The 57,354-nt window shown below is 73.3% G+C and carries 47 protein-coding genes and 3 pseudogenes (2 of these 50 only partly in view); 36 read left to right on the top strand and 14 right to left on the bottom strand.

What is annotated here, in order from left to right:
* From ACQPY0_RS27940 to ACQPY0_RS27910, 7 genes are all read left to right on the top strand, one after another.
* On the top strand, positions 1-1,501 hold the 3' end of the coding sequence (locus ACQPY0_RS27940) for a non-ribosomal peptide synthetase (protein WP_432994358.1). It extends 1,652 nt beyond the left edge of the window; 1,501 of the gene's 3,153 nt are visible here — the last part of the coding sequence; its start codon lies beyond the left edge, outside the window; its stop codon occupies positions 1,499-1,501.
* Between the two features lie 100 nt (positions 1,502-1,601).
* Positions 1,602-1,805, top strand: coding sequence for an MbtH family protein (locus ACQPY0_RS27935; protein ID WP_432994356.1), 204 nt, complete (start codon positions 1,602-1,604; stop codon positions 1,803-1,805).
* 8 nt (positions 1,806-1,813) lie between these two features.
* Positions 1,814-8,902 carry an amino acid adenylation domain-containing protein gene (locus ACQPY0_RS27930; protein WP_432994354.1) on the top strand — a complete coding sequence of 2,363 codons (7,089 nt, stop codon included), beginning with the start codon at positions 1,814-1,816 and terminating at the stop codon, positions 8,900-8,902.
* Positions 8,895-10,190 (top strand): MFS transporter, encoded by a 1,296-nt coding sequence (locus tag ACQPY0_RS27925; RefSeq protein WP_432994352.1) that lies wholly within the window; start codon positions 8,895-8,897, stop codon positions 10,188-10,190. Before ACQPY0_RS27930 ends, ACQPY0_RS27925 begins: the two co-directional genes overlap by 8 nt.
* The gene (locus ACQPY0_RS27920) at positions 10,187-13,462 is read left to right on the top strand and encodes a non-ribosomal peptide synthetase (RefSeq protein ID WP_432994350.1); all 3,276 of its coding nucleotides are present in this window, start codon (positions 10,187-10,189) and stop codon (positions 13,460-13,462) included. Before ACQPY0_RS27925 ends, ACQPY0_RS27920 begins: the two co-directional genes overlap by 4 nt.
* Positions 13,462-14,577, top strand: coding sequence for an acyl-CoA dehydrogenase family protein (locus ACQPY0_RS27915; protein ID WP_432994348.1), 1,116 nt, complete (start codon positions 13,462-13,464; stop codon positions 14,575-14,577). Before ACQPY0_RS27920 ends, ACQPY0_RS27915 begins: the two co-directional genes overlap by 1 nt.
* Positions 14,574-15,494 carry an acyl-CoA dehydrogenase family protein gene (locus tag ACQPY0_RS27910; RefSeq protein WP_432994346.1) on the top strand — a complete coding sequence of 307 codons (921 nt, stop codon included), beginning with the start codon at positions 14,574-14,576 and terminating at the stop codon, positions 15,492-15,494. The genes ACQPY0_RS27915 and ACQPY0_RS27910 overlap by 4 nt, the downstream gene beginning before the upstream one ends.
* Before the next feature lie 292 nt (positions 15,495-15,786).
* Here the strand turns inward: ACQPY0_RS27910 and ACQPY0_RS27905 are convergent.
* Together ACQPY0_RS27905 and ACQPY0_RS27900 are read right to left on the bottom strand one after the other, a co-directional pair.
* Positions 15,787-15,918: pseudogene (locus tag ACQPY0_RS27905) on the bottom strand (hypothetical protein); the annotation flags it as partial.
* A 161-nt stretch (positions 15,919-16,079) separates the two neighbouring features.
* A complete protein-coding gene (locus tag ACQPY0_RS27900) occupies positions 16,080-18,260 on the bottom strand; it encodes a malate synthase G (protein ID WP_432994344.1) in 2,181 nt (726 codons plus the stop codon).
* A gap of 104 nt (positions 18,261-18,364) precedes the next feature.
* Here ACQPY0_RS27900 and ACQPY0_RS27895 point away from each other — a divergent pair, with 104 nt between their 5' ends.
* A complete protein-coding gene (locus ACQPY0_RS27895; RefSeq protein ID WP_432994342.1) occupies positions 18,365-19,138 on the top strand; it encodes an IclR family transcriptional regulator in 774 nt (257 codons plus the stop codon).
* Between the two features lie 76 nt (positions 19,139-19,214).
* Entirely contained in the window at positions 19,215-20,591 is a 1,377-nt protein-coding gene (locus tag ACQPY0_RS27890) for an FAD-binding oxidoreductase (protein WP_432994340.1), read from the top strand.
* Between the two features lie 564 nt (positions 20,592-21,155).
* On the opposite strand, the gene ACQPY0_RS27885 is transcribed toward ACQPY0_RS27890, so the two are convergent.
* The 3 genes from ACQPY0_RS27885 to ACQPY0_RS27875 form a co-directional block, all read right to left on the bottom strand.
* Positions 21,156-21,350, bottom strand: a complete 195-nt coding sequence (locus ACQPY0_RS27885) for a hypothetical protein (protein ID WP_432994338.1) — start codon at positions 21,348-21,350, stop codon at positions 21,156-21,158.
* 524 nt (positions 21,351-21,874) lie between these two features.
* Positions 21,875-23,437, bottom strand: a complete 1,563-nt coding sequence (locus tag ACQPY0_RS27880; RefSeq protein ID WP_432994336.1) for a sensor histidine kinase — start codon at positions 23,435-23,437, stop codon at positions 21,875-21,877.
* A gap of 247 nt (positions 23,438-23,684) precedes the next feature.
* The gene (locus ACQPY0_RS27875) at positions 23,685-24,461 is read right to left on the bottom strand and encodes a hypothetical protein (protein ID WP_432994334.1); all 777 of its coding nucleotides are present in this window, start codon (positions 24,459-24,461) and stop codon (positions 23,685-23,687) included.
* A 655-nt stretch (positions 24,462-25,116) separates the two neighbouring features.
* Here ACQPY0_RS27875 and ACQPY0_RS27870 point away from each other — a divergent pair.
* From ACQPY0_RS27870 to ACQPY0_RS27840, 7 genes are all read left to right on the top strand, one after another.
* Positions 25,117-25,974 (top strand): universal stress protein, encoded by an 858-nt coding sequence (locus tag ACQPY0_RS27870; protein ID WP_432994332.1) that lies wholly within the window; start codon positions 25,117-25,119, stop codon positions 25,972-25,974.
* The gene (locus ACQPY0_RS27865) at positions 25,971-26,180 is read left to right on the top strand and encodes a nitroreductase/quinone reductase family protein (RefSeq protein ID WP_432994330.1); all 210 of its coding nucleotides are present in this window, start codon (positions 25,971-25,973) and stop codon (positions 26,178-26,180) included. Before ACQPY0_RS27870 ends, ACQPY0_RS27865 begins: the two co-directional genes overlap by 4 nt.
* On the top strand, positions 26,177-26,350 hold the full coding sequence (locus ACQPY0_RS27860) for a hypothetical protein (RefSeq protein ID WP_432994328.1): 174 nt from the start codon (positions 26,177-26,179) through the stop codon (positions 26,348-26,350). The genes ACQPY0_RS27865 and ACQPY0_RS27860 overlap by 4 nt, the downstream gene beginning before the upstream one ends.
* Positions 26,351-26,403: 53 nt before the next feature.
* Positions 26,404-28,014 (top strand): copper resistance protein CopC, encoded by a 1,611-nt coding sequence (locus tag ACQPY0_RS27855; protein WP_432994326.1) that lies wholly within the window; start codon positions 26,404-26,406, stop codon positions 28,012-28,014.
* 33 nt (positions 28,015-28,047) lie between these two features.
* The gene (locus tag ACQPY0_RS27850) at positions 28,048-28,452 is read left to right on the top strand and encodes a YkvA family protein (RefSeq protein ID WP_432994324.1); all 405 of its coding nucleotides are present in this window, start codon (positions 28,048-28,050) and stop codon (positions 28,450-28,452) included.
* A 43-nt stretch (positions 28,453-28,495) separates the two neighbouring features.
* The gene (locus ACQPY0_RS27845) at positions 28,496-28,690 is read left to right on the top strand and encodes a hypothetical protein (RefSeq protein WP_432994322.1); all 195 of its coding nucleotides are present in this window, start codon (positions 28,496-28,498) and stop codon (positions 28,688-28,690) included.
* 265 nt (positions 28,691-28,955) lie between these two features.
* Positions 28,956-29,318, top strand: coding sequence for a hypothetical protein (locus ACQPY0_RS27840; protein WP_432994320.1), 363 nt, complete (start codon positions 28,956-28,958; stop codon positions 29,316-29,318).
* Positions 29,319-29,325: 7 nt separating this feature from the next.
* Here ACQPY0_RS27840 and ACQPY0_RS27835 read toward each other — a convergent pair whose 3' ends face one another.
* Positions 29,326-29,868, bottom strand: coding sequence for a DUF488 domain-containing protein (locus ACQPY0_RS27835; protein ID WP_432994318.1), 543 nt, complete (start codon positions 29,866-29,868; stop codon positions 29,326-29,328).
* A 217-nt stretch (positions 29,869-30,085) separates the two neighbouring features.
* Between ACQPY0_RS27835 and ACQPY0_RS27830 the strand changes: the two genes are divergently transcribed.
* The 4 genes from ACQPY0_RS27830 to ACQPY0_RS27815 all read left to right on the top strand — a co-directional run bounded on the left by ACQPY0_RS27830 (position 30,086) and on the right by ACQPY0_RS27815 (position 33,792).
* A complete protein-coding gene (locus tag ACQPY0_RS27830) occupies positions 30,086-30,271 on the top strand; it encodes a substrate-binding domain-containing protein (protein ID WP_432994316.1) in 186 nt (61 codons plus the stop codon).
* 38 nt (positions 30,272-30,309) lie between these two features.
* Positions 30,310-30,753 carry a Fur family transcriptional regulator gene (locus ACQPY0_RS27825; protein ID WP_432994314.1) on the top strand — a complete coding sequence of 148 codons (444 nt, stop codon included), beginning with the start codon at positions 30,310-30,312 and terminating at the stop codon, positions 30,751-30,753.
* The gene (katG, locus tag ACQPY0_RS27820; RefSeq protein WP_432994312.1) at positions 30,750-32,993 is read left to right on the top strand and encodes a catalase/peroxidase HPI; all 2,244 of its coding nucleotides are present in this window, start codon (positions 30,750-30,752) and stop codon (positions 32,991-32,993) included. Before ACQPY0_RS27825 ends, katG begins: the two co-directional genes overlap by 4 nt.
* A 127-nt stretch (positions 32,994-33,120) precedes the next feature.
* Entirely contained in the window at positions 33,121-33,792 is a 672-nt protein-coding gene (locus ACQPY0_RS27815) for a hypothetical protein (RefSeq protein WP_432994310.1), read from the top strand.
* A 222-nt stretch (positions 33,793-34,014) separates the two neighbouring features.
* Here the strand turns inward: ACQPY0_RS27815 and ACQPY0_RS27810 are convergent, their stop codons facing one another.
* Positions 34,015-34,152 (bottom strand): hypothetical protein, encoded by a 138-nt coding sequence (locus ACQPY0_RS27810; RefSeq protein WP_432994308.1) that lies wholly within the window; start codon positions 34,150-34,152, stop codon positions 34,015-34,017.
* Positions 34,153-34,202: 50 nt separating this feature from the next.
* On the opposite strand from ACQPY0_RS27810, the gene ACQPY0_RS27805 reads away from it, so the two are divergent.
* The 6 genes and pseudogenes from ACQPY0_RS27805 to ACQPY0_RS27780 all read left to right on the top strand — a co-directional run bounded on the left by ACQPY0_RS27805 (position 34,203) and on the right by ACQPY0_RS27780 (position 38,741).
* Positions 34,203-35,072: a LysR family transcriptional regulator gene (locus ACQPY0_RS27805; RefSeq protein WP_432994306.1), complete on the top strand. Its 870-nt coding sequence runs from the start codon at positions 34,203-34,205 to the stop codon at positions 35,070-35,072.
* A gap of 78 nt (positions 35,073-35,150) precedes the next feature.
* Positions 35,151-36,257: an LLM class flavin-dependent oxidoreductase gene (locus ACQPY0_RS27800; RefSeq protein WP_432994304.1), complete on the top strand. Its 1,107-nt coding sequence runs from the start codon at positions 35,151-35,153 to the stop codon at positions 36,255-36,257.
* Positions 36,254-37,234 carry a ketopantoate reductase family protein gene (locus ACQPY0_RS27795; RefSeq protein WP_432994302.1) on the top strand — a complete coding sequence of 327 codons (981 nt, stop codon included), beginning with the start codon at positions 36,254-36,256 and terminating at the stop codon, positions 37,232-37,234. The genes ACQPY0_RS27800 and ACQPY0_RS27795 overlap by 4 nt, the downstream gene beginning before the upstream one ends.
* Before the next feature lie 150 nt (positions 37,235-37,384).
* Positions 37,385-37,519 carry an FAD-linked oxidase C-terminal domain-containing protein gene (locus ACQPY0_RS27790; RefSeq protein WP_432994300.1) on the top strand — a complete coding sequence of 45 codons (135 nt, stop codon included), beginning with the start codon at positions 37,385-37,387 and terminating at the stop codon, positions 37,517-37,519.
* Position 37,520: 1 nt separating this feature from the next.
* Positions 37,521-38,360 (top strand): annotated as a pseudogene (locus ACQPY0_RS27785) (sulfurtransferase); the annotation flags it as partial.
* A complete protein-coding gene (locus ACQPY0_RS27780) occupies positions 38,340-38,741 on the top strand; it encodes a rhodanese-like domain-containing protein (RefSeq protein ID WP_432995415.1) in 402 nt (133 codons plus the stop codon). The pseudogene ACQPY0_RS27785 and the gene ACQPY0_RS27780, both read left to right, overlap by 21 nt.
* A gap of 385 nt (positions 38,742-39,126) precedes the next feature.
* Here the strand turns inward: ACQPY0_RS27780 and ACQPY0_RS27775 are convergent, their stop codons facing one another.
* The 3 genes from ACQPY0_RS27775 to ACQPY0_RS27765 form a co-directional block, all read right to left on the bottom strand.
* Positions 39,127-39,945 (bottom strand): hypothetical protein, encoded by an 819-nt coding sequence (locus ACQPY0_RS27775; RefSeq protein WP_432994298.1) that lies wholly within the window; start codon positions 39,943-39,945, stop codon positions 39,127-39,129.
* Positions 39,942-40,508, bottom strand: coding sequence for an RNA polymerase sigma factor (locus ACQPY0_RS27770; protein WP_432994296.1), 567 nt, complete (start codon positions 40,506-40,508; stop codon positions 39,942-39,944). Before ACQPY0_RS27770 ends, ACQPY0_RS27775 begins: the two co-directional genes overlap by 4 nt.
* A gap of 218 nt (positions 40,509-40,726) precedes the next feature.
* Positions 40,727-41,215: a flavin reductase family protein gene (locus ACQPY0_RS27765; RefSeq protein ID WP_432994294.1), complete on the bottom strand. Its 489-nt coding sequence runs from the start codon at positions 41,213-41,215 to the stop codon at positions 40,727-40,729.
* 160 nt (positions 41,216-41,375) lie between these two features.
* Between ACQPY0_RS27765 and ACQPY0_RS27760 the strand changes: the two genes are divergently transcribed.
* Genes ACQPY0_RS27760 through ACQPY0_RS27725 form a run of 8 tightly spaced genes read left to right on the top strand, consistent with a single transcriptional unit; the run spans position 41,376 to position 52,341 of the window.
* On the top strand, positions 41,376-42,611 hold the full coding sequence (locus ACQPY0_RS27760; RefSeq protein WP_432994292.1) for an LLM class flavin-dependent oxidoreductase: 1,236 nt from the start codon (positions 41,376-41,378) through the stop codon (positions 42,609-42,611).
* Entirely contained in the window at positions 42,608-43,798 is a 1,191-nt protein-coding gene (locus ACQPY0_RS27755) for an acyl-CoA dehydrogenase family protein (RefSeq protein WP_432994290.1), read from the top strand. The genes ACQPY0_RS27760 and ACQPY0_RS27755 overlap by 4 nt, the downstream gene beginning before the upstream one ends.
* Before the next feature lie 26 nt (positions 43,799-43,824).
* Entirely contained in the window at positions 43,825-45,459 is a 1,635-nt protein-coding gene (locus ACQPY0_RS27750) for an ABC transporter substrate-binding protein (protein ID WP_432994288.1), read from the top strand.
* Positions 45,460-45,462: 3 nt separating this feature from the next.
* Complete coding sequence (locus tag ACQPY0_RS27745) at positions 45,463-46,449, top strand: ABC transporter permease (RefSeq protein WP_432994286.1); 987 nt, start codon at positions 45,463-45,465, stop codon at positions 46,447-46,449.
* Complete coding sequence (locus tag ACQPY0_RS27740) at positions 46,446-47,270, top strand: ABC transporter permease (protein ID WP_432994284.1); 825 nt, start codon at positions 46,446-46,448, stop codon at positions 47,268-47,270. Before ACQPY0_RS27745 ends, ACQPY0_RS27740 begins: the two co-directional genes overlap by 4 nt.
* A complete protein-coding gene (locus ACQPY0_RS27735; RefSeq protein WP_432994282.1) occupies positions 47,267-48,880 on the top strand; it encodes a dipeptide ABC transporter ATP-binding protein in 1,614 nt (537 codons plus the stop codon). The genes ACQPY0_RS27740 and ACQPY0_RS27735 overlap by 4 nt, the downstream gene beginning before the upstream one ends.
* On the top strand, positions 48,873-50,636 hold the full coding sequence (locus ACQPY0_RS27730) for an ABC transporter ATP-binding protein (protein WP_432994280.1): 1,764 nt from the start codon (positions 48,873-48,875) through the stop codon (positions 50,634-50,636). The genes ACQPY0_RS27735 and ACQPY0_RS27730 overlap by 8 nt, the downstream gene beginning before the upstream one ends.
* A complete protein-coding gene (locus ACQPY0_RS27725; protein ID WP_432994278.1) occupies positions 50,626-52,341 on the top strand; it encodes an ABC transporter ATP-binding protein in 1,716 nt (571 codons plus the stop codon). The genes ACQPY0_RS27730 and ACQPY0_RS27725 overlap by 11 nt, the downstream gene beginning before the upstream one ends.
* A 117-nt stretch (positions 52,342-52,458) precedes the next feature.
* Here the strand turns inward: ACQPY0_RS27725 and ACQPY0_RS27720 are convergent, their stop codons facing one another.
* Positions 52,459-53,691, bottom strand: coding sequence for a glutamate-cysteine ligase family protein (locus ACQPY0_RS27720; protein ID WP_432994276.1), 1,233 nt, complete (start codon positions 53,689-53,691; stop codon positions 52,459-52,461).
* A gap of 271 nt (positions 53,692-53,962) precedes the next feature.
* On the opposite strand from ACQPY0_RS27720, the gene ACQPY0_RS27715 reads away from it, so the two are divergent.
* Positions 53,963-54,817: an NAD-dependent epimerase/dehydratase family protein gene (locus ACQPY0_RS27715; protein WP_432994274.1), complete on the top strand. Its 855-nt coding sequence runs from the start codon at positions 53,963-53,965 to the stop codon at positions 54,815-54,817.
* Here the strand turns inward: ACQPY0_RS27715 and ACQPY0_RS27710 are convergent.
* Positions 54,814-55,368: an O-acetyl-ADP-ribose deacetylase gene (locus ACQPY0_RS27710; protein ID WP_432994272.1), complete on the bottom strand. Its 555-nt coding sequence runs from the start codon at positions 55,366-55,368 to the stop codon at positions 54,814-54,816. The genes ACQPY0_RS27715 and ACQPY0_RS27710 overlap by 4 nt on opposite strands.
* On the opposite strand from ACQPY0_RS27710, the pseudogene ACQPY0_RS27705 reads away from it, so the two are divergent.
* Positions 55,331-55,663, top strand: a pseudogene (locus tag ACQPY0_RS27705) (class I SAM-dependent methyltransferase); the annotation flags it as partial. The gene ACQPY0_RS27710 and the pseudogene ACQPY0_RS27705 sit on opposite strands and share 38 nt — an antisense overlap.
* Before the next feature lie 280 nt (positions 55,664-55,943).
* Here ACQPY0_RS27705 and ACQPY0_RS27700 read toward each other — a convergent pair.
* Entirely contained in the window at positions 55,944-57,122 is a 1,179-nt protein-coding gene (locus ACQPY0_RS27700; RefSeq protein ID WP_432994270.1) for a DUF1996 domain-containing protein, read from the bottom strand.
* 75 nt (positions 57,123-57,197) lie between these two features.
* On the bottom strand, positions 57,198-57,354 hold the final stretch of the coding sequence (locus tag ACQPY0_RS27695) for an FKBP-type peptidyl-prolyl cis-trans isomerase (protein WP_432994268.1). Its footprint extends 536 nt past the window's final position; the window shows 157 of its 693 coding nt (coding positions 537-693); its start codon lies off the right edge, out of view; the stop codon is at positions 57,198-57,200.

Below are 57,354 nucleotides of genomic sequence, written 5' to 3'. Positions count from 1 at the left end.
GCTCTCGCGCACCGAGGAGCTCGTCGCCGCCGTATGGCGCGAGGTCCTGCAGATCGAGACGGTCTCGCCCGACGTGGCGTTCACCGAGTACGGCGGCACCTCACTGCTCGCCCACCGGATCGGCGCTCTGCTCGGCAGCCGCGCCGGCCGCCCGGTCGACGTCGGCGAGCTGCTGCGCGCCGACACCGTCCGCGACCAGGCCGCCCTGCTGCTCGGCGATGCCCGCCGCGCCCGCGCCGAGCCCCGCGACGGCGGCGCCGCCCAGCTGGAGGCCGACCGGCACCTCGCCGACCTCGGCTCGGCACGCGCCCGGCCCGCCCCGGCCCGCACGCATCGGGTCCTGCTCACCGGCGCCACCGGGTTCATCGGCGCGCACCTGCTGGCCGAGCTGCTGGCCCGCCCGACGATCCACACCGTCTGCCTGGTGCGAGCGGGGGACGTGCCGGCCGCACGGGAGCGGCTGCGGGCCGCGCTGCGCCACTACCGGCTCACCGAGTCGCTGCCTCGCTTCGATTACGCGCTGGGGTACGGCCACTTGCGGATCCTCGCCGGCGACCTCGCCGCCCCGGAGCTGGGGCTGCGGCAGGGCGACTTCATCCGCCTCGCCCACCAGGTCGACGCGGTGCTGCACGCCGGCGCGCGGGTGAACTTCCTGGCCGACTACGCCGGGCTGCGCGCCGACAACGTGCTGGGCACCCGGGAGCTGGTCCGCCTGGCCCTCAGCGGCTGCGGCAGCCGGCTGCACGTGCTGTCGACGTTCAGCGCGTTCGGCGACGAGGAACTGGCGGCGACCACCGGGCCGCCGATCGGCGAGGAGCGCCTGCCCGACCCGGCCCGGCCGCCCGCCGACGGCTACAGCCGCTCCAAGCACGTCGTCGAGCACGTGCTGGAGGACTGCCGGCGCTACGGGCTGGACTCGGTGGTGTACCGGCTCGGCGAGATCTGGCCGCACAGCCGCACCGGCGTGCCCAACCCGGCCTCGATCGCGCACAGCCTCGTCGCGGCGGCCGCCCGCACCGGCATCGCGTTCCCGACCGCGGCCACCACCGACCACCTGCCGGTCGACCTGGTCGCCGCCTACATCACCGACGCCGTCACCGGCCGGCGCCCCACGGCCGACCGGGTGCACCTGCTGCGCCCGGCCCCGCTGCGCTTCGCCGACATCTTCGACGGCCTGGTCGAGCGCGGCGTCGCCGAGCCCGGCGACTACCCGAAGTTCTGGGCCCGGCTGCACGAGCTGGTCGAGCGGGACGGCACCGACGGGCCGCTGGTGCGTGCGGCGATGCTGCTGCCGGCCGCGCGCGGGTCCGGCCCCGGCGCGCCGGCCGAGCTCGACGCGATGTTCACCGACAGTTCACGGCACTTCGCCGTCGCCGAGTTCACCAGCCACGCGCCGAGCATGGCCGCGCTGGTCACCCGGACGGCGCTGGACGACCTGACCCCGTTCCTCGACGGGCTGGCCGTCCCGGATGCCGGCGCTGAGCTCGGGGCGGGGACATGACCGTGCTCGCCGATGCGCGGCAGGCGTCGATGCGAGAATCCGCGCATGCCTGTGAACGTCTCCACCATTGCCCTTCAACGACAACGGGAGCAGTACAGCCATGTCCGCATCGCCAGAGCCCCGCCCGGACGAGCCCGTCTTCACGGTGGTGGTGAACCACGAGGAGCAGCATTCCATCTGGCCCGCCGGGCGCGAGGTGCCCGCCGGGTGGCGCGAGCTCGGGGTGCGGGGCACCCGGAGCGAGTGCCTCGCCCACATCGCCCAGGTCTGGACCGACCTGCGACCGCTGAGCGTGCGCCGATGACAGGCCCGATGACGCTTGCGCAGAAGCGCCGGGCGGTGCTGGAGCTGCGGCTGCGGCAACGCCGGGAGGAGCAGGAGCGGATCGCGCCGGTGCCGCGCGACGGCGCCCTGCCCAGCACCTACCAGCAGGAGGGGCTGTGGTACCTCCATCTGCTCGACCCCGCATCGGCGGTGTACCACATACCGCTCGCCCTGCGCCTGACCGGCCCGCTGGACACCGACGCGCTCGGCGACGCGATTCGCCGGCTCGTCGCCCGGCACGAAAGCCTGCGGACGCGGTTCAACGCCGACGGCAGGCAGCTCGCCGACCCGGCCCCGCCGGTGTGGCCGCTGCCGGTGACCCCGGTGCCGCGGGACGGCCTCGACGCCTGGACCCGCGCCACCACCGACCGGCCGTTCGACCTGGCGAACGGGCCGCTGCTGCGCACCGAGCTCGCCGCGCTCGGCCCGGACGACCACGTGCTGCTGCTGGTGCTGCACCACGTCATCGCCGACGGCTGGTCATTGGGCATCATGTGCGCCGAGCTGACCACCCTCCTCGCGGCCGGCCCCGGCACCGACCCGCTGCCGCCGCTGGCGATCCAGCCGGCCGACCACGCGGCCTGGCAGCGCCGCCGCCTCGGCGGCCCCGCCCTGGACGAGCAGCTGGGCTACTGGCGTCGCACCCTCGACGGCCTGCCGACCCTCGAGTTCCCGGCCGACCGGCCGCGCCCGGCCCAGCCGACCGGCGCCGGGGCGCTGCTCGCCCGCCCGCTGCCCGACGGACTCGCCGGCCGGCTGCGCGCCCTCGCCGCCGCCGAGAGCGTCTCCTTCCTCGCCGTGCTGCTGGCCGGGTTCCTGACCGTGCTGCGCCGGTACACCGGCCAGGACGACCTCGTCGTCGGCTCGGTCTTCTCCGGCCGTACCCGCTCGGAGATCGAGCCCCTGGTGGGCTTCTTCGCCAACACCCTCGTGCTGCGCACCAGCACCACCGGCGACCCGACCTTCCGCGAGCTGGTCCGCCGCTGCCACGACACCGTCCTCGGCGCGTCGGCGCACCAGGAGGTGCCGTTCGGCCTCGTCGTCCAGGAGCTCAACCCGCCGCGCGTCGCCGGGCGCAACCCGCTGTTCCAGGTGAGCTTCACGCTGCAGGCCAAGGCGGTCACCGAGGCCGGGCTCGCGGTGCCCGGCGTCGCCGTCCGCGCCCTGCCCCGCGACGCCGTCAGCGCCCGCTTCGACCTCGCCGTCGCCGCCGAGGAGCGGGCCGACGGCGGGCTGGACGTGACCGCGGAGTACTCCACCGAGCTCTTCGACGCCGACCGCATCGAACGGCTCGCCGGGCACCTGGCGGCCGTGCTGACCGGCGCCGCCGACGACCCCGATGCACGCATCGGCGACCTGGAGGTGCTCACCCCCGCCGAGCGCGAGCAGGTCCTGCACGAGTGGAATCCCGCGGCGGTACCGCGAGAGGGCGCGACCCTGCTGCACACCGTCTTCGCCGAGCGCGCCGCCACCGCCCCGGCCGCGGTCGCGATGCGGTTCCTGGGTGCCGACCTCGCCTACGGCGAGCTGGACGCGCGCGCCAATCGCCTCGCCAACACCCTCGTCGCCGCGGGTATGCAGCCCCGCGACCACGTCGGCGTGCTGCTGGAGCGCGGCTTCGACCTGCCCGCCGCGCAGCTGGCGGTGCTCAAGAGCGGCGGCGCCTGGGTGCCGCTGGACCCGCAGTACCCTCGCGACCGCCTCGCCTACCAGCTCGCCGACGCCGGCGTGGCGCTCGTGCTCACGACTGCCGACCTCGCCGACCGCCTGCCGCCGGGCGTCGCCACCGTCCTGCTCGGTGCCGACGCCGGCGCCGGCCGGCCGGCCACTGCCCCGGACGTCGACGTCGACCCCGAGGACACCGCCTACGTCATCTACACCTCCGGCTCGACCGGCCGCCCCAAGGGCGTGCTCGTGCCCCACCGGGCCGCCGTGCACTTCTGCCGCAACCTCGTCGAGCTGTTCGAGCTGGGCCCCGGCGACCGCGTGCTGCAGCTGGCCAACCCGACCTTCGACGTGAGCGTGTCGGACTTCTTCGCCACGTTCGCCGCCGGCGCCACCGTCGTCGGTGCGCCCCGGGCCACCCTGTTCGACCCCGACGGCCTGCAGGCGCTCATGCGCGACGAGCGGGTCACCTTCGGCGACATCCCGCCCGCGGTGCTGCGCCTGCTCGACCCGGAGCCGCTGAGCGACCTACGGGTGCTGTTCATCGGCATGGAGCCGTTCGGTGCCGAGTTGGTGAACCGATGGGCGCGGCAGCGTTCGCCGGGCAGACCCGCACGACAGTTCCACAACGGCTACGGCCCGACCGAGGTCACCATCACCTGCACCGACTACCGGTGCCCGGAGGAGCCGCTCACCGCCGCCCCGCCGATCGGCCGGGCGATGGCCAACCACCGCGCGTACGTTCTTGGCCCGGACCTGCGCCCGGTGCCGGTCGGCGTTCCCGGCGAGCTCTACATGGCCGGCGTCGGCCTCGCCCACGGCTATCTCGGCCGGGCCGACCTGACCGCCGAGAAGTTCCGGCCCGACCCGTTCGCCCCGAACCCCGGCGAGCGGATGTACGCCACCGGCGACCTCGTGCGCTGGAACGCCGACGGGCAGCTGGAGTTCCTGGGCCGGGTCGACCGGCAGGTGAAGCTGCGCGGGCTGCGGGTCGAGCTCGGCGAGGTCGAGCACGCCGTGAACGCCTTCGACGGCGTGCGGCACAGCGCGGTCACCCTGCGCCAGGGCGGCACCGCGCAGGCGCACCTGGCCGCGTACGTCGTGGCGGAGCCGGGCCGCCAGGTCGACCTGGCGGCGCTGCGCGAGCACCTCGCCGAGCGGCTGCCGCTGCACATGGTCCCGGCCACGCTCCAGCCGCTCGAGGCGCTGCCGCTGACCACGTCCGGCAAGGTCGACGAAGCCCGCCTGCCACGGCCGGTGGAAGCGGGTGAGGCTCATGCCGCACACCATCCGCCGCAGACCGCCACGCAACGCCGCGTCGCCGGGCTCTGGGCCGGGCTGCTCGGCGTCGAGGAGGGACAGGTCGGCATCGACGACACGTTCTTCGGCCTCGGCGGCAACTCGATGCAGTCCATCCAGCTCATCGCCCGCGTCCGCGACGCGTTCGGCGTCGGCCTGCAGCCGCGCCAGCTCTTCAGCGCCGCCCGCCTGGACCAGCTCGCGGCGCTGATCGACTCCGTTGTTCAAAGCGATGCTGAACAGGACGAGATCGCCGAGCTGGAGGCGCTGCTGGCCCGCAAGCGCACCGCCCGGGCCGCCCGCCGCGCCCCGGAGCGCATCTCGGCCGTCCCGCGCGTCGGCGCGCTGCCGTGCTCGCACCAGCAGGAAGGGCTGTGGCTGCTGCACCAGCTCGACCCGGCCGCCTCCACCTACCACCTGCCGCTCGCGCTGCGCATCCGCGGCGAGCTCGACGTCGCCGCGCTGGGGCGCGCGCTGACCACGCTCGTCGCCCGGCACGAGAGCCTGCGGACGCGGTTCGAGGAGCACGAGGGCGCGGTAGTGCAACGCATCGACCCGCCGCCGGCGGCCTGGCCGCTGCCGGTCACCGATGTCACCGATCCCGGACGGTGGCTGCATGACGGGGCCCGCACGCCGTTCGATCTGTCCAGGGGACCACTGCTGCGCACCTCGCTGGCCCGCCTCGGCCCCGGCGAGCACCTGCTGCTCCTCGTCGTGCACCACATCGTCGCCGACGGCTGGTCGATCGCCGTGCTCACCGACGAGCTGTCCCGCCTGTACGCCGGGCGCACCCTCGCCCCGCTCGACGTCCAGCCGGCCGATCACGCCGCCTGGCAGCGCCGCACCGGCTCCGGCGAGCAGCTCGCGGCGGACCTCGACTACTGGCGGCGCACCCTGGAAGGGCTGCCAGAACTGCGGTTCCCGGCCGACCGGGCCAGACCGGCCCGCCCGAGCGGCGCCGGCGCCCAGCTGAGCCGGCGGCTGCCCGCCGGGCTCGGTGCGGCCATCCGCGGCGTCGCCCGGCGCGAGCAGGCGACGTTCCTCGCCGTCGCGCTGGCCGGCTTCGGGGTCGTGCTGTCGCGGTACACCGGCCAGGACGACCTCGCGATCGGCTCGGTCTTCTCCGGCCGCACCCGCTCGGAGCTGGAGCCGCTCGTCGGCTACTTCGCCAACGTCGTCGTCCTGCGCACCAGCACCGCCGGCCGCCCCACCTTCGCCGAGCTGGTCCGCCGCTGCCACGACACCGTGCTGGACGCGACCGCGCACCAGGACGTGCCGTTCGGCCTCGTCGTCGACGTGCTGCGCCCCGACCGGGTGCCGGGGCGCAACCCGCTGTTCCAGGTCAGCTTCAGCCTGCAGACCGCCGAGGTCTCCGCCGCTGAGATCCGCCTCGGCACCGCCACCGTCGAGCCGGTCCCGGCCGGCACCGACGGGTCCCGATTCGACCTGACCATCGCCCTCACCGACGGCGCCGGCGGCGGGCTCGACCTGGCGGTCGAGTACTCCACCGAGCTGTTCGACGCGGAGCGTATCGAGCGGCTCACCGAGCACCTCACCACCGTGCTGAGCACCGCCACCGCGGCCCCGGACACGCCCGTCGACGCGCTGCCGCTGCTGGGCCCGGCCGAGCTGCGAACGCTCGTCGAGGACTGGAACCCGGCTCCCGTCGCCCGCCCCGGCGGCCTGCTGCACGAGCTCGCCGCCCGGCACGCGAGCGCCCGCCCCGGCCACGTGGCCGTGCGCTTCGGCAGCGCCGAGCTCACCTACGGCGAGTTGGAGGAGCGCGCGAACCGGCTCGCCCGGGTCCTGGCCGACGACCACGGCATCGGCCCGGGGCACCTCGTCGGCGTGCTGCTCGATCGCGGTCTCGACCTGCCGGTCACCCAGGCCGCGGTGCTCAAGACCGGCGCGGCCTGGCTACCGCTCGACCCGCGCAACCCGGCGCAGCGCATCGCCTTCCAGCTCGCCGACGGTGCGGCCCCGGTCGTGGTCACCACCACGGGCCTCGCCGACCGGCTGCCGCCGGACGTGCCGCGGCTGTGCCTGGACGACGCGGCGACGCTGGAGCGGCTGGCCGCGGCGCCCGGCACCGCACCGGTGGCCGGGACCCGCCCGGACGACCTGGCCTACGTCATGTACACCTCCGGCTCGACCGGCACCCCGAAGGGCGTGATGATCCCGCACCGGGCGGCGGTGCAGTTCGCGCAGAGCATCGCGGTACGGTACGCGATCACCGGCGACGACCGGCTGGCCCAGGTCGCCAACCCCGCGTTCGACGTGTCGATCTTCGACGTCTACGGCGCGTTCGCCGCCGGGGCGAGCGTGGTCGGCGTGCCCGCGGACACCCTGACCGACCCGGACGCCCTCGGCGCGCTGCTGCGCGAGGAGCGGGTCACCGTCACGTACGTGCCGCCCGCACTGCTGGGCCTCATGGACCCGGACGTGCCGCGGGACCTGCGCCTGGTCATGGTCGCCGGCGAGGCCTGCCCGGCGGAGCTGGCCGAGCGCTGGGCGGCGCCGCACCGCGACCTGCGCAACGGCTACGGCCCGACCGAGGCGACCGTCATCTGCACCGACTACCTGTGCCCGCCCGGCGCGGCCGACCCCCGCCCGCCGATCGGCCGGCCGCTGGACAATCAGCGCGCCTACGTCCTCGACGCGGGTCTGCGCCCGGTGCCGATCGGCGTGCCCGGTCAGCTGTACATCGGCGGCGCGGGCCTGGCCCGCGGCTACCGCGGCCGGCCCGAGCTGACCGCGGAGAAGTTCCTGCCCGACCCGTACACCCCCGAGCCGGGCGCCCGCATGTACGCCACCGGCGACCTGGTCCGCTGGCGAGCCGACGGCAACCTCGACTTCCTCGGCCGTGCTGATCGGCAGGTCCAGCTCCGCGGCATGCGGGTCGAACCCGGCGAGATCGAGCACGCCCTCGCCGTTCAGCCCGGCATCCGCCAGGCCGTCGTCGTGGTCAGGGACGCCGGGTCGCCGAACGCGCGGCTGGTCGCCTATGCGGTGCCGGAGGCCGGCCGGGGGCCCGACCCGGCGGCGCTGCGCGACCGGCTCGCCGAGCAGTTGCCGCCGCACATGGTCCCGCGGCAGCTGCTGGTCCTGCCGGAGCTGCCCCGCGACGCCAACGGCAAGACCGACCTGCGGCGGCTGCCCGACCCGGGCGAGTCGGCCGGGGCCGGGGGCGTCCCGGCGTCCGGCGCCACCCAGCTGCGCCTGGCCGAGATCTGGAGCACGCTGCTCGGCGTGCCGGCCGAGCGGGTCGGCGCGCACGACACGTTCTTCGACCTCGGCGGCAACTCGCTGCAGACCGCGCAGCTGATCGGCCGGATCCGTGCGGCGACCGGCGCACACCTGCATCCGCGGGAGCTGTTCGCCAACCCGACCCTGCAGCGGCTCGCGGCCCGCGTCGACGGCGGCGGCTCAGTGGATGGCGGCGGCGACCCAGTGGTACCGCTGCGGGCGAACGGCGACGGCGAGCCGCTGTTCCTCGTGCACGCCGTCGGCGGGACCGTCGGGCCCTACCTGCCCCTGGTGGGTCTGCTGCGCGCCGGCCGGCCGGTGTACGGCCTGCAGGGCCGCGCCGGGGCGGACGGGGTGCCGGGGCTCGCCGCGTCCTATGTGGACGCCATCCGGGCCGTCCAGCCGCACGGCCCGTACCACCTGGCCGGCTGGTCCTTCGGCGGGACCGTGGCCCTGGAGATCGGCCGGCGGCTGCTCGCAGCCGGCGAGCCGGTCGCGTTCGTCGCGCTGATCGACACCGGCCTGCCCTCGGCCGGGGAGCCCAGCGAGGAGAACCTCCGCACGTGGTTCGCCGAGGAGATCGCCGGTCTGGGCCTGAAACCGGCGGATCTCGTCGAGGAGTTCTGGGAACGGTTCGCGGCCAACACGAAGGCGTTCCAAGCGCACCGCCCGGAGCCGTACACCGGCCGCCTGGTCTTCATCAGCGCCGCCGGCCACGACGACGACACCGAGCGCTGGCGGGCCGTGGCCCCGGCCGCGTTCTCCCATCACGCGGCCGGCGGCGACCACTACACCGTGCTGCGCCCGCCGCACGCGGCGACGGTGGCCCGCGTGCTGGACGAGCTGACGAGGAGCCCGCATGTCTGAACCCGATGACGGGTCGCTGTGGCGCGACGCGGACTTTGTGAAGTTCTGGTCGGCCGAGAGCCTGTCGCTGCTGGGCGCGCAGGTGTCGCTGGTGGCGATCCCGCTGCTGGCGGTCACCACCCTGTCCGCGTCGCCGCTGCAGATGGGCGTCGTCAACGCCGCCCAGACCGCGCCGTTCCTGCTCTTCACGCTGCTGGCCGGGGTGTGGGTCGACCGGGTCCGGCGGCTGCCGCTGCTGCGCGCGGCGAACTTCGGGCGGGCGGTGGCCTACGGCGTCATCCCGCTGGCGATCCTGCTCGACGTCATGAACGTCGGGCTGCTCGGCGTGCTGGTGTTCCTGGGCGCGACGCTGACGGTGGTGTTCGACCTGGCGTACCAGTCCTACCTGCCCTCGCTCGTCGGCAACCACCACCTCATCGACGCCAACGGCCGGCTGGAGGGCAGCCGCTCCTTCGCCCAGGCGGCCGGCCCCGGCCTCGGCGGCCTGCTCGTCGGCGTGCTCACCGCGCCGGTCGCGATCCTGGTCAACGCGGCCACCTACCTCATCTCCGCCACGACCCTGCTCACCATCGGGCGGAAGGAGCCCGCGCCCGAGCCCGAGCCGGGCCCGGCGGTGTCGCTGCTGACCCAGATCGGCCGCGGCGTGCGCCTGGCGGTGTCCAACACCTACCTGCGGGCGCTGGGCGCCGAAGCCGCCACCTACAACCTGTTCAACCAGATGCTGTGGGCGGTGCTGATCCTGTTCATGTCCCGCGGCCTGCACCTGTCCCCGCTCACCATCGGCATCGTGCTCAGCGCCGAGGGGGTCGGCGCCCTGCTCGGCAGCGCCGTCGCGGCCAGGCTCAGCCGCCGCTACGGCCTCGGCCCCACGCTCATCGCCTCGATACTCGTCGCCAACCTGGCGCCGCTGCTGATCCCCGTCGCCGGCGGCGGCCCGGTCCTCGCCGCGCTCATCATCGGGCTGGCGCTGTTCGTCAACGGCGCCGGCCTGTGCGTCTACGCCATCCAGGCGATCAGCGTCCGCCAGGCCGCCGTCACCTCCGACGTGCTCGGCCGCACCAACGCCGGCTACCGGTTCGCGGTCACGGGCGCGGCCGCGATCGGCGCGCTCGCCGGCGGCGCGCTCGGCGAGTGGATCGGCCTGCGTCCGACGATGCTGCTCGGCGCCCTCGGCACCCTCGCCGCGATCTGGTTCGTCGTGCGCTCCCCCATCCCCCGGCTGCGCGACCTCGCCGAACTGGAGCCGGAGTCCGCCACCGCCGTCTCGACCGCAGGAGAACCGCGATGACCGACAATCTCTCCGACATCCGCAAGGCCCTGCTGGACATGAAGGCCCGCCGCAGCCAGGCGGAGAAGGCCGAGCGGGACCGGATCGCGCCGGCGCCGCGGGACGGGCGGCTCGCCGTCTCCGAGCAGCAGCGCTTCCTGTGGTTTCTGTACCAGCTCGCGCCCGGCACGCCCATGTACAACGAGCCGTGCGCGTTCCGCCTGCGCGGCCCGCTCGACGTCGACGCGCTGCGGGAGGCGCTGCGAGCCACCGTCGCCCGGCACGAGAGCCAGCGGACCCGCTTCGGCGACGAGCACGGCGTGCCGTACCAGATCATCGATCCTCCGCCCGAGGCGTGGCCGCTGCCGATCCAGGACGGCGCCGATGCCTCGCTCGACGGCTGGATCGACGCCGGCGTCCGCGTCCCGTTCGACCTCGAGGCCGGGCCGCTGTTGCGCTCCTCGCTGCTGCGGATCGCCCCCGACGATCACGTGCTGCTGCTCGTCTGGCACCACATCGTCATCGACGGCTGGTCGGTGAAGCTGCTGACGGAGGAGATCGCCGCCCGCTACGGGGGTGCGCCGGAGCGGCCCGGCCCGGCCCTGCAGCCCGCCGACCACGCCGCGTGGCAGCGGCGCTGGCTCGGCGGCGAGGACGCGGCCCGGCAGATCGGCCACTGGCGGGCCGCGCTCGCCGGCCTCGAACCCCTCGACCTGCCCACCGACCGGCCGCGCCCGGCCCAGCCGAGCGGCGCCGGCGCGGTGCTGCGGACCTCGCTGCCCCGGCCGCTGGCGCGCGACCTGCGCGAGCTGGCCCGGGCCGAGGGCGTCTCGCTCCTCGCCGTGCTGATGGCCGGATACCAGGCGACCCTGGCCCGGTACACCGGCCAGCCCGACATCGTCCTGGGCTCGGTGATGTCCGGCCGGACCCGGCCCGAACTGGAGCCGATGGCCGGCATGATCGCCAACACGGTCGTCGTGCGCGGCCGCCTGGGCGACAACCCCACCGTCCGCGACCTCGCCCGCCGCTGCCACGACACCCTGCTCGACGCCATGGCCAACCAGGACGTCCCGCTCGGCACGCTCGTCGAGGAGCTCAAGCCCGAGCGGCTGCCCGGGCGCAATCCGCTGTTCCAGCACCTGTTCACGCTCGTGCCGGAGCCGATGGTGGCCCGGGCCGAGTTCGCCGGGCTGCTCGCCGAGCCGGTGACCCGCTGGCCGGGCACGAGCCGGTTCGAGCTGTCGGTGCAGATCACCGACGCGCCCGACGGCGGCCTGCGGGTCTGGGTCGAGTACTCCACCGAGGTCTTCGACGCCGAGCGCATCGAGCGGCTGCTGCAGCACTACAGCACCCTGCTGGCCGGGGCCGTCGCCGCGCCCGGCACCCGCGTCGACGCGCTGCCCCTGCTCACCGCCGCCGAGACCCGCAGGGTCCTGCTGGACTGGAACCCGGCGCCCGGACCCGTGGACGGCCGCCTGCTGCACGAGCTGATCTCGTTCGACGAGGACCGTATCGCGATGCGGTTCCGGGGCCACGAGCTGACCTACGGCGAGCTCGACCGGCGCTCCAACCGGCTCGCGCACGTGCTGACCGACGATTTCAAGGCCCGCGGCCGCGTCGTGGCGGTGCTGGTGGAGCGCGGCTTCGACCTGCCGATCGCCGAGCTGGCGGTGCTGAAGGCCGGCGGAGCCTGGCTGGCCCTGGATCCGCAGTATCCGGCCGAGCGCCTGGCCTACCAGCTCGGCGATGCTGATGCGGTGGTCGTGATGACCACGTCGGACCTGGCCGACCGGCTGCCCGCCGACGCTGCCCGAATCCTGCTGGACACCGCGGTGCTCGACGGCCTGCCGGACACGCCGCCGGCCGTCACCATCGAGCCCGGGGATACCGCGTACGTCATCTACACCTCCGGCTCCACCGGCCGGCCCAAGGGCGTCCTGGTGCCGCACCGCGCCATCGTCAACTTCGTCACCGCCTTCCGCGAGATGTTCGCCGTCACCCCGGTCGACCGGATCCTGCAGTTCTCCAACCCCGCCTTCGACGTGAGCGTCTCGGACGTCTTCTCGACGCTGAGCGCCGGAGCGACCATCGTCGGCGCGCCCCGCACCGACCTGCTCGACCCGGAGAAGCTGCAGCGCCTGCTCGCCGACGAGCGGGTGTCCATCGTGGACATTCCGCCGCCGGTTCTCGGCCTGCTCGATCCACAGCCGCTCTCCGCGCTGCGGATCCTGTTCATCGGCATGGAGCCGTTCGGCGCCGAGCTCGTCAACCGATGGTCGCGGCCCGGGCGGGAGTTCCACAACGGATACGGCCCCACCGAGGTCACCGTCACCTGCGTGGACTACCGGTGCCCGCCCGAGCCGCTGGACGGCCCGCCGCCGATCGGCCGGGCGATGGCCAACCAGCGCGCGTACGTCCTGGACAGGCAGCTGCGGCCCGCGCCGATCGGCGTCGCCGGCGAGCTGCACATGGCCGGCGCCGGCCTCGCCCACGGCTACCTCGGCCGGGCGGACCTCACCGCCGAGAAGTTCCTGCCCGACCCCTACGCCCCCAGTCCCGGCGAGCGCATGTACGCCACCGGCGACCTCGCCCGCTGGAACGCCGACGGCCAGCTGGAGTTCCTGGGCCGGGTCGACCGGCAGGTGAAGCTGCGCGGGCTGCGGGTCGAGCTCGGCGAGATCGAGCACGTGCTGGCCGCCCATCCCGGCGTGCGCCAGACCGCGGTCGTGGTCAAGGAGCCCGGCACCGCGCGGGCGCGGCTGATCGGGTACCTGATCCCGGAGCCCGGCGCGGAGCTCGACCCGGCCGGCGTGCGCGGGCACGCCGCCGACCGGCTCCCGCTGCACATGGTGCCGGCCGCGCTGGTCGTGCTCGACGCGCTGCCGCTCACCCCGACCGGCAAGCTCGACCAGGCCCGCCTGCCCGACCCCGAGCCCCAGGCCGGCGCCGGGCACGCCGAGCCGGCCACCGAGCACGAGCGCCGCCTCGCCGGCATCTGGCAGCACCTGCTGGGCCTGCCACCGGGGCAGGTCGGGGCCCAGGACAGCTTCTTCGCCCTCGGCGGCAACTCACTGCAGGTCACCCAGCTCATCTCCCGCATCCGCGACGAGTTCCGGGTGACCCTCCAACCGCGGCAGCTGTTCACCCACCCGTTCCTCGGCCAGCTCGCCGGGCAGATCGACGAGGCCCAGCGCGCGCCGGCCGGCACCGACGACGAGATCGCGCAGCTGGAGGCCGAGATCGCCGAGCTGTCCGAGGAGGAGCTGGACCGGCTGCTGGGCGGGGGCGCGTGATGGACGACTTCCGCGCTCAGGTGTGCGAGCTGCTCTGCGAGGATGCGGTACGCGACGAGGTCGCCCGCGCCCGCCGGATGCCCTCCGGGCAGGAGACCGGCCTGCTGGACGTGTACCGGCGCCTCGGCGAGCGCGGATGGCTGGCGGTGAACTGGCCGGTGGAGTACGGCGGCCTGGGCGCCACGATCGTGCAGAAGGCGATCGTCACCGAGGAGCTGATCCTGCACGGGGTCCCCGACACCGTCCACACCCTCGGCATCGACATCGTCGGGCTCGCGATCGCCCTGTTCGGCACCGACGAGCAGAAGGCTCGGCTGCTGCCCGGGCTGGCCCGCGGCGAGACGACCGCCAGCGTGCTGTTCAGCGAGCCGGACATCGGGTCGGACCTCGCCTCCCTCACCACCCGGGCCGAGCCGGACGGGGAGGGATGGCGGTTGTACGGGCACAAGCGGTACAGCATGAAGACCCACGCCTCCGACTTCGCCCTCTGCGCCGCGCGGACCTCGACCGGCCCCGTGGCGTATCACGGCATCACGCTGTTCCTGATTCCGCTGCGCAGTGTCGGCGTGTCGATCGAGCCGGTGTGGAACCTCTCCGAAGAGCGCTTCGACGACGTCACGCTACGCGGCATCCGCGTCACCCGGGCGGACGTGCTGGGCGAGGTCGACGACGGCTGGCAGGTCATCAACGGGGTCCTGCCGCTGGAGCGCACCGGCATCGACTCGGCGGCGAAGGCCGCCCGCGTGCTGCGCGCCCTGCTGAGCCACCCCACCGACCCGGCCCATGCCCACCGCCTGCTGGACCTCGACGCCCGGGTCCGCGCCGCCCGCCTGCTGGCCTGGCGCTGTGTGGAGAACCTCCGCGCCGGCCGGCCGGACGAGGTCCATTCCGCGTCCGCGAAGTGGTACGCATCCGAGGTCGCCAAGGAGGCGTCGGCCCTGGCCCTGGAGATCACCGGCCTGGACGGCATCCTGGACGCCCGCGACCCGATGGCGATCGCCGACGGCGTCTTCGACGCCGCTTTCCGCGAGGCCCCGGGATTGACCCTGGCCGCCGGGACGTCGGAGATCATGCTCTATTTCGTCGGTACCTCAGGATTGGGCCTGCCTTCGTGAGTTACTCGGATTTCCTGGACGCGGAACTGGCGCCCCTGGTGCGGCGCATGGCCGACCGTCCCCGCCACGGTGAGCCCGACCTGGAGGGGGATCGCGCGATCCGCGCGATGGTGTGGCAGGGCCTGATGTCGCTCGGCCTGCCTTCGTCCCAGTCGGAGCTCGTCGAACTGGCTCTGTTGCTGGGTTCGGTGTTGTACCAGGGCCCGCTGCTGGACACCGTCACGGCCCGCGAGTCCGGCGTCCCCGGTAGCGCGGCGCTCGCTCTGCACGGCTCGTTCACGTCGGCCGAGGACCGCATCACCGGCTCGTACCGCTTCGTGGGCTTCGCCCCCGAGGTCTCCTCCTTCTTCGTGATCGCAGACCGTCCTGCCCTCGTGCTACGCGACCATCCGACCGTCTCGCTGCGCCGGCACGAGGAGACGGGGCGGGGCGAGCTCTACCACGTTCGCTTCGACGCCACGCCTGCGACGTTCCTGCCGGAGTTCCTGCCGGCCAATGCCCGGATTCGTCAGGCCGCCTACCTGGTGGGTCTCTCGCAGGGCGCCCTGGACCTGGCTGTCGAGCGGGCCAAGCAGCGGCGACAGTTCGGGCAGCCGATCGGGCGTTTCCAGGCCCTCGCCTTTCGCCTGGCCGAACTGAGCATCCGGATCGACGCCGCTCGCCTCTTGACCCGCGACACGGCACGCGACGCGGACCACGGCCGCGATGTCCGTCTGACCGCCGCCCACAGCCTGTCCTTGGCCGCCGAACTCGCCCGCACGGTGACGACAACGGTGATGCAGGTCCACGGCGCCGCGGGCATGGCCGACGACAGCGACGCCCAGCTGTTCTACCGCCGCGCAGCGGTCGAATCCCTGCGGCTGGGCTCCCCGACCCAACTGCGCACCGAGGTCGCGCCCCTGCTGACCGGCGGCTGAATCCGCCGATGTCGATAGGCAGCAGTACGAGTCCCATCAGCGACGCTGCGGCGATGTCCACGTGGCCGTAGTTCACGAGGATGTATGTGCCGAACTGGCCCTGAGTGTTGGCGGAGATGTTCGAGAGCGCGTAGAAGACGATGAGCGCCAGGAATGGGGCGGCGTAGGGCGAGCGGAGCAGGCCGAGGACGGGCCTGCCGTCCGCCTGGACGGTAGGGACCCCTGCGCGGCGTGCCCGCTGCGAGGCCAACCAGTGATCGGACTCCGGGATTGTCGTCCGGGCGACCAGCAAGACAAGGGCGACAACGCCGATGTGACCGAACAGGAACTGGGCGCCGGGCTTTCCGAGGTTGTCGACCGCCCCACCCAGCAGGCTGGGAACCAGAGCGCCGACGAGCCAGAGGATGTTCGATAGGCCGAGCATCTTGCCGCGGTTGCTGTCGTCCGCCGAGCACGCCGATGGGCCGGCAGAAGCCCGGCCCATCGGCGTACCGCGAGCCCGAGTCGCGGGGCGTCCGGCCGTCGTTCAGCGGGTGGGCGGCGCGGTGCCCATGCGACCCACCCTGTCATGCCCTACGCCGCCCTTCACCGCACGAGCCCGGCTTCCCGCTTCCGGGCCAGACGCGCCGCGTGCAGGATCGGCTCTGTGTACCCGTTGGGTTGCGCGGCGCCGGTCAACACCAGGTCCCGCGCCGCCCGGAACGCCACGCCCGGCCTGTCGGCGCCCACCAGCGGCCGGTACCCGGGATCCCCGGCGTTCTGCCGGTCGACGACCGCGGCCACCCGGTGCATGCTGTCCAGCACCATCTCCTCGTCGATGACGCCGTGCACCAGCCAGTTCGAAAGCAACTGGCTGCTGATGCGCAGTGTCGCCCGGTCCTCCATCAGCGCGACGTCGTGCATGTCGGGTACCTTCGAGCAGCCGATGCCCTGGTCGACCCAGCGCACCACGTACCCGAGGATCGACTGCACGTTGTTGTCCAGCTCGGCCCGGACCTCCTCGGCCGACCATCCGATGCCCTCCGCCAGCGGGATGTCCAGCAGCGCATCGACCCCGACCGGCTCCCGGTCAGCCAGCCGCTGCTGCACGGCGTCCACGTCGACCTGGTGGTAGTGCAGCGCGTGCAGCGTCGCGGCGGTCGGCGACGGCACCCACGCGGTCGAAGCACCCGCCAGCGGGTGGACCGTCTTCTGCTCCAGCATCGCGGCCATCAGGTCGGGCATCGCCCACATGCCCTTGCCGATCTGCGCACGACCCCGGAACCCGGCCGCGAGCCCGGTGTCCACATTGGAGTCCTCGTACGCCCCGAGGTACCGCGCTCCGCGCAGCTGCGCCTTGCGGAGGAACGGCCCGGCGTGCGTCGAGGTGTGGATCTCGTCGCCGGTACGGTCCAGGAAACCGGTGTTGATGAACACCACCCGGTCGCGGGCGGCATGGACACAGGCCCTGAGGTTGACCGTGGTTCGCCGCTCCTCGTCCATGATGCCCAGCTTCACGGTCCGAGCCGGGACGCCCAGCGCGGCCTCCACCCGCTCGAACAGCTCGACCGTGAGTGCCACCTCGTCCGGGCCGTGCATCTTCGGCTTGACCACGTAGACGGCGGCAGTGCGCGAGTTGCGCCGCGTCGTGTCGCCGCGCAGGTCGTGCAACGCGGCGGCCACGGTCACCAGGGCGTCGAGGATGCCCTCGGGGACCGGGGCGGCGTCGGCGTCGAGCACCGCGTCGGTGTACATGTGATGCCCGACATGCCGGACGAACAGTAGCGCTCGGCCGGGCAGGGTCAGCGTGCCGCCGGACGGGGTGGTGAGGACGCGGTCGGGCTCCATCGCGCGGGTGAAGGTGCGACCGTCCTTGTCGACCTGGGCGGTGAGGGCGCCGCGCATGAGCCCGAGCCAGTTGCGGTACCCGAGCACCTTGTCGTCCACGTCGACGGCGGCGACCGAGTCCTCCAGGTCCATGATGGTGGTGACCGCCGCCTCCAGCACGATGTCCTTCACGCCCGCGCGATCCGTTGCGCCCACCGGATCCGCGCAGTCGAATTGGATCTCGACGTGCAGCCCGTGGTGCACGAGTATCACCGCCTCCGGAGCGGCGGCCTCCCCCCGGTAACCGACGAAGCCGGCCGGGTCGGCGAGGCGGGCGGTCCCGCCGCCGGTCACCGCGACCGCGAGCCCAGAACCGTCCACTGTGTACGACACGGCGTCCACATGGGACCCCGCGGTCAGCGGCGCGACCTCGTCCAGCAGCGCCCGCCCCCGGGCGATAACCTCGGCACCCCGGATCGGGTTGTACCCTCGCCCCGGCGCCAGCTCGCCCTCCCGAGGAACGGCGTCGGTGCCGTAGAGCGCGTCGTAGAGCGAGCCCCACCGGGCATTGGCCGCGTTGGTCGCGAAGCGCGCGTTGAGCAGCGGAACGACGAGCTGCGAACCGGCCTGGTGGGCGACCTCGGTGTCCACCCCGTCGGTACCGATCGTGAAGGCGGGCGGCTCGTCCATCAGGTACCCGATGTCCTTGAGGAAGGCCCGGTAGGCGGTCGGATCGGGGCGGCCCGGGTGCGCGCGGTGGTAGGCGTCCAGTCGCGCCTGCAGCTCGTCGCGCCGGGCCAGCAGTTCCCGGTTGCGCGGCGCGAGGTCGCGGACGATCGCGGCGGTGCCGGCCCAGAAGTCCTCTGCGTTCACGCCGGTGCCCGGCAGAAGCTCCTCGGCGACGAAGTCGTACAACCGCCCGGCCACGCCCAGCCCAGCCACCTGCACCCGGTCCGTCATGCCGCACTCCAATTTCGTATCGTGGAATCTTTGGTCTAGGATACGAAAATCCTTAACCGACCCGGCCGCCATGTCAACCCGACGGCCGGTACCCGAGGAGAGCCATGGCTGAGCAGAGCACCCAGACCGCGGGCGGAGTGCAGTCGTTGCACCGTGCGCTCGACCTGCTGGAGATAGTGGCGCAGGCCGGCGGTCACCTGGCAATCGGGGAGATCGCCGCGGTCTCCCCGATCCCCCTGCCCACGATCCACCGCCTGTTGCGCACTCTGGTCGAGCGCGGCTACATGCGCCAGCTGCCGAACCGGCGCTACGCGCTCGGCTTCCGGCTCGTGCCGCTCGGCGACGCGGCCAACGCACTGGTCGGCGTCAACGCGCGCGCGGTCCTGTCCGACCTCGTCGCCGAGCTGGGTGAGACGGCCAACCTCGCGGTCCTGTCCGGCGACCATGCGGAGTACGTCGCACAGGTCCCGTCCAAGCACTCCATGCGTACCTTCACCGAAGTCGGCCGGCGGGTCGAACTGCACTGCACCGGGGTGGGCAAGGCGCTGCTGTCGAGGCTCGACGACACCGCGGTACAGGGGATCGTGCGGCGGGCCGGCCTGGCCCCGCACACCCGGCACACGCTGAGCACCGCGGAGGCCCTCACGGCAGCGCTGGCCGACATCCGCCAGCGCGGCTACGCGCTCGACGAGGAGGAGCAGGAGACCGGCGTCCGGTGCGTCGCGGTGCCGCTCGCCGCCCCGATGCGGACCTGGATGGCGATCTCCGTTTCCGGGCCGGTCGCCCGGATGACGGACGCCATGGTCGACCGGGCCGTCCCGCTGATGCGCGCGGCCGCCGGCCGGCTGGAGCGCGCGCTCGCCGCCGACCTCCGCTGAGCCAGCCGGTTGACGTCCGCGTGATCAACGCTGCATTCTTGCGGAAATTATTTCTCGCATCATGGAAGAGGCTGACGTGAGCCGGGATGTCACCGTCGACCTCACGCCCCTCGTGGCCGTCCTGCCCGAGAGCTGTGTGATCGTCGACCCTGACCGCATGGACCCGTACCGGTGGGATCGCGCCAACGACCCCCACGCCGGCGTACCCCTGGCGGTCGTCCGGGCCACCTCTACCGAGGACGTACAAGCCGCGGTCCGTTTCGCGGCCGCCCATCGCCTCGCCGTGGTGCCGCGTGGCGCGGGATCCGGGCTGTCGGGCGGCTCCTCCGCGGTCGACGGGTGCCTGGTCGTCTCGACCGAGCGCATGCGAGCGATCACTGTGGACCCCGCGAGCCGCACCGCCGTTGTGCAGCCGGGCCTGTTCAACGCCGAGGTCAAGGCCGCCGCCGCGGAGCACGGACTCTGGTACCCGCCGGATCCCTCGTCGTACGAGTTCTGCTCGATCGGCGGCAACGTCGCCACCAACGCCGGCGGCCTGTGCTGCGTGAAATACGGCGTGACGAGCGACTACGTACTCGGGCTCACCGTCGTGCTCGCCGACGGTACCGCGGTCGAGCTGGGTGGCCCCAGACTCAAGGACGTCGCCGGCCTCTCCATGACGAAGCTGTTCATCGGCAGCGAGGGCACACTCGGCATCATCACCCGGATCGTCTTGCGGCTCGTCCCGGCCCAACGCCCCCCGGTGACCCTGGTCGCCACCTTCGCCTCCCTCGACGACGCGACCCGCACCGTGCTGGACATCACCCGCCAGATGCGCCCGTCGATGCTCGAGTTCATGGACCGCACGTCCATCAACGCCGTCGAGGACCTCACGCGGATGGGCCTGGACCGCGACGCCGAGGCCATGCTTGTGATCCAGTCGGACGAACCGGCACCGCACGCCGCCGCGGAGATCGCGGAAGTCGCCCGCCTCTGCGAGGCCAACCACGCCGCGGAGGTGTTCTCAACCGACGACGGCGAAACCGGTGAGGCGTTCACCACCGCGCGACGCATGGCGATACCCGCGGTGGAGAAGAAGGGCTCGCTGCTGCTCGAGGACGTGGGCGTTCCGGTGCCCGAACTCGGCGCGCTGGTACGCGGGATCGAAGCCATCGCCCGGGACCGGGACCTCACCATCGCCGTCATCGCCCACGCCGGCGACGGCAACACCCACCCACTGCTCGTGTTCGACCCGATGGACGCCGACGAGACAGCGCGTGCCCACCGCGCCTACGCCGAGATAATGAACCTCGCCGTCGCGCTGGGTGGCACCATCACCGGCGAGCACGGCGTCGGGCGCCTCAAGAAACCATGGCTGCCCGACTACCTCGGCCCGGACGCGCTCGAACTCAACCGACGGATCAAGGACGCGCTCGACCCCCTGGGGATCCTGAACCCCGGAGCGGTCTTCTGACATCCCCGGCCAGCGGGCTGAACGCGACCAGCGACAGGCCGAAGCGCAACGCGGCCGGCACAATCTCCGAGCACCCGGCCCAGGATCTCCTCGGCCGGCTCGCGGAGCGCGGCCGGCGGCACCCGGGGCGATCGTAATGCGGCAGGCTGCCATAGGCATCGGCGGTGTCGATGAGGTTCAGTGCGGCGTCCAGCGCCGCCTCCACCACCGCGTCCGCGTCGGGGGCCACGCCGAAGGCCGCGGTGCCCAAGGCGAGCCGGGACACCCGGATGCCGATCGTTCCGCAACTACCGCTCGCAGCGCGAGTAGTCGCTGACATCGCGACGGAACGCGGATTCGCCGAGAGGCGGCAACCATCGCGAGGGTTGCCGGTGGCGGCACCGGCCGCACCGGGCGGCCGGCGACAGCACGTGGAGGTCTCCTCGCGGTCCCAGGGTACGGCGTCCAGGACCATCTCCGCGTGCGCGGGCAGCACGCCTCCGCCCGCACCGCCTTAGCTTGTTCAGGGCCAGCAGGATGTAGCCGACGACACCTTGAGGTCGTCTCGGCTGACGCGGGACCCGCTCAGCCTGCTGCGGGCGTTTGCAGGTAGGCGGTTACCAGGACGTTGCAGATCGTGTTGCCGCCGAGCGGCCGTTCGACGGTGTTGCGGGCCGGGCGCGTCGTCGGATCCGGAAACGCCTTCAGCCAGTAGGTGTTGAACAGGCCGCGGAGGCGCAGGTCCGACAAGGATACCTGGACGAGGGCGATGTCCTGCATTTGGCCGCCCGCGGCCGCCAGGACCGCCGCGACCCGGTTGGCGTTGGTGTCGGTGTTGCAGTACGCGGAGAACCTGAGTTGACCGAGCCCGGGTTCGATGTGATGCCGTCGGAGTGGGCCGAGCGCTACGGCCGGTCGGTGCGGCACGAGCGGTAGCCGACCGGTGCGGCAGTACGTGGAACAGCTCGGTGCCGACGGCATTTGCCGTGCTGCGGGCCGTCTACGGCCTGACGGCCCCGGCAGCCTGGCGGGCAGACCGCTGTCGAGGTGCTGCGTCAGGTCTGGGTCCAGCAGTACTGGTATGACGAGTCCGGGCAGCTGCGCCGGCGGGAGGTGAAGCTGTCCCGCGCTCGCAAAGCCAGGAAGGCACAACGCGGCGGCGGTCCAGCAGTACGGCGGCCGATGATGACGCGGAGCCTGCTCGAGTGCCGTGGTCCAGCGTGGAGGTCGTATCGCCGCCGCCCGGCGGCACCTCGATCATGGACGAGCATTACGACCGGCCGGCCCGCATAACGACCCGCCCGCTACTCGCGCCTTGCCGGGGTCGGTTGGAGCGGGAACTCGGCCTCGATGCGGGTGCCCTGGCCGGCCGGGCTCTCGACCGTCAGCTTGCCGCCCAGGGCCTCGACGCGGTCAGTCAGCCCGGTGAGGCCGGTGCCCCGCTTCGGGTCCGCGCCGCCGACGCCGTCGTCTCGCACCGACAGGTACACGTACCTGTCCCGGGGCTGCACGCAGACGCGGACCCGGGTGGCCTGGGAATACTTGGCGGCGTTCGTCAGCGCCTCCGCCACCACGTAGTACGCCGCGACCTCAACCGGTTCCGGCTGCCGGCCGTTCACAGGCACGTCGAGCTCCACCGGGACCGCGGAGCGGCGGGCCAGTGCGCGCAGCGCCGGGCGCAGACCGCCCTCGGTGAGGATCGCCGGGTGTACGCCGCGGGAGAGCTCCCGCACATCGTCGGCCGTGCCGTTCAACCCGGCCACGACGGCGGACAGCTGCTGCCGAAGCTGCGCCAGCTCCGGCGGCACGTTCCCCTCGGCCCGCCGGACGGCCAGCGCCAGCGAGATGAGTCGCTGCTGGACGCCATCGTGCAGGTCGCGCTCAAGCTGCCGGCGCGTCCGGTCGGTGGCGAGCACGAGCCGCGCCCTCGACGCGACGAGGCCGGCGCTCTCCACGAGCGTGAGCCCCTGGCGGATGAGCAGCAGTGCGATGACCACGGTCGCGATGACGATCTCGACGCTGTCCATCGGGATGCCCCGGATGAGCTGCACGATGAACAGCACGCCCGTACCGGCGACCGGAACGTAGGGCAGCAGCAGGTGGCCCCAGTGGGCGTGAGCGGATACCGCCGAGCGTGGCGTTTCGCGGGTCGGGGTCAACGCGGCGACCCCGACGAGTGCGAGCCCGGCGAGATCCCCGACACCAGCCAGCGGTGGCATGCTGTGCGCGCCTGCGGAGACCCGGTAGGCGAAGACACTGTCCGTGAACGCCAGGCAGAACAGCCCGGACCCGAGGACGATCAGCTGCAACCGGTTCGCCGCCGACGAAGCTCCAGCGATCAGCAGGATGACGAGAACGGTCAGCAGCAGGTCGCTGACCGGGTAGGCGATCGCGACCGCGTAGGCCAGCGGGGTTGTCGCACCGGCCCGCACCACCGACCGCGCGGTGGTCCAGGTGAGCACGAACAACGCGCCTACGACGATGAGCCCGTCGAGGACCATGACCAGGTTCCTGGAAGGGCGTCGCAGCGCACCCGCCGCGAGTCGGTCGCCGGCCAGGGTGATGATCGCCGCGAAGGCGAACACCGGCAGGGCCAGGTATCCGGCGTCCGCGAGCGACGGTGACGGCAGATTGACGCCACCGAACAGCCAATACCAGGACCACAGGAGCTCCCCGATCAGCCAGCCGCATGCCCCGGCGCCCATCCACAGCCGCCACCAGAACTGCGCTCCGGAATGCTGGCCAGCGGTGATCCAGCAGGCGAGGGTGGCGGCCAGCGCTGCGCAGAGAAGCCCGGCGTTGACGACGAGCAGCGACCACCGCAGGCTCAGCAGATCCGAACTCGCCAGACCAACGACAAACCCCACCAGCACGGCCACCACTGCGAACGCGGCCAACAAGGATCTGCGCGACGAATTGCCCAATCCTGACCGAAGGTGATCAGAACGACACGCTGTCACCCTATCGCACTCAGGCAGCCGTCCGCCGCCCCTCGACCCGTTCGTCACGTTGCGTTCGGTCCTTAGCGGGTCCCACCACCTGTCATTCTATCTGGTCGGCCTCTGCGCCACCGGCGCCAAGCTCGACCGGCCCGGCCCGCACAAAGCGCTCGCGCTACCGAGTTATGGCGTCGGGGCTCGCCGCCCGGGGCGCGACCCCGAGGCGGACCACGGCCGCGGGATGGCCGGCGCCGGGCGGCAGCAGGCGCGCCAGCTCCGGCGGCACGCTCGCGGACGCCTCCGTCACCGCCGCGGTGACCAGCCCCTCGGCCGCGGCGTTGAGCAGCACCGCGGAGATCGCCTCGCCGGTGGCCAGCCAGTCCCGGGGCCCGACGCCGGCCGTGGCGATGACGGCCCAGCCCGGCTCCCCGGCGTCGAGCCCGGACAGCGGATACAGGCCCGCGCCGACGGCCGCGGCGGCGGCCCGCAGCACCCGCAGCGACCCCGCGGGGATCGGTCGCGAGCCGATCGAGCGCCGGTCGCTGCCGCGCACGGCGATCGCCCGGCGCAGCCGCTGCGCCCGCGGGTCCAGGGCGACCGGGCCGGTGTGGCGCAGCACCGCGACGCGCTCGAGCACCTCCGGCTGCGGGAAGCGGGCGACCTCGACACCGACGCCTGCGGCGGCCAGCGCGACCGTCGCGTGATGCAGCGCCGCGCCGCAGCTGACCAGCAGCAGCCGGTCGCCGGTCTCGGCGCCCGGCGGCCGGCGCGCCCGGTCGGCGTCGAGCTCGGCCCAGTCGCCGTCGATGCGCCACCGCCACGGCTGAGTGTCCAGTACTGACGGCGCCTCCAGCGCGGCCAGGGCCGCCTGCGCGAGGGCGCGGCTGACCTCGCCGAACGGCCGACCGGCCCGCGACGGGCCCCCGCGGTCGGCGAGATGGATGGCGGCCATGGAGCGCTCCTCGTACCGGTTGATGTCCTGTGAACACCAACACTGCCCGAGGCCGGCACGGTGCCGTCAGAGGCGAAGGTCCCGCCCGGCGGCGGGACCGCCGACGCCGGGCCGACCGGGGCCCACCGGCCCTACCCGATGGGCGCGACCCGGCCTAAGGCCTGTTTCATAGCTCTAGCTCGTGGTTAGTGCTGGAGCTATGAAACAGTCCGGGGTGTGCGCCTCGTCGTTCCGGTGTGGTCCGGTGCAGTGGCTGCGCCGGGCTCATCCCGGGGTTGTCGAGGGCACCGTTTCCGGTATTTCGCCGAGCACGCCGGCCCCAGCCCGGTGTGGCTGGTGCTGCGCTGCGGCCGCCGCGGATCGGCATCTGGATGATGCGGTACCCGGGGCGGTGGTGTCCGGTTCACTCGGCAGGGCCCCTTGCGGCCCTTGGTGGTGCGTCGAACACCTTCAGAATACAGCCATGTGGCCTCAAGTCAATCGGCCGTGGATCCGATGGCGCGCCGCTACATCGTCAGCCGCATTCGAACCACGGATTTTGTGAAACAGGCCCTCTAGCGTCGGAAACGACGACGGAGGTGCCCCGCCCGCCCGGCGGCGCCGGCCCGCAGCACATCGTCGACGCGGTGCGGACCAGACGGGTGAGGAGGAAGACATGAACACGCCGAGGATCGTCGTCGGCTATGACGGGTCCGGCGAGACCCGGGCGGCCGTCGACTGGGCCGCCGCCGAGGCGGCGCGCACCGCCGCACCGCTGCTGATCGTGCACGCGTACCAGTTCGTCTGGCCGGCCGGGTACGACTCCGGCGCCAGCATCGCGATCGTCACCGCGGCGCAGGCGCGCGCCCGGCACGCCCTCGGCCGGATTCTCGAGCACGTTCATCGGCTCAACCCCGGCATCGCCGCCACCGGCACGGCCGTGCCCGCACCGCCCGCGGCGGCCCTGCTCGACGCGGCCCGCGACGCCCGGCTGCTCGTCGTGGGCAACCACGGCGGCGGTGGCGTGGCCGGCCTGCTGCTGGGCTCGGTGAGCCAGCAGGTCGCGACGCGCTCCCCGGTGCCGGTGGCGGTCGTTCGCGGCCGGGCCACCGCGGCCGAGGGGCCGGTCGTGGTCGGCGTGAACGACTCACCGTCCTGCGATGCCACGCTCGCGCTCGCCTTCGACGCGGCGGCGGCGCGCGGCACCGGCGTGGTCGCGATCCGGGCGTACCCGCCGCCGAGCCCGGCCGCCAAACCGCTGAGCGCGGCGGAGGCGAACGAGCTCGCCGCACTCGACGCGTCGCTGGCCGGCTGGCCCGGCAAGTACCCGGGCGTGCCGCTCGACGCGACACTGACGGCCGGCCGGCCGGCCCGGGTGCTGATCGGCGCGTCACGCACCGCGCAGCTCGTGGTCGTCGGCGGCCGCGACCACAACGGGCTCGCCGGGGTGGTGCTCGGCTCCGTCGGCCAGCGGCTCATGCACCATGCCCGGTGCCCGGTCCTGATCACGCACAGAAAGGAAGAAGCGGCATGACGAGAACCCCGCCGACGGTGATCAATCACGTCTACGGCGCGATGGTGCGCCTCGGGCTGGGCCGCGGCGACCGGTACATCCTCACCGTCGCCGGCCGCCGCACCGGCCGGCCCCGCTCCACCCCGGTCGACGTCATGCACAGCGGCGACCGGCGCTGGCTGGTCGCGCCCTACGGTGTGACCGCCGCGAGCAAACCTGGCTGGTGACCGAGATCCCTGCCGGGGAGCGGGTGCCGGTGCTTCGGCAGTACCTGCGGCAGGTGCCGGTCACCCGCCGCTGTTTCGACGTCACGGCGGAGTCCAGCGACGACGCCTGGGCCGCCGAGGCCGCCCGCCACCCGGTCTTCCGCCTCGAATCCCCGGCCCGGCGCGGCTGAACTCTCCCGCCGCCGGGCCCGTACCCCCTGACGTGAGTCCGGTGGTGCGGCGCGTGGCGTGGTGGGTGCTGGCGGCGGTGGTCGGCGTCGCCGCGGCGCTTGCCGCGCCCGCCCGGCCGGCGAGCGCCCACGCGGTGTTGACCGGCTCCAGCCCGGGGCCCGGCGCGGTCGTACCGGCCCTGCCCGCGCAGATCCGGCTGACCTTCAACGAGCCCGTCCGCGTGGTGCCGGGCCGCTCGCAGGTGGTCGCCCCGGACGGCAAGCGCCTCAACGCGGGCGACCCGCAGCCGGCCCACGACGGCCTGACCATCCGGCTGCGCGGCACCGACGGCCCGACCGGCACGTACGTGGTCAGCTACCGGGTGATCTCCGGCGACAGCCACCCGGTGTCGGGGTCGTTCACGTTCTCCGTCGGCGCCCCGTCCGCCCCCGCGGCCGGAGCCGGGCCGGCCGGGACCGACCCGATCGTGCGCGCCGCCGTGCCGATCGCGAAGTACGCCGGCTACCTCGGGCTCGTCCTGCTCATCGGCCCCGCCGTGTTCCTGGCGCTGTGGTACCCACGCCGCCTGCCCCGCCGCCCGCCGCTGCGTCTGGCCCGGGCCGGCCTGGTCACCGTGGCCGCCGGCACCGTGGCCGGATTGTGGCTGCAGGCCCCGGCCGCCTCCGGCGCGGCCCTGCTCGACGTCTCGCCCGCCGAGCTGCGCGAGGTGCTGCTGAGCCCGTACGGCCTGACGCTGCTCGGCCGCCTGCTCGTCCTCGCGGTCGTCGCCGCCCTGCTGCCCCGGCTGCACCGCCGCCCCGGCCGCCGGCTCGGCGCGGCGCTGACCGTGGCCGCCGCGGCGGGCCTGCTGACCTGGCCGCTGACCGGCCATCCGGTGGCGTCGCCGCACGCGGCGCTGCTGGTCGCCGCCGACGTCGTGCACCTGGGCGCCATGGGGCTGTGGATCGGCGGCCTGCTGAGCCTGTGGGCCCTGGTGCTGCGCCGCGCCGACCCGCGCGAGCTGCGGCTGATCCTGCCGTCGTGGTCGCGATGGGCCATGGTCTGCGTGTACTGGCTGGTCGCGGCCGGTCTCGTCCAGGCGCTCGTGCAGAGCGGCAGTCTCGCCGCGGTCACCGGCACGGCGTACGGCCGGTTGATCCTGGCCAAGGTGGGGCTCGTCGCGGGGGTGCTGGCGGTGGCCGCGTGGTCGCGGCGCCTGGTCCGCCGCCACGGGCCGCCCGGGCGGCTGCGGCGCAGCGTGGGCGTGGAGGCTGCGATCGCGGCGGTGGTCCTGGCGGCCAGCGCGGTGCTGGTGCAGACCGGTCCGGGCCGCACCGCCGAGGTGCGGGCGGCGGCCGAGGGCTTCGCCGCGACGCTGACCAGCCCGCTCTACGCGGTGCAGTTCGCGGTGTACCCGGCGGTCGTCGGCGAGTACAACAGCTTCCACGCGTTCGTCTTCACGCCGGAGGGCAAGGCGTTGCCGGTCGTGGAGTGGACGGTGACCGCGGCGCTGCCCGAGCGGGGCATCGAGCCGATGGACAACCCCGTCTTCACGGTGACCGGCAACCAGGGGCTGGGCAACCTCACGTTCCCGCTGCCCGGCCAGTGGCATCTGAGCATCACGCTGCGCATCTCCGACTTCGACCAGGCGACCGTCACGACGCGGATCCCCGTGCGGCGATGATCACGCGGCCGGGTCCCTGCCCTATCCTGAGGCGTGGCCTGGTACTGGCAGTCCCTGATCGGCCTGGCGATCGCCATCGGCGTCATCTGGCTCGTGCTCGTCGCCGCGCTGCTCATCGCCAAACCGGACCGGGCCCGGCTCGGCGAGGCGCTGCGCCTGCTGCCGGACCTGCTGCGCCTGCTGCGCCGCCTGGCCGCCGACCCGGCCCTGCCCCGCGGCGTCCGCGTCCGGCTCGCCCTGCTGCTGGCCTACCTGGCGATCCCGATCGACCTGATCCCCGACTTCATCCCGGTCCTCGGCTACGCCGACGACGCCATCATCGTCGTCGCCGTCCTCCGCTCCACGGTCCGCCGCGCGGGCCTGGACGCGGTCCGCGCCCACTGGCCCGGCACCGAGGAGGGCTTCACCGCCGTATGCCGCCTCGCCGGCCTCCGATAGGCCGGGCCTGGCCGCGCACGGCTGGTGGCCCTACAGTGATCGGATGAGCTGGCCGCGGGTCGCGTGGTACGGCGCCATGTCGCTCGTCGCGATGGCCTGGCTGGTGCTCTTCGCCGCCGCGTTCCTGGCCGGCCGGGACATCAGGCCGGCCATCCTGCCGGTCCTGCTGGGCAGTCTGCTGGTCGCCGCCCTCCGCCGCAGCCGCTGGATCCGGCCGACACGGAGCAACGAGCGTTAGCCACGGTGGACCCGGCCTGGACCGAGCGCTGGACGTCGATCGGCTACTGAGCACCTTCTGACGTTCGTGCGCCGCGAGACCACCAGTTGGAACCCATCCGCCGGGCGGCCGTTCAGCATGGGCGAAACGATCCATCACGCCGATGATGCGCCATTTACGGCATCTTGCAAGCGATCATCGAGTTATTGCGCGAGGATGTCAGCAAAGCTACGATCGTGGGCGTCATATAGACCATGTTGACTCAACGAGTACGGGTGGTTGATCCATGAAGCTCAAAGCCATCGCCATGAGCACCGTCGCGGCCGCGGCCGTCCTGGTGCCCGCCCAGGCCGCCGTGGCACGCCCGGCCGCCGCCTCCTGCTACGGATTCAACTACTCCTACTCGATCACCAGCTCGGCGATCCAGGTGACCGCGACCAACGCGTGCCCGGGTTCGAGCACCGCCTACCTGGTCCTGGAGCGGTACACCGGCGTCTCCAGCTACCCGTGGGCGTTCGTCGCGTCCGGTAACGGGTCGCTGACCTATGTCTGCAACGGCACGACGCCGAACACGTACCACGTCGGGCCGATCTTCACGCCCGGCAGCAGCGGCTACACCTGGTACCAGTTCACGGACAACTGCGGCTGACACCCGGTCACAGGCCGGGCAGCGTCGGCTGCGCGTCGTACACCGGCCAGCCGTCCGCGCCGCGGCAAACCCCCTCGGTGAGGCGGTGCGGCTGGCCGGTGCCGGGCTCGATCAGGTGCTCGACCGCCGCGCCGCGCATCACCAGGGCGTCCGCGACCAGCATGCGGTGGCAGTGCCACCACAGCGTCTCGGCGCACATCACGGCCGGCAGCTCGGTCTCGGCCAGCGCGATCAGCCCGTCGAGCGCCGTGCGGAACTCCGCGGTGTCCATGTGGTCGGCATAGGCGGCGAACGCGGCATTGCGCAGCGCGGTGTGCCGGGAGCCGGGCCGCCCGTGCCGCCGCCCGCCCAGCGTCTCACCCTGCCACGTGTATCGCATCCCGGCGTCCCGCACGGCGGCCGCGAGCGCGTCCCGCCCGAACTGCGGATGCCGGCGGGACCCCGGAAACCGGCGCACGTCGACGACGGTGTCGACCCCGGCCTCGATCAGGATCGCCAGGAAGCCCCCGATCGGCCGCGCGCCGTGCCCGACGGTACAGATTCGCACCACATGCCTCATCATCCGTCACGACATGGCGACCGGGGCGGCGCTACTGCTGCGGGTCGTCGCGTCAGTCGATGGTCCGGCCGTGGGCGGCGGGGATGCCGGACTTTGCGGAAGAAGTACGTGTTGATCTGGTCGCGCCACCCGCGCGTGGAGGCGCTCGCCGCCCAGCGGCGGCGCATCTGCGACACCGCCTCGGCGCCGGCGAAGTGGGCGTCGTAGCGTGCGCATCCCCGCCGACCTGAGCGTGGTCGGCTTCGACGACATCGAGGGGACCCGCTGGTGCGGCCCGCCGATGACGGCTGTTCGCCGGCCATTCGCCGAAATGGGCGCAACGGCCGCGCGAATGGTGCTACAACTGGCCATCGGCGAGCTCGTCGTGCGCGGCAGCACCGCACCGTCCCCATAACTTGAACTATTCCAGATTAGGGGCGTAAGGTCGTCGCCATGGCGCCGATCTTCGAGGCGCAGCTGCGGGCGGTCTCCCTACGCGTGACCCGGCCACGGTTGGCCGTGCTCGCCACGCTGCGCGACCATCCGCACATCGATACCGAAACGGTCCTCGCGCTCGTGCGCGAGGAACTGCCGGCGGTCTCGCACCAGGCGGTCTACGACGTGCTGCGCGCGCTGACGGATGCCGGGCTGATCCGGCGCATCCAGCCGCCCGGCGGGATCGCCCGATACGAGTCCCGCGTCGGTGACAATCACCACCACGTCGTGTGCCGCTCCTGCGGCGTTATCGCGGACGTCGACTGCGCCGCCGGCCACGCCCCCTGTCTCACCGCCTCGGACGACCACGGGTTCGTGATCGACGAGGCGGAGGTCGTGTACTGGGGCGACTGCCCCGACTGCGCGGCCAGGAACTCGCCCACTTCGGAAGGAATCTCATGAGCGACACCCAGGACCAGCAGCCGACCGGCTGCCCGGTCGCGCACGACTCGGTGACCGCGAACGGCACCGAGAGCGAGAACCCGGCGATCGGCTCGCCGAGCCCGAAGACCGGCGGCCGTCCGCGCACCAACCGTGACTGGTGGCCCAACCAGCTCGACCTCTCCGTCCTGCACGCCCACTCGTCCAAGGGCAACCCGCTGGGCACGGACTTCAGCTACGCCGAGGAGTTCGGCAAGCTCGACGTCGAGGCCCTCAAGCGGGACATCGCCGCGGTGCTCACCACCTCGCAGGACTGGTGGCCGGCCGACTTCGGCCACTACGGCGGCCTGATGATCCGGATGAGCTGGCACGCGGCGGGCACCTACCGCATCCACGACGGCCGCGGCGGCGCCGGCGACGGCGGTCAGCGCTTCGCCCCGCTCAACAGCTGGCCGGACAACGCCAACCTGGACAAGGCCCGGCGGCTGCTGTGGCCGGTCAAGCAGAAGTACGGCCAGAAGATCTCCTGGGCCGACCTGCTCGTGCTCGCCGGCAACGTCGCCCTGGAGTCGATGGGCTTCAAGACCTTCGGCTTCGGCTTCGGCCGCGAGGACGTCTGGGAGCCGGAGGAGATCTTCTGGGGCTCGGAGGACACCTGGCTCGGCGACGAGCGCTACAGCGGAGACCGGGAACTCGCCGGCCCGCTCGGCGCCGTGCAGATGGGCCTGATCTACGTCAACCCGGAGGGGCCCAACGGCCACCCCGACCCGCTCGCGTCAGCCCGGGACATCCGCGAGACGTTCGGCCGGATGGCGATGAACGACGAGGAGACCGTCGCGCTGATCGCCGGCGGCCACACCTTCGGCAAGACCCACGGCGCCGGCGTGGCCGACAACCACGTCGGGGCGGAGCCCGAGGGCGCGCCGCTGGAGGCGCAGGGCCTCGGCTGGCTGAGCAGCCACGGCACCGGCAAGGGCGCCGACACCATCACCAGCGGCCTCGAGGTGACCTGGACCGACCGGCCCACGCAGTGGAGCAACCGGTTCTTCGAGATCCTCTTCGGCCACGAGTGGGAGCTCACCACGAGCCCCGGCGGCGCGAAGCAGTGGGTCGCCAAGGACGCCGAGGCGATCATCCCGGACGCGCACGACCCGGCCAAGAAGCACAAGCCGACGATGCTCACGAGCGACCTCGCGCTGCGGGTCGACCCGGCGTACGAGAAGATCTCGCGCCGGTTCCTTTCGAACCCGGACGAGTTCGCGCTGGCCTTCGCCAAGGCGTGGTACAAGCTGCTGCACCGCGACATGGGCCCGGTCGCCCGCTTCCTGGGCCCCTGGGTCGCCGAGCCCCAGCTGTGGCAGGACCCGGTGCCGGCCGTCGACCACGAGCTCGTGGGTGACGCCGACGTCGCCGCCCTCAAGGCGAAGGTCCTGGAGTCCGGCCTCACGACCGCCCAGCTGGTCGCCACCGCCTGGGCGTCCGCCGCGAGCTTCCGCGCCACCGACAAGCGCGGCGGCGCCAACGGCGCCCGGGTCCGCCTCGAGCCGCAGCGCGGCTGGGAGGTCAACCAGCCCGAGCAGCTCGCCACGGTCCTGCCGGCCCTCGAGGGCATCCAGCGGGAGTTCAACGAGGCCGGCGGGGCGAAGATCTCGCTCGCCGACCTGATCGTGCTGGCCGGCTCGGCCGCCGTGGAGAAGGCGGCGCGCGACGCCGGCGTCGAGGTGAGCGTGCCGTTCCACCCGGGCCGCACCGACGCCACGCAGGAGCAGACCGACGTCGAGTCGTTCCGGGTCCTCGAGCCGCGCGCCGACGGGTTCCGCAACTACCTGCGCCCCGGCGAGAAGATCCAGCCCGAGGTGCTGCTCGTCGACCGCGCCTACATGCTCGACCTGACCGCGCCCGAGATGACCGTCCTCGTCGGCGGCCTGCGCTCCCTCGGGGCCAACGTCGGCGGCAGCGCGCACGGCGTGCTGACCGACCGGCCCGGCGTGCTCACCAACGACTTCTTCGCCAACCTGCTCTCCCCGGGCGCGCGGTGGAAGGCCTCGGCGTCCGAGGAGCACGTCTACGAGATCCGCGACGCGGCCACCGACGAGCTGAAGTGGACCGCCACCGCGGTGGACCTCATCTTCGGCTCCAACTCCCAGCTGCGCGCCCTCGCGGAGGTCTACGCCAGCAGCGACGCCCGCGAGAAGTTCGTGACGGACTTCGTCGCGGCCTGGACGAAGGTCATGGACTCCGACCGGTTCGACCTGGCCTGATCCGACCCCAGCCGACGAGCCCGGCCGATCTTCGCGGATCGGCCGGGCTCGCGGCATCGCACGGTCCCGGACCCCTTGACGCGTATGGAACACTGAGCGCCGCGCCGCGTCCGTCGAGGGGGTACCGATGCGCAGTCGCACCAAGCCGGTCCTGGTCCTGAGCGGCGTGCTGGTCGCGGCGCTGGCCGCCTGCACCGCCAACGCCACCTCCGGGCCGCCGCCCGGCGGCGGGCTGGTCACCCCGTCCTCGGTGCCGTTCTCGGTCGGGCCGAGCGCCCACACGACCGGCAACTCCATGCCGACCGGCATCGTGGTCAACGGCAAGGAGCTGATTTTGTACTTCTGGGGCGAACCGGACCACCCGTACCTCGCCCAGGCCTCGCGGAGCACCACCACCGGGGCGATCGACGTCGACGACGTCTGCCTGGGCGGCCGCGCCATGACCAAGCAGCTCGCCACGGTGCCCGGCAAGTTCTTCTTCGTGGGCCAGTGCGTCGCCCCGGACGGCCTGCTGATCGAGTACGGCGCCGTCTACGCCGACGCGGAGCGCATCACCAGCCGATCGGGCGGCACGACGTACGAGGCGAAGTTCGCCCGCTGGACCCCCAAGCCCGGCGTCACCGTCTTCTGGCTGCACCGCAAGGGGGACCCGATCCCCGGCAACGTCTCGAACCGCCCCGGCGAGACGACCCCGCTGCCGGAGGAGCACTACCCGCTGCTGACGGCGTACGACGCCAAGGGCGAGGTCCTGGCCACCGAGCGCATCCGCCCGGACGCCACCGAGCAGAAGGGCGGCTGAGGCGTAACTCCTATCGGGAAAATAGGATATCGGCTACGCTGGGATCCATGACGCAGCATCTGTACCTGCAGGGCACCGTCACGCGTACCGTGAACCGGGTCATCCGGTTCGCGCACCTCCTGGTCGGATTCGGCACCGACGCGCCGATGGAGGCCCAGCCCTGGGCCGAACTGTCCGCGGACCGGCAGCTACGCCGCATCGCCGGGCAGGTCTCGGCCGACTTCAGCCGCGGCGCCGGTCGCGCTCCAGCAGGGCGAGCTGCCACACGATCGTGAGGCCGGCCAGCACCCAGAACGCGGCGTCCCAGCGCAGCAGCAGCGCCGCCAGGGCGCCGGCGAACAGCAGGGCCGTCACCAGCACGGCTGGTAACCTACTGCACCCATCGACTTTGCAGCAATAGCCGAGGAGCCATGCCCGACCCCCTGGATCTCGTACACCTGCGCACGCTGGTGACGATCGCCGACTGCGGCGGGTTCCACCGGGCCGCCGCGGCGCTGCGGGTGAGCCAGTCGACGGTGAGCCAGCACGTCCGGCTGCTGGAGCGACGCCTCAAGGAGCCGCTGGTCGAGCGGGCCGGGCGCGGTGTGCGGTTCACCGCGCCGGGCGAGGCACTGCTGGTCGAGGCGCGGCGCATCCTGGCCGTGCACGACGAGTCGCTGCGGCGGCTGGAGGTCGTGACCGAGCGGGTGATCCTGGTCGGCTGCACGGAGCACGCCGCCGACCAGATGCTGCCGCAGCTGCTCGACGCGATGCGGCACGGGTTTCCCGGGCGCTCGGTGCGGTTCCGCATCGACCGGTCGACACAGCTGGCGCAGGGCGTGGCCCGCGGCGCGCTCGACCTCGCCGTGGTGCTGGCCGGGGCCGAACCCTTCGGCACGCCGGTCGCCGAACTGCCGCTGCACTGGTACGCCGCGCCCCAGTTCACCCCGCCGGGCGACGGCACCCCCTGGCGGGTCGTGGCGTTCGAGGAGCCGTGCGGGCTGCGGCAGCGGGCCCTGCAGACCCTCGAACTGGCCGGCGAGCCGGCCGACGTCATCGCCGAGTCGACCAGCCTCGACGGGGTGGTCGCGGCGGTCCGGGCCGGGCTCGGGGTGGCGCTGCTGCCCAGCACCGGACGGGCGCCCGCGGGCCTGGTGGCGCTGCACCAGCTGCCCGAGGTCGGCACGGTCGGGCTGCACGTCGCCGCCCGGCGCGGCATCGACCCGGAGCTGGAGCGGATGGCCTGCCGGGTCATCGAGGACTTCTTCGCGACCCGCGCCCACCTGCGCAGCGTCGCATGAGAACGATCGGCGGAGCCGATCGGTGGTGAGCCGAGAACCGCATTGGATGTATTCCCATCGGCTTAATAGGCTTTAACCATGCCGGTCGAATTCATCTCCGCCATCAACGTCAATGCCAGCAACGAGGTCAACGGCCGCGGCGACCCGGTCATCGACGTCGCCTTCCTGCGCCGCTACGCCCGGGTGCTCGAGGACGGCGGCTTCGACTACACGCTCGTGCCGTACAACTCCGCCTTCCACGACCCGTTCGGCGTCGCGGTGGCGCTCACCGGAGTCACCGAGCGGCTCAGGCCCATCGTGGCGCTGCGGCCCAACACGATGTACCCGACCGTCGCCGCCAAGGCCCTGGTCACCCTCGACCAGCTCTCGGGCGGCCGCGCGGTCGTGCACTTCATCGCCGGCGGCAGCGACGCCGAGCAGGCGCGGGAGGGCGACCGGCTCGCCAAGGCCGAGCGCTACGAGCGCGAGGAGGAGTACATCCGCATCCTGCGCCGGGTCTGGACGTCGCGGGAGCCGTTCGATCACGCCGGGAAGTACTACTCCTTCGAGAACTTCGTCTCGCTGGTGCGCCCGGTGCACGGCACGATCCCGGTCTCCGTCGGCGGGTCGTCGCAGGAGGCGTACCGCGTGGGCGGCGCCCTCGGCGACATCTTCGGCCTGTGGGGCGAGCCGCTGGCCGACACCAGGCAGCAGATGGACCGGATCGCCGCCGAGGCGCGCCGGGCCGGGCGTGCCGACAGCCCGCGGATCTGGGTCACGTTCCGCCCGATCGTCGCCGCGACCGACGCCCTGGCCTGGGAGAAGGCCGAGCGCATCCGGCGAGTTCTGCAGGAGCGCGCCGGCTCCGGCCTGTGGTCGACCAAGCAGCGGTGGGGCGGCAACGAGCCCCCGGCCAACGTCGGATCCCAGCGGCTGCTGGAGATCGCCGCGCGCAAGGACGTACACGATCGGGCGCTGTGGACGCCCACCGCGACCGCCACCGGCGCGGCCGGCGCCTCCACAGCGCTCGTCGGCAGCTACGAGACGGTCGCCGCCGCGATCCTCGACTACGTCGACCTGGGCGCCGAGCTCATCTCCATCCGCGGCTACGACAACCTCGACGACGCCATCGACTACGGTCGGTACATCATCCCGCTCGTGCGCCAGGAGCTGGCCCACCGCGAGACGATCGGCGCCGCCAAGTGAGCCGCTACGTCGTCATCGGCGCCGGCGCCGTCGGCGGCCTGCTCGCCGCCCAGTTCACGCTGGCCGGCATCGACACGGTCCTCGTCGCCCGCGGCGCCCAGCTCGACGCGGTCCGGGCCGCCGGGCTGCGCATCCGCCGCCCGCACGGCGACGACGTCGTGCGGGTGCCGGTCGCCGGCGGCCCCGGCGAGGTCCGGCTGGCGGCCGACGACGTGCTGGTGCTGGCGACCAAGGCCCAGGACGCCGACGAGGCGCTCGCCACCTGGGCGTGGCGGCCGGCGGGCCGGGGCCTCGGCGCCGACCTGCCCCTGCTGACCCTGCAGAACGGCCTGGCGACGGAGGAGGCGGCCCTGCGCCGTTTTCCGCGGGTGTACGGCGTGAGCGTCGCCGTCGCCGCCAGCTACCTGACCCCCGGCGAGGTGGTGAGCCCGTCCTACCCGCTGATCGGCGTCGCCTGGCTGGGCCGCTACCCCGACCGGCCCGACCCGGACCAGGAGCGCTACGCCGACGAGCTCACCCGGGCGGGCTTCGGCACGGTGAGCGTCCCCGACATCTCCGCCTGGAAGGCCCGCAAGCTGCTCGGCAACGTCCGCAACGGCCTGGACCTGCTCGAGGGCACCGACGAGGAGAAGGCCCGCGCCGGCGCCCTGCTGACTGCGGAGGCCGAGGCGGCGTTCGCCGCCGCCGGGATCGCCCCCGCCCCCGCCGGCCCCGGCCCGTTCACGCTCACCATCGACCCGGTCCCCGGCCACGTCCCGGGCCGCCTGTCCACCTGGCAGAGCTTCGCCCGCGGCACCTCCAGCGAGATCGACCATCTCAACGGCGAGGTCGTCCGGCTCGCCCGCCGCCACGGCGCCCGGGCCCCGCTCAACGCCCGGCTGCAGCGCCTGCTCGGCGCCCAGGCCGCCGCCGGCCTCGCGCCGGGCACCCACCGCATCGCCGACCTCCTCGCCGTCGCGGAACACGCCGGTGTCTGAGGTGTACACCGACCGCTCCGGCTGGATACCGGACGGCCCGCCGCGCGCGGTCGTGCGGGCCCGCAGCGCTGGCCCCGGCACGATCATGCTTGGCGGGACCGTGAGCGCCGAGCGCCGCGCCGGATCCACCACCGCACCCGCGTTGATCACATGGATCACGGCGTCGGCCTGCTGAAGCGGGCCTGGCTGGAGCGCGAGCTCGGCCCGGACGCGCTGGCCCCGCAGCGCCGGATCAAGGACCTGTTCGACCCCGCCGGCATCCTCAATCCCGGAAAGGCCATCTGATATGTCCGACTCACCCGTCCTCATCCGCGCCGACGACCTGGCGAAGCGCCTGGACGGCGTCCGGCTCCTCGACGTGCGGTGGCGGCTCGGCGGCCCGCCCGGGCACCCGGAGTACCTCGGCGGCCACGTCCCCGGCGCCGTCTACGTCGACCTCGACGCCGAGCTGGCCGCGCCCGCCGCCGAGGGGCAGGGCCGCCACCCGCTGCCGGACCCGGGCGCGCTGCAGGCCGCCACCCGCCGCTGGGGCATCAACGCCGGCGACACCGTCGTCGCCTACGACGACAACGGCAACCTCGCCGCTGCCCGCGCGTGGTGGCTGCTGCGCTGGGCCGGCCTCGCCGACGTGCGGCTGCTCGACGGCGGGCTCGCGGCCTGGCGCGCGGCCGGTCACCCGGTCGCCACCGGCGACGAGCGGCCCGAGCCCGGCGACGTCGTGCTCACCCCCGGCGCGCTGCCGTCGGTCGGCCCCGACGGCGCCGCCCAGCTGGTGGCCGCCGGCGGGATCCTGCTCGACGCCCGGGCCGCCGAGCGCTACCGGGGCGAGCCGAACAGCATCGACACGCGGCCCGGCCACATCCCGGGCGCGGTCAGCGCGCCGACCACCGAGAACCTCACCGCCGAGGGCACCTTCGCCGCCCCGGAGGTCCTCGCCGAGCGCTTCGCGAGGCTGGGCGTGACGCCCGGCCGCGCCGTCGGGGTCTACTGCGGATCGGGCGTCACCGCGGCCCACCAGATCGCCGCTCTCCGGCTGGCCGGCATCTCGGACGTGGTGCTCTACCCGGGTTCGTGGTCGCAGTGGGCGACGCTGCCCGACCGGCCCGTGGTGACGGGCGAAGATCCTTTCGCAGTCGTACCGCTGGTGCCGCCAACCGACGCCGAACGGCGCGTCGCCGCGGGCGCCGTGCTCGTCGACGTGCGCAGCGCCCCGCGCCGGGCCGCCGACGGCGCGATCCCCGGCGCGATCATCGCCGACCGGACCAACCTGGCCGAGGAGTTCGGCCTGGACTCCCCCGACCGGCACGCCCCGATCACCTCGCACGAGACCCCGATCGTGGTCGTCTGCGGCTCCGTCGACGGCTCCCGCCCGGTCGCCGAGGCGCTCATCGAGCAGGGCTTCACCGACGTCGTACACGTGGAGGGCGGCTTCGCCGCCTGGGCCGCCGCCGGCCTGCCGGTAACCCCGCCCACCGCCACGCCATCCATTTCCGCGCCGAGGGCGTGAATCGCGGGCCGGCTGCGGCGCGCCCCGATCGGCGCTCCGCAGCCGGCCGAGGTCGCCTTGCCCGTAGAAAGACTTCGAAGGATTTAAGGGTTTGAGTGCAGGTGTTGCGGGCGGTGATCCGCCCCCGACCGGACGATCCTGGCGATCGGTCTGGGTGAGGATAAGCAGGTCGCCGCGTTGATGGATCATGACGGGCGGGTGCTGGGCCGGCGGACGGCCACGGTGAAGGCGTATGCGTTGGGCGGGATCATGAGGCCCGCTCAAGATCGAATCGTAATCGGCCGAACGTCAGCGATCTCAGTGTCGACCCGGGCCACCTCCGGCCGAAGAGCAGCGCTTTCGCCGCGGAGTACCGTCATAAGCGAGCCCGCGATGCGACCATTGTTCAGCGGATCCAGGGTTCGGCTGGCAGGCAGGCGGGGCCGGGCTCGCCGTAGACGACGGTTCCTTGTGGGTCGACGTAGCACCGCCCGAGTCGGTCGAACGGAACGAACAATGGCCGGCGGTCGATCTCGTTGCCAGCGTTGTCGTAACTGACCAACGCTGGGCTGTTGCGTTCGCGGATGTCGCCCTGAGCGATGAGCCCGAAGGCGCCGTTGGCGATGCGCGCTACCGTCGTCCTGCCGTCGCCGTGCTCAAGCACCAGCCGGTGCACCCGTGCGCTGACCCGCCCGACGGCGACCACGTCGCCGCCATCGCGCTCGGTCGAGGTCAGCAGTAGCCGGTCAACCGGCCCCGGCAGCCAGTCGTGCTGCCAGTTTGGCCTGTCGGTGTCGATGGCCATGCCTCCGGATCGGCTCTGGTGCGGCGGGTCCCACTCATCACAGGCGAGATAATGATCCTCGGTGAGGAACAGCAGCGCGACATGGTCGCCATGCTCGGCCCCCACGGCCAGATCAGCACTGGCTACCGGCAGCCGGGCATGCCTGTCGTTCATTTCGAGGCACCGCTCGGCCGCCGCTCGCAGCGACGGCGACATCTCGTCGGGTCCGAGTGCCAGCAGTTGCTCACCGTCCCCGCCGGACCACGCCGATACCCCGACAGCAGCCACAGCGACGATGCCGGCGAGGACGAGCCCAACACCGACACGACGCCGCGCCGGCCGCGCCGGTCCGGTGATGTCGGCGAGAAGCTTGGTGCGCATCTCTTGCACCCTGCCGGGCGGGAGATCCCGCCCCACCGGTGGGGTGAACAGGTCGTTCATCGATCCTCCGCGGTGTCGTCTGACAGTTGGCGGGTCAGCCGGGCGCGTGCCCGGCTGACCCGGGAACGGAGCCCGGTCTCGCTGATGCCGAGGACGGCGGCGGCGTCGGCGTACGACACGCCGGACCACACGCACAATGCGACCGCCTCCCGCTCGGCATGCGGCAATCGACGCACGGCGGCCAGGATCGCGCGCATCCGCCGTTCGTCGTCGACGCGGGCCGCGACCTCGTCGGACAGATCAGCGTCGGTGGCACGCTCCGCCGGAAGCCGTCGCAGCAGCGCGAGCCAGCGTCGTGCGGAGCGAGACTCGGTGCGGGCCGTGTTGGCGGTGACCACGAGAAGCCAGGGCAGCGCAGAACCGTCGACCAGGCGAGCGTCCGCACGCCGGCGCCAAGCGACAAGGAATGCCGACTGGGTGACATCCTCGGCGAGCGACCAGGAGCCCGTGAGCTTGAATGCGTGGTTGTACACCGCCCGCGCGTAGCGGTCGAACAGCACGGCGAAGGCCGCCGCATCGCCGGCCGCCGTCGCCGACCACAACTCCTGGTCGGTGGGGCTCATCTGGACCGTCACACCGTACTATTGCCGGCACGCCGAACTCTGTTGCACGCGATTGCGAAATGACCGCGGGCGGGTCGGCCATACCGTAGAGCCGCCAAGCTCGCGTCTGACCAAGGGCCGGCCCCGCCGCGCTCCGCACAAGCTCTTGTCACTTACCCCGGGAACAAACCCCTCAAGACGTACCAACCAACCAGCTTGACAACGGGCTCCTACGTCGGTCAGGCGGCGCGCTGCAGCCGGCCGAACGCACTGCGGTGGAACACCAGCGGCGCCGTGTCCGGGTCGGCGTCGAGCGCGTGGACGCGCAGCAGCACGATGTCGTGGTCGCCGGCCGGGATCTCGCGCTCGATGCCGCAGTCGAGCCAGGCGCAGGCCCCGTCGAGCAGGATCTCCCCGTTGCGGCTGGCCCGCCACGTGGCGCCGGCGAACCGGTCCGCCACCCGGGCGCTGAGCTGCCGGCCGAGGTGCTCCTGATGCGCGGCGAGCACGCTGACCCCGAGCCGGGCGGCCCGGCGCAGCCGCGGCCAGGTGCCCGATGTGCGCGCGATGCAGACCGACACCAGCGGTGGATCGAGCGACACCGACGTGAACGAGCTGGCGGCCAGGCCGAGCGGCACGCCGTCGACCAGGGCGGCCACGGCCGTGACGCCGGTCGGGAACGCGCCGAAGACCCGGCGCAGGTCCGCGGAATCGAGCACCGCGCTCATGCCGATCGCCTTCCTTCCATCGACGAATCCGACCTCAACCCTATCCGCTAAGTATGATTTGCGACCCCGTCGACCGATCGCGAATCTCGGTCGGTGCCGAGCGCGATTTTCCATTGGACATGGCGGGAATTTCCTATCAGTCTGATAGGGAAACTAGGAGATGAGAGAGGAACCGAGCATGACCGGCGCGCCCGACTTCGGCCCCGACATCCCGCCGACCGCCTCGCCGTCGGTCGAGTTCATCAGCCTGTCGCACCTCAACCCGTCCACCGAGCTCGACCCGATCCCGACCCGCGGCATCGACCTGCCGTTCTTCCGCCGCTACGTCGCCGCGCTGGAGGACAGCGGCTACGACTACACGCTGCTGCCGTACGGCTCGAACAGCGCGGACTCGTTCGTCGTGGCGAGCGCCGTCGGGCAGCTCACCGAGCGGATCCGCCCGATCGTCGCGCTGCGGCCCAACACCACGCCGCCGACCGTCGGCGCGCAAAAGCTCGCCACCCTCGACCAGCTGACCGAGGGCCGGGCCGTGGTCCACCTCATCTCCGGCGGCTCCGACGCCGAACAGGCCCGGCAGGGCGACTACCTGCCGAAGGAGGAGCGCTACGCCCGCACCTCGGAGTACATCGACATCCTGCGCCGATCGTGGAGCGAGCCGGCGCCGTTCAGCCACGCGGGGCGGTTCTTCCGCTTCGACGACTTCGGTCCCGGCTTCCCGCCGTACGACACGCCGATCCCGATCTCGATCGGCGGCCAGTCCGACGACGCGTTCGCGGTCGGCGGGGCGAAGGCCGACATCTTCAGCTTCTGGGGCGAGCCGCTGTCGGACCTGCGCGGTGAGATCGACCGGGTCAACGCGATCGCGCGGGACGCCGGGCGCACCACGCCGCCGCGGATCTGGGTCACGTTCCGCCCGATCATCGCCAGGACCGACGAGCTGGCCTGGGAGAAGGCCCGCGAGTACGTGGCGAGGATCGCCGAGACGTTCCGCAGCGGCGCGCACGCCGCGCGGCGGCTCGCGCCGGGGGCACCGCAGAACGTCGGCTCCCAGCGGGCCCTCACCTTCGCCGAGCGCGCCGAGCTCTACGACCGGGCGCTGTGGACGAAGACGGCCGCGGTGACCAACGCCGCCGGCGCCTCCACGGCGCTGGTCGGCTCCCCGGAGACCGTCGCCGCGGCGATCCTCGACTACATCGACCACGGCGCGTCGCTGGTGTCCATCCGCGGCTACGACACCCTCGCCGACGCCGTCGACTACGGCCGGCACGTCCTGCCGCTGGTCCGCCAGGAGCTCGCCCACCGCCAGGCGACCGGTCAGCGCGGCACGCTGCAGGCCGAGCACCCCGGCAACTACGACCCGCGCTACGCCGCCTTCGCCACGGCGGGCCGGCAGTGACGGCCGCCGGCGCTCCCCCGGTCGTCTTCGCCGCCCCGGACCTCTCCGACGCGGCCCTGGCCGCCGTCACCGCCGAGATCGCGTCCACGGCCGCGGAGTACGACCGCACCGGCGAGCTGCCCTGGGCCGGCCTCGCGGCCGCGCACCGCGCCGGGCTGCTCACCGCCGCCGTCGGCACCCAGTTCGGCGGGCCGGGCGCCGGAGCGCGGCAGATCGCCCGCATCCTCACCGCGATCGGCGAGGGCGACGCCTCCGTCGGCCTCATCGCCGCCAACACGCTGCTCACCCACGCCGCGCAGGCGGCCCGGCCGAGCTGGTCCGCGGCCGCCTACGACGACCTGCTGCGCCGCTCGCTCGCGGGCCCGGCGCCGGTCAACGCGATCCGCGCCGAGCCCGAGCTCGGCGCGCCCGCGCGGGGCGGGCTGCCGAAGACCACCGCCACCCGCACCGCCGACGGCTGGGTGCTCAACGGCCGCAAGGCCTACGCCACCGGCGGCGCGGCGCTGGCCTACCACGTCGTGTGGGCGGTCGCCGACGAGCCCGGCGGCGACCCCGAGCGGCCGCGGGTCGGCCACGTCGTCGTCCCCGGCGACGCCCCCGGCATCAGCTGGGTCGACACCTGGGACCACCTCGGGCTGCGCGCGTCGAACACGCACGACGTCGTCTACGGCGACGTGCGCGTCGCGGCCGACGCCTTCACCGAGATCCCGCGCGGCGCCGACGGCGTGTACCGCGACCCGGCCGCCGCGGCCGGCCCGGGCAGCTTCGGCCACCCCGCGCTGTACATCGGCGTCGCGCGCGCGGCCCGCTCGGCGTTCGCCGCGTTCGCCCGCGAGCGGGTGCCCACGGCGCTGGGCCGGCCGATCGCGCGGACCGAGCGCATCCAGTCCGTCGCCGGCGAGATCGACCTGCAGGTGGTCACGGCCGAGACCCTGCTGCACGGGGCGCTGCTGCGCATCGAGGCCGGTGACGCGGCGATCCTGACCGAGCTGTCGGCGATCAAGGTCGCCATCGCCCGCGCGGTGATCGCGGCGACCCAGACGGCGGTGGCGGCGCTGGGCAACCCCGGCCTGTCCAAGCACCACCCGCTGGAGCGGCACCTGCGCGACGCGCTCTGCATTCGAGTCCACCCGCCGCAGGAGGACACCGTCCTGCTCGCGAGCGGCCGCCGCATCCTCGGCGTCTGATCCCCCAACACCGAAAAGGACCCTTCATGAGACTTCGATTGCCGATCGTCGGCGCCGCCGTCCTGGCGCTGGCCGCATGCGGCGGCGGCACCCCGGCCGCCACCAGCGGGGAGGGTCCGCCGAAGTCCGGCGGGACGCTCAAGGTCTCGTTCTGGCCCGACAACGCGACCCTGCCGTGCATCGACCCGTTCCAGGTGTACTGGATCGAGAGCCGCTCCATCATCCGCAACTTCGCCGACTCGCTCACCGACCAGGACCCGCAGACCGGCGCCGTCGTGCCGTGGCTGGCCACGAGCTGGCAGATCAGCCCGGACGGCCTGACCTACACCTTCAAGCTCCGCGACGGTGTGACCTTCGCCAACGGCAAGAAGCTCGACGCCCAGGCGGTCGCCGACAACGCCGCCGGCTGGATCGCCACCGTGAAGGCCACCAACGGTGCCGCCTACGGCGCGTCCTACGTGCAGGGACTCACCGGCGCGAGTGTCGTCGACCCCGGCACGGTCGCGTTCCACCTCAGTCAGCCCAACTCCTCGTTCCTGCAGGCGACGTCGACGACCAACCTGGCCATCACCGATCCGGCCGAGTACGGGCTCACCCCGGCCGAGCGCTGCACCGGCAAGGGCGTCGTCGGCTCCGGCCAGTTCGTGCTCGACCACTACACGGCCAAGATCGAGACGGTGCTCACCAAGCGGGCCGGGTACACATGGGGCTCGTCGCTGTCGAAGAACCAGGGCGAGGCGTACCTCGACAAGGTCGTGTTCAACTACGTCGCCGAGGACAGCGTCCGCACCGGCAACCTCATCAGCGGCGCGGTCGACGTCGCCTGGCCGCGCAACCCCTTCACGCCCCAGGACGAGCAGCTCATCCAGCGCTCCGGGCACAAGGTCGAGCAGCGGGCCCTGCCCGGCGTGTCGTACACGCTCTTCGCCAACACCGCCGACGGCCACGTGCTCGGCGACCCCGCGGTGCGCCGGGCGCTCAACCAGGCGATCGACCGCAAAACCTACGCCACGACGGTGTTCGGCGCCAACTACCCCGTGGTGCAGGGCGCGTTCGACTCGACCACGCCGTACTTCACCGACAAGTCCGCCAAGCTCGGCTACGACCCCGACGGCGCCCAGAAGACCCTGGAGGCGGCCGGCTGGACGGTGGGCAAGGACGGGTACCGGTACAAACACGGCGCCCAGCTCGTCATCGACTATCCCATCACGCAGTTCAGCCCGGGCGCGGAGCTGCTGCAGGCCCAGCTGAAGAAGGCCGGGATCAACCTCAGCCTGCGCACGCTCACCAACGCGCAGCAGACCACCTACCTGCCCAACGGCGAGTACGACCTCACCGGCACCTACTTCACCCGGGCCGACCCCGGTGCCCTGCAGTTCATCCTCAACCCCGACGTCGCCAACTCCAAGGCCCTCGCCCGCCGCTCGGCCTCGCCCGAGGGAATCGCGAAGATCCAGGCCCTGTTCGGCAAGGCGATCCAGAGCACCGACGAGCAGCAGACGAAGCAGGCGTACGCCGAGCTGCAGGACTACCTGCTCGAGGAGGGCATCACGTTCCCGGTGTTCGAGCGGGTCCAGAAGGCGGGCGTCAGCGGCAAGGTGCACGGCTTCGCGTTCACCTCGGAGAGCTTCCTGAAGCTCAACGACGTCTGGAAGGACTGAGCGGTGGCCCGCTACGTCGCCGGGCGCATCGGCCAGGCGGTGGCCGTGCTGTGGGCGGCCTTCACGCTGACGTTCGCGATCCTGTACCTGCTGCCGAGCGACCCGATGCAGCTGCAGCTGGCCGCGGCCGGCATCCAGCAGGACAGCCTGAGCCCCGAGCAGCTGGCGGCGCAGCGGCACCGCTTCGGGCTGGACCGCTCGATCTGGGAGCAGTACTGGCACCACCTGGCCGGCGTGCTGCACGGCGACTTCGGCACCTCGCTTTCCCAGGGCGTGCCGGTCACCGACCTCATCGGCCAGCGGATCGGCCAGACGCTGCTGCTGAGCGTCAGCGCCGCCGCGGTGTCGCTGGTCGCGGGCTCGGCCCTGGCGTACCTGGCCACGTTCGTGCGCTGGGGCCCGGCCCGGCTGGTGCTCACCCGCCTGCCCGCGCTCGGCGCCTCGTTCCCGCAGTTCTTCGTCGCGCTGTTCCTCATCCAGTTCTTCTCCTTCCAGCTCGGCTGGTTCCCGGCGACCGGCACCCAGGGCGCGGCGTCGCTGGTCATGCCGGTCGCGACGATCTCGGTGCTCACCTCGTCGGTGCTGGCCCAGGTGCTCATCAAGACCTTCGACGAGACCCTGCACCAGCCCTACATCGCCACGGCGCGGGCCAAGGGCCTGTCGCGCTCCGCGGTGCACCTGCGCCACGCGTTCCGCAACGCGGCCCTGCCGGCGATGACGATCCTCGGCGTCATCGTCGGGCTGACCGTGACCAGCTCGATCGTGGTCGAGACGGTGTTCACCCGGGAGGGCCTGGGCAACCTCGCCCAGCAGTCGGTGCTGTCGCAGGACGTGCCGGTGGTCCTGGCGGTCGTCACCATCGCCGCGGCCATCTTCGTGCTCGTCAACCTGGTCGTCGACCTGCTCTACCCGCTGCTGGACCCGCGGATCTCCTACACCGGCGGCCGGGCCCGGCCGCCGGTGGCCGCCCCGGAGGGAGGCGCGCTGTGAGCAACCTGCTGGGCTCGCTCGGGCAGCTGGTGCGCAAGCCGGCGTTCCTGGTCGCCCTCGGCTACGTGCTGTTCGTGGTCGTCTCGGCGTTCCGGCCGCGGCTGTTCACCTCCGGCGGGCCGTACGACACCCACCCCGAGCTCGCGATCCTGCCGCCCAGCCTCGGCCACCCGTTCGGCACCGACAACTATGGCCGGGACCTGTGGACGCGGATGCTGTACGGCTCACCGCTGACGATCCAGGCGACGCTCATCGCGCTGGGCATCGCCCTGGCCGCCGGACTCACGCTCGGCATCGTCTCCGGCTTCTTCGGCGGGCCCACCGACGCGCTGCTCATGCGGTTCATCGACGTCCTGCTCGCCATCCCCGGCCTGCTGCTGGCCCTGTCCATCGTCACGGCGCTGGGCTACGGCACCGTCGCGGTCGCGGTCGCCGTCGGCGTCGGCATCGTCCCCGGCTTCGCCCGCACCACCCGGGCCGAGGTGCTGCGGGTCAAGACGCTGCCGTACGTCGAGGCCGCCCGCGCCGCCGGCGCCTCCTGGGGCCGGGTCCTGCTGCGGCACATCCTGCCCAACTCGTGGGGCCCGGTCGCCGTGCTCGCCGTCCTCGACGGCGGCGTGGCCATCATCGCCATCGCCTCGCTGAGCTTCCTGGGCTTCGGCGCCGCACCGCCGGCCGCCGAGTGGGGCACGCTGATCGCCGACGGCCGCAACTACCTCGTGACGGCGTGGTGGCTGAGCCTGCTGCCCGGCCTGTTCGTCGCCCTGCTCGTCATCAGCCTCAACCACATCTCCAAGACCCTGCAGGAGCTGACCAGATGACGGCCGCACCCCTGGTCGAGGTCACCGGCCTCGACATCGGATACCTCCGGCACCGGCGGATCGCCCCGGCGGTCACCGGCCTGGACCTCACCGTCAACCCGGCCGAGGTGGTCGCGATCGTCGGCGAGTCCGGCTCGGGCAAGACCACCACCGCCAACGCGCTCATCGGCCTGCTGCCCGCCAACGGGCGGATCACCGCCGGCTCGGCGCTCATCGACGGCGTGCAGATCGCCGGGGCGAAGGAGCGCGCCCTGCGCCGGCTGCGCGGCTCGGTCGTCGGGCTGATCCCGCAGGACCCGATGGTGGGCCTCAACCCCACCAAGCGCATCGGCGCGCAGGTCGCCGAGGCCGGGGCGGACCCGATCGAGTACCTCGGCCAGGCCGGCGTCCCCGACCCCGAGCTGCGCGCCCGGCAGTACCCGCACGAGCTCTCCGGTGGCCTGCGCCAGCGGGTCCTCATCGCGATCGCCCTCGCGGGGCGCCCGAAGCTCATCATCGCCGACGAGCCGACCAGCGCCCTGGACGTCACCGTGCAGCGGCGCATCCTCGACCACCTCGGCGGGCTGGTCCGCGAGCAGGGCATCTCGCTGCTCATCATCACCCACGACCTGGCCGTGGCCGCGGACCGCGCCGACCGGGTGCTGGTGATGCACAACGGGCGCAAGGTCGACGAGGGCGAGCCGGGCACGATTCTGACCGACCCGCGGGAGGAGTACACCCGCCGGCTCATCGCCGCGGCGCCGCGCCTGGCCCACGGCGGCCGGGTCGAGGCCCGCTTCGACGTGCGCGGCGAGGAGCCACCGGAGCCGGTGCTGAGCCTCACCGACGTGAGCAAGACGTTCGCCGTCAGCGACCTGCGGCGCGGCACGCGCGGCTTCAACGCCCTGGACCGGGTCAGCGTCACCGTGCCCCGGGGCCGCACCCACGCCCTCGTCGGCGAGTCCGGCTGCGGCAAGACCACGACCCTGCGCATCGCGCTCGGCCTGGAGGCCCCGACCAGCGGATCGATCGTGCTGGACGGCACCGAGATCGCCGGTCGGAGCTGGAACCAGCTGCGGCCACTGCGGCGCAGGGCCCAGCTCGTGCACCAGGACCCGTTCGCGGCGCTGGACCCGAAGTTCACCGTCCGCCAGTCGGTCACCGAGCCGCTGGTGGCGTTCCGGGTCGGCGGGCGGCGCGAGCGGGAGGCGCGGGCCCGGGAGCTGCTGGACCAGGTCGCGCTGCCCACGGCGTACCTCGACCGGCGCCCGAGCGAGCTCTCCGGCGGCCAGCGGCAGCGCGTCGCCATCGCCCGGGCCCTGGCCCTGCGCCCCGAGCTGCTCATGCTCGACGAGCCCGTCTCCGCGCTGGACGTGCTGGTGCAGGAGCAGATCCTGCGGCTGCTGGCCGAACTGCAGGAGGCGCTGGGCCTGTCGTACCTCTTCGTCTCCCACGACCTCGCCGTCGTCGCCGAGCTCGCGCACACGGTGTCGGTGATGCGCGGCGGCCGGGTCGTCGAGGAGGGGCCGGCGGCCGAGGTGTTCGGCAACCCGCAGAGCCCGCACACCCGGGAGCTGCTCGACGCCGTCCCCGGGCGGTCCGCGGCGCACCGGGCCGACGTGCATGCCTGAACGGTTCGGGGCCCTGGCGGCCCAGCTCGCCGGGGCGCGCGCCCATCCCGGCCCAGCGGCGCTCGCCACGATCACCGGCCTGCTCAACGGGGCCACCATGGTCGCCGGCGCGGCGGCGATCGGCTGGTCCACCGACCACGTGGTGGTGCCGGCACTGTCCGGCCGGCCCGTGCCCGGGTCCGCCTGGTGGCTCAGCGCCCTGCTCATCATGGGTATCTCGGCGGTGCGGTGGGGCACCATCTTCGTCCGCGGGATCGCGACCGGGCGGGTGCAGTACCGCGCCCAGGCCGATTCCCGCCGGGCGGTGGTCCGCCGCTACCTCGAGCTCGGCCCGGCCTGGCACCGCCGCCGCTCCCCCGGCCGGCTGCTGGCCCACGCGGTGTCCGATGTGGACGCGCTGTGGTCGCCGATGCAGTTCGCGTACTTCGCGCTCGGCATGGTCTTCATGCTCCTGCTCGCGCTCAGCGAGCTGTTCGTGCGCGATGCGGCCCTGGGCCTGGTCGGGCTGGTGCTCGTGGTGCTGGTGCTCGGGCTCAACGTGGTGTACCAGCGCCGGCTCGCCCCGCGGGCGGCCGAGACCCAGGCGGCGCGCGCGGCCGTCGGCGCGGTGGCGCACGAGTCGATCGAGGGCGGCCCGGTGGTGCGCAGCCTCGGCCTGACCGCCGCCGAGGACGCCCGCTTCGCCCCGGCCGTCGAGCGGCTGCGCGCGGCCAACCTGAGCATCGCGTCCGTCAGCTCGCTCTTCGACCCGCTGCTGGAGCTGCTGCCGACCGCGGCGGTGCTGGCGGTGCTGGCCGTGGGGGCGCCGCGGGTCGGCCCCGGCGGGCTCAGCGTCGGGGATCTCGTCGGGGTGGTGTACCTGCTGATCACCATCTCGATCCCGCTGAACGTCATCAGCCGGTTCCTGTCGATGCTGCCGATGTCCGGAGCCGGCCGCGCCCGCGTGCGGTCGGTGCTGGACGCTTCCCACGCCATCGCCGGCGGGCCCGCCGGTCGCCGGCCGGCCGGAACCCGCGCCCTGCGCGTCGAGCTGCGCGGCGCCGGGGTGGTCCGCGACGGGCACCGGCTGCTCGACGGCGTCGACCTGGTGCTGGAGCCGGGCACCGTCACCGTCGTCGTCGGCCCGGTCGGCGGCGGCAAGAGCACCCTGCTCGACCTCGCCGCCGGGCAGGAGCACCCCACCGGCGGCGCCGTGCTCCTCGACGGCACCGACGTGCGCGACCTCGCCGCCGTGCCCGAGCAGGTCGCCGTCGTCGCGCAGACCTCGTTCCTGTTCGCCGAGTCGATCCGCGACAACCTCGCCCTCGCCGGGCACCCCCGCCACCGCCGCCCGTACACCGAGGAGGAGCTCTGGGCCGCGCTGCACGTCGCCGCCGCCGAGGACTTCGTCCGGGAGCTGCCCGCCGGCCTGGACACCGTCGTCGGCGAGCGCGGCGCGACGCTCTCGGGCGGGCAGCGGCAGCGGCTCTGCCTGGCCCGGGCGGTGCTGCGCGAGCCGCGGCTGCTCGTGCTCGACGACGCCGTGTCGGCGCTCGACCCGCGCGTCGAGCGACAGGTGCTCGCCGGGCTGAGCGGGCTGGCCGGGCGGACCACGATCCTGCTCGCGACCAGCCGGCCCGCCGCGGTGGCGCTCGCCGACCGGGTGGTGCTGCTGGAGGGCGGCCGGATCACGGCGGCCGGGCCGCACCCGCACCTGCTGGCGATCGCGGCGTACCGGCGCATCGTCGACGCCCACGAGCACGCCCATGCCGGCTGAGCGCCTGCGGGGGCTCGCCGTCACCGGCGGGCTCGCGCTGCTCGCCGGGGCCGGTCGGGTCATCGCCCCGCTCAGCGTGCAGTACGCCGTGGACGCCGCCCTGGCCCCGGCCGTCGTCGGGCCCGCGGTCGCCGTCGGCGGCGCGGCCGTGCTGCTGGCCGGGGTGTCCTCGACGCTGCTCAACCGGCGCCTGCACGCCCGGGTCGAGCGGGCCCTCGCGGACCTGCGCCGGGCCGGGCTGCGCCGGGTCCACGAGATCGCGGCGGGCACCGCCGATCGCCTCGCCAGCGGTGACCTGACCGCCCGGCTCACCGCCGACGTCGATCAGGTCACCACGTTCCTGCAGGGCGGCGGCATCCAGTTCCTCACCAACGTGGCGCAGCTGCTCGTCGCCACCGCCGTCATGCTCGCCTACAGCCGGCTGCTGGCCGTGCCGGTGCTGGTGCTGGCCGCGCTCGCGTTCGGCGCGATGCTGGGCATGCAGCGGGTCATCGCGCGCCGCTACGACCGCGCGCGGCGTGACCTGTCGGCGCTGCAGGGCGCGGTGACCGAGTCGGTGCTGGGGGCGGCGGTGATCCGCTCCACCGGCACCGAGGCGCGCGCCCGGGCCCGCCTGGACGCGGCCGTCGACCGGGCCCGCGACAGCCTCGTGCGCACGCTCGTGCCGCTGCACGCCAACACCTCGCTCGGGGAGCTGGCCATCTCCACGATGACCGTGGCGGTGCTGCTCGGCGGGGTCTGGTGGGCGCTGTCCGGGCACCCGGCGGCGCCGCGGCTCAGCGCCGGGCAGATCGTGGCGATGGTGTTCCTGGTCGGCTTCTTCGTCCGCCCGCTGCAGTTTCTGGTGCAGAGTCTCGGTGAGGCGCAGAACGCGCTGACCGGCTGGCGGCGGGCCCGCGAGCTGGCGGCCATGCCGAGCGCCGTGGTCCGCGACGGCGAGCCGCTGCCGCCCGGCCCGGTCGGCGTCCGCGTGGCGGGGGTCGGCGCGCGGTACGGCGACGGCCCCCTGGTGCTGCACGACGTCAGCGTGGACATCGCGCCCGGCGAGCACATCGCGATCGTCGGGCGCACCGGGTCGGGCAAGTCGACGTTCGCGAAGCTGCTGACCCGCCGCCTCGAGCCGTGCGCCGGCACCATCCTGCTCGGCGGCGTCCCGCTCGGCCGGCTCACCGACGCCTCCCTGGCCGGGCGGGTCGTCGTCGTCCCGCAGGACCCGTTCCTGTTCGACGCCACCATCGGGCAGAACGTCCGGCTCGGCTCGCCGGCCGCGACCGACGCCGACGCCCTCCGCATCATCGAGCGGCTCGGCCTGCGCGACTGGTTCGCGACCCTGCCCGAGGGCCTCGAAACGCCGGTGGGCCTGCGCGGCGAACGCCTCTCGGCCGGTGAGCGTCAGCTCGTCGCCCTGGCCCGTACCGCGCTGGTCGACCCGGACCTGATGGTGCTCGACGAGGCCACCTCCGGCATCGACCCGGCCACCGACGCCGTCGTGCAGCGGGCCCTGGCGGTGCTGACCCGCGGCCGCACCACCGTGTCGATCGCCCACCGGATGCGCACGGCCGCGACCGCGGACCGGGTCCTCGTCTTCGCCGCCGGCCGCCTGGTCCAGGCCGGCCACCACACCGATCTCGCCGGGACGCCCGGCCCCTACGCCGACCTCATCGCCGCGGCACTCGTCGACGCACCGGAGGAAGCCCACCGGTGAGGCCGCGCGGGCCCCCGGTCTACCACGGGTGGCCCGGCGGCGGTGGCCGGGGCCGTGCCGGCCAGCCCCGGCCGGGCCGCTGGTGCTGTTCCTCCCGCCGGCCTTCGTACCGGCTGCTCACCGACCCGGCGGGCACCGTCGCGGCGGCGTTGGGCTGGACCCCGTCGCGCTGACCCCGTGGAACCGGTGCTCCACGGTCGCCGCCACCTCGTCGAGCAGCGCTTGTCGCAGGCCGTCGCGCTCGAGGGTGCGCAGCGCCAGGTCGAGCAGCGGGGGCGCGGTGGTGGCGATGACGGCGTCGGTGACGCCGTAGCGCGCCGCCTCGACCCAGCGCCCCGCGGCGGGGGCGGCCAGGTCGCGGGCCGTGTCGATCGTCGATGAGTCGGCGAGCAGGGCCGCCAGGATCGCGACGGGGGCGAACCAGTCGCGGCCGGGCTGGGCGTCGAGGTAGCGGATCTGCAGGTGGCCGCGCGGGCGCACGAGCGGGAACAGCGTGCCGAGGTGGTAGTCGAGGTCGTCGTACGTCGGCCGCGCCGGCAGTTTGCCGCCGGTGCCCTTCCCGCCGATCCAGTCGGCGAACGTGACGCCGGGCCGGACGGTCCAGCTGGCGCCGGGCCGGCGCACGCACAGCAGCGGGGCGCGCAGCGCGTAGCGGGCCCAGGCGGCGGCCGGGTCCGGGCCGGTGGGGACGGTGCCGGCGCGGGCGGGATCGATGCCGTACCAGGCGCGCATGCGGGTCGACGCCCAGCCGGTGTCGCGGCCCGCCTGGACCGGGGAGTTGGCGAACACCGCCAGCATTGTCGGGCCGACCTCGTGCGCGGCCGCCCAGCGGGCCGCGAGCTCGCCGGGCGGTCCGGCGTCGAGGCCCGGCCGCAGCCCGGCGGCGCTGTACATCAGGGTGCGCCCGTCGCCGCTGCGCCGCGCGAACGAGGCGGCCATGGCGTGGTGCCGGGGCGAGTTGAGCACCCGCCGAGGGGCCCGGTGCGGGTCGATGCCGCTGCCGGCGAGCCGCAGCCCGCGCGCGGCGACGAGCCGTTCGACGTGGGCGATCTCGGCGTTGACGGTGTCGTGCAGCCGCGCGAGGGACGGCTGCGGCCGGGCGACGAGGTTCAGCTGGCCGCCGGGCCCGAGGGCGAGCCGCAGTCCGCTCTGCCCCTGAAGGACCTCGGCAAGCACCGCGACGTCGGGCGGCCGGGTCGGATGTTCACGATCATGGACGAGTTGCTCGATCTCGACGCCGATCGACGCGGGTGGCCCGGTCTTGAAGCAGATCGAGGCGATGTATCCCTCAGCATCCTCGATCCGCCGTATCTCGGCGCCCGCATCGATCGCATGTACGACGGGCTCCATGGATCGGATGCTACGCGCGGATCCACCCGAAGACACTACCTGTACGTCAATGCCTACGCTGGGTAGAATCCGGCGGCCGGCGCTCGGCCCTGCCGCGCGCCAGGCGCTGGCCCACACACCGCCCGCCACCCCGCGCACCACATAGGCGCTTCTCGATCGCGGCGCGGACGGGGGCAGACAGCTCCACGACGGCAATCCGCGAGATCGACCACCTGCATCTCATCGAGGAACGTCTGTAACGAACGGCGTGCGGGGCGGTACCGTGCAGAACGTGACCGCCACGCACGAATCGTTCAGGGTGCTCGTCACCGGCGCGGCCGGCAATATCGGGCGCGCGGTCTGTGCCCGGTTCGCGGCCGGACGAGCAACAATCTCAGCATTGACGCTCGACGATTCCCGCCCGGAATCGGCGGCGCGCGTCACCGTCGGGGACGCCGGGAATCCCGAAACGGTGAGCGAAGCCATCGGCGGCGGGGTCGACGTCGTCGTACACCTGGCGGCGATTCCCAGCCCGCTCGAACACAGCCAGCTCGACGTGTTCGCGAACAACACGCGGGCCACGTTCGTCGTGCTGGAGGAGTGCGCGAAGGCCGGCGTGACCCGTGCCGTCATCGCCAGCAGCTACTCGATCCTGGGACTGCGCTTCGCCCCGCACGTGCTGCACCCGGCGTACTACCCCATCGACGAGGCCACGCCGCCGCAGGTCGAGGACGCGTACGCGCTGTCCAAGCTCACCGACGAGGCGACCGCCGCCATGATGCACCGCCGCCACGGCCTGGACGTCGTGGCCCTGCGGTTCCCGTTCACGTCCTCGTGGGAGCGGCTGCGCGAGGTCGCCGAGGCGTGCCGGGCCGACCCGTGGAGCATGGCGCCGGATTCCTGGTCGTACCTGCACGTCGACGACGCCGCCGAGGCGGTCTGGCTCGCCGCGACCCGCCCGGTCACCGGCTTCCACCCGGTACTGCTCGCCGCCCCGCAGACCCTGGCCGCCGAGCCGACGCTGGACCTCATCGCGAGATACCACCCCGGCACGCAGGTGCGGGCCGACATCCCGGGCCGCGCGACGCCGATCGACACCGGCGCGATCGAGCGGCTGCTCGGCTTCCGGGCCACACGATTGCTTTAGTCGTGCTCCGCCGGCCGGGACTGGCTGCCGAGCAGCGTCTGCCTGGCCCGCTCGGCGGCCTGCCGGGTGGCGTCGTCGAAGAGCACGAGCCGTACGAGTTCGATGCCCGGCGGCGACGCCTGCAGCGCGGTCAGCGCCTGGACGACCGCGTCCTGCTTGGGCCAGCGGTACACTCCGGACGAGATCAGCGGGAACGCGACGGACTCGGCGCCGAGGTCGGCCGCGACGGTCACCGAGTTGCGATAGCAGCTGCGCAGCAGCGGCGAGCGGTCCTCGGTCGCGCTCCACACCGGCCCGACGGTGTGAACGACCCACCGGGCCGCGAGGCGACCGGCGGTCGTCGCCACGGCCTGCCCGACCGGTAGGCCCCGGCCGTATCGGCTGGCCCGCAGCGCGCGGCACTCCTCGAGGATCGCCGGACCACCCTTGCGGTGGATCGCGCCGTCCACGCCTCCCCCGCCCAGCAGCGACGAGTTGGCCGCGTTGACGATCGCGTCCACACGCTCGGCGGTGATGTCGCCCGTGACAAGTTCGATAATCACGGTGAACATCATCGCTCCTGGTGAGTCAGGATGCTCGGCATGTCCGGCCGGGCTTGTCGACATGGTGTTGACGTACTCGGGCCGCCCGGTCCGGTCCGCGCTCGAGATCGGCGCCGGGACCGGCAAGCCGACCCGGTTGTTCGCCCAACGGGGAGTCGCGGTCACCGCCACCGATCCTGACGCGGCCATGCGCGCCGAACTGCGCAAGCACGTGCCGGCGGACGTCAGCACGGTGCGAGCCGCGTACCTGCCGCCGGGCCGGACCCACGGGTTGGTGTACGCCGCCGCCGCTCTGCACTGGACGAGGCCGGAGGGCCGGTGGCCGCGGATGGCCGCACTGCTGGAACCGGGTGGCGTGTTCGCCTCGTTCGGCAGGGCCGGTCCGGCTGGCCGACCCGGCGACTATGTCGGCCTACTGTCGAGCGTCTCGGCCTATCCCGAACTGCCGGCCGCGGACCGGGAGCAGGTGTTCGGCCGGATCACGCGGGTCCTACCCGAGACGGTCGCGATCGTCGCCGACATCATCGTCCATCTCGCGCGCCGCCGCGCCGTGGCGACCCGCTCCGGCGGCGAGGACGCCTCGATCACTTCTGGTAGCCGAAGTTGTCGCAGGTCCGGCGCTGCTGGACGCAGTTCTTGGTGCGCTTGTTCATGGTGTCGACGTCCCACGCGACGAAGGCGTCGCCGTGCATCGACGAGGCGCTCTTGCCGTCCTTGTCCGAGGACAGGTAGTAGCCGGCCGGGGAGCCCTTCGCGCCGTACTGGATGTCGAACGTGATCGCCGGGATCTTCACCGGGTGGCCGGCCGGGCAGGCGTTGCCGGAGCCGAAGGCCACGTGGTCCTTGTGGTTGGGGCTGTCCAGGTGCTTGCCGTCCCAGCAGTCCGGGAACTGCAGCATGAAGTGCAGCGTGGCGGGCTCGCCGCAGATGGGCCAGTTGCCGTTGGTGCTGCGGGCGACGCCGTCGAGGTCGCCGGGGCCGTAGAAGGCGCAGTAGAACTGGCCCTGTGCGCCGCGCGGGGTCGGTACCTTCTTCGTGGCGTCCCCGGCGATCATCCGCAGCCCGTTGGGCATCGGCAGCTGCCCGGTGGAATTGTCCATCAGCGATCGGTAGTACACCCGCAAGCCCGTCGTCTCCACGGGTTTGCCGGTCGCGTTGTCGTACAGCGTCGGCACCCAGTACGCCGAGTGGTCCTGCGCCGGCTTGCAGGAGGTGGCCGTGAACTTCAGCAGGTCCTCGACCCTGGTGCCGGCGGCGGTGGCGTTGTTGCCGACGAACGAGTGCATGTGCGAGGCGCCGGGCAGGCCGGGGAAGACGATCGGGTCGTCGGCCGCCGAGTGGCTGTACTGGCAGTCGGCCCGGAACTCCGGCAGGTTGCCGACGCCGGCCGGGACCGGGTCGATCGCCAGGGCCTTGTACGCGTCGACCTGCGCCTTCCAGGCCGCCTGATCGACCGGGATCCAGCCGGTCGCGGGCGCCTTCTGCGTCGCGCCACCTGCGGCCGAGGGCGCCGCGGAGCCTGACAGCCCGGCGGCCGCGGAGCCGGACGGCGCCGCACCCGACTCCCCCGCCGGCCCGGCGGACGCTCCGGCGGAGGCCGGGCCGAGGGCGCTGTTCGCGCTCGACGGTTCGGGCTGGGCGGCGCCTCTGGTGAGGTACACCGCCAAGGCGGCGACAACGACGACCACGACGGCGGCCGCACCGACCGCGACGCCCCGCCTACCCGGGGCGAACCGCGTCAAGCGGAGCGAGCTGTTCGACACGGCGCGTATGGTAGGCGGGCGCCGGCCACACCCGACAGCCTTCTAAGCCGTCCTTAACGTCCGCGAAGGACAAACCTATGACGCGGACAGGACGTCGACGACGAAGCGCAGCGCGCCGGCCGGGCGGCCGCCGGTCGGTTTGTCGCCGTAGGCCAGATTGGCCGGGATGTCCAGCTGGACCCGGCTGCCCACCTTGATCCCGACCAGGCCCTGGTCCCAGCCCGGGATGACG

This window comes from Dactylosporangium sp. CA-233914, from assembly GCF_050942935.1.
GTDB lineage: Bacteria > Actinomycetota > Actinomycetes > Mycobacteriales > Micromonosporaceae > Dactylosporangium.
The sequence above is the reverse complement of the archived record's forward strand: the minus strand, read 5'-3'. Positions and strand labels throughout refer to the sequence as shown.

What these genes read in the sequence shown, in the direction of transcription:
- ACQPY0_RS27935 (WP_432994356.1), top strand. Translation starts at nt 1,602, where the DNA reads ATGTCCGCATCGCCAGAGCCCCGCCCGGACGAGCCCGTCTTCACGGTG.
- ACQPY0_RS27930 (WP_432994354.1), top strand. Translation starts at nt 1,814, where the DNA reads ATGACGCTTGCGCAGAAGCGCCGGGCGGTGCTGGAGCTGCGGCTGCGG.
- ACQPY0_RS27925 (WP_432994352.1), top strand. Translation starts at nt 8,895, where the DNA reads ATGTCTGAACCCGATGACGGGTCGCTGTGGCGCGACGCGGACTTTGTG.
- ACQPY0_RS27920 (WP_432994350.1), top strand. Translation starts at nt 10,187, where the DNA reads ATGACCGACAATCTCTCCGACATCCGCAAGGCCCTGCTGGACATGAAG.
- ACQPY0_RS27915 (WP_432994348.1), top strand. Translation starts at nt 13,462, where the DNA reads ATGGACGACTTCCGCGCTCAGGTGTGCGAGCTGCTCTGCGAGGATGCG.
- ACQPY0_RS27900 (WP_432994344.1), bottom strand. Translation starts at nt 18,260, where the DNA reads ATGACGGACCGGGTGCAGGTGGCTGGGCTGGGCGTGGCCGGGCGGTTG.
- ACQPY0_RS27895 (WP_432994342.1), top strand. Translation starts at nt 18,365, where the DNA reads ATGGCTGAGCAGAGCACCCAGACCGCGGGCGGAGTGCAGTCGTTGCAC.
- ACQPY0_RS27885 (WP_432994338.1), bottom strand. Translation starts at nt 21,350, where the DNA reads ATGCAGGACATCGCCCTCGTCCAGGTATCCTTGTCGGACCTGCGCCTC.
- ACQPY0_RS27875 (WP_432994334.1), bottom strand. Translation starts at nt 24,461, where the DNA reads ATGGCCGCCATCCATCTCGCCGACCGCGGGGGCCCGTCGCGGGCCGGT.
- ACQPY0_RS27870 (WP_432994332.1), top strand. Translation starts at nt 25,117, where the DNA reads ATGAACACGCCGAGGATCGTCGTCGGCTATGACGGGTCCGGCGAGACC.
- ACQPY0_RS27865 (WP_432994330.1), top strand. Translation starts at nt 25,971, where the DNA reads ATGACGAGAACCCCGCCGACGGTGATCAATCACGTCTACGGCGCGATG.
- ACQPY0_RS27845 (WP_432994322.1), top strand. Translation starts at nt 28,496, where the DNA reads ATGAGCTGGCCGCGGGTCGCGTGGTACGGCGCCATGTCGCTCGTCGCG.
- ACQPY0_RS27840 (WP_432994320.1), top strand. Translation starts at nt 28,956, where the DNA reads ATGAAGCTCAAAGCCATCGCCATGAGCACCGTCGCGGCCGCGGCCGTC.
- ACQPY0_RS27825 (WP_432994314.1), top strand. Translation starts at nt 30,310, where the DNA reads ATGGCGCCGATCTTCGAGGCGCAGCTGCGGGCGGTCTCCCTACGCGTG.
- katG (WP_432994312.1), top strand. Translation starts at nt 30,750, where the DNA reads ATGAGCGACACCCAGGACCAGCAGCCGACCGGCTGCCCGGTCGCGCAC.
- ACQPY0_RS27815 (WP_432994310.1), top strand. Translation starts at nt 33,121, where the DNA reads ATGCGCAGTCGCACCAAGCCGGTCCTGGTCCTGAGCGGCGTGCTGGTC.
- ACQPY0_RS27805 (WP_432994306.1), top strand. Translation starts at nt 34,203, where the DNA reads ATGCCCGACCCCCTGGATCTCGTACACCTGCGCACGCTGGTGACGATC.
- ACQPY0_RS27800 (WP_432994304.1), top strand. Translation starts at nt 35,151, where the DNA reads ATGCCGGTCGAATTCATCTCCGCCATCAACGTCAATGCCAGCAACGAG.
- ACQPY0_RS27790 (WP_432994300.1), top strand. Translation starts at nt 37,385, where the DNA reads ATGGATCACGGCGTCGGCCTGCTGAAGCGGGCCTGGCTGGAGCGCGAG.
- ACQPY0_RS27775 (WP_432994298.1), bottom strand. Translation starts at nt 39,945, where the DNA reads ATGAACGACCTGTTCACCCCACCGGTGGGGCGGGATCTCCCGCCCGGC.
- ACQPY0_RS27770 (WP_432994296.1), bottom strand. Translation starts at nt 40,508, where the DNA reads ATGAGCCCCACCGACCAGGAGTTGTGGTCGGCGACGGCGGCCGGCGAT.
- ACQPY0_RS27765 (WP_432994294.1), bottom strand. Translation starts at nt 41,215, where the DNA reads ATGAGCGCGGTGCTCGATTCCGCGGACCTGCGCCGGGTCTTCGGCGCG.
- ACQPY0_RS27760 (WP_432994292.1), top strand. Translation starts at nt 41,376, where the DNA reads ATGAGAGAGGAACCGAGCATGACCGGCGCGCCCGACTTCGGCCCCGAC.
- ACQPY0_RS27750 (WP_432994288.1), top strand. Translation starts at nt 43,825, where the DNA reads ATGAGACTTCGATTGCCGATCGTCGGCGCCGCCGTCCTGGCGCTGGCC.
- ACQPY0_RS27735 (WP_432994282.1), top strand. Translation starts at nt 47,267, where the DNA reads ATGACGGCCGCACCCCTGGTCGAGGTCACCGGCCTCGACATCGGATAC.
- ACQPY0_RS27730 (WP_432994280.1), top strand. Translation starts at nt 48,873, where the DNA reads ATGCCTGAACGGTTCGGGGCCCTGGCGGCCCAGCTCGCCGGGGCGCGC.
- ACQPY0_RS27725 (WP_432994278.1), top strand. Translation starts at nt 50,626, where the DNA reads ATGCCGGCTGAGCGCCTGCGGGGGCTCGCCGTCACCGGCGGGCTCGCG.
- ACQPY0_RS27720 (WP_432994276.1), bottom strand. Translation starts at nt 53,691, where the DNA reads ATGGAGCCCGTCGTACATGCGATCGATGCGGGCGCCGAGATACGGCGG.
- ACQPY0_RS27710 (WP_432994272.1), bottom strand. Translation starts at nt 55,368, where the DNA reads ATGTTCACCGTGATTATCGAACTTGTCACGGGCGACATCACCGCCGAG.